This window comes from Candidatus Glassbacteria bacterium (genome assembly GCA_019456185.1).
Lineage (GTDB): Bacteria > Gemmatimonadota > Glassbacteria > GWA2-58-10 > GWA2-58-10 > JAJRTS01.
The window spans coordinates 1-42,044 of record VRUH01000028.1 but is presented as its reverse complement, the minus strand read 5'-3'; the positions used below and the strand labels follow the sequence as shown (position 1 = coordinate 42,044).

Below are 42,044 nucleotides of genomic sequence, written 5' to 3'. Positions count from 1 at the left end.
CCACACTCAGTCCCCCCAGCGAATCGGCCGAGCGCAGTATCCTGTCGTCGCTGAAATCGTCCTCGTACACGAGCCGTCCGTTAGCGTAGTAACGGTAGCTGTCACGGCCGTTGATTGTCTTGCGGTAGGGCTTGATTAGCGGCCAGTTGATCTCATCGCGCATCTCCTTGCCGCCGTCGGGATGGTGGGGCGGCAGCAGTGCCGGCGAGGGGCTCATGATCTTCAGCCGGTCGCGATGGTACTCGTAGCTCAGGTTGTACATCCCCGGCTCGTGGTCCCAGGTCCTGATCAGCTTGAACCCCGGCCGCAGGTTGAACGCCATCGTGTGTGACGACCGCTCCCCCACCTCGACCGGCTTGTACTCCGGCAGCGCGCCCATCAGGAACGCCAGGGCGTACTTGCGGTAGGTGTACCACCGGTCCGGCACGGCCAGGGCGGCCTCCGGGTAGATTGCCTCGCCGCCCCACGGGCAGAACGGCATGCTGGCCCGGCCCTGGACTGCCGCCCTGCTCAGCAGCGTGCTGTCGGCGATAATCTCGTCGATGGAGGCGATATCCTTTTTCTGCTTACCGGTATAGGCGAAACAACCCACCACCGCGTCGATGAAATGCCACTTGCCGTCCCAGTACGCCTCGGCGGTACCGTGGCCCGGCACGCTGATCCCGCGGGCGTCCCCGGTCAGGCCGGTTTCCTTGAGGAAGCTGGCGAACATCCAGTTGCCCTGGGTGCAGAGCGCGTAGCCGTAGACATTGACCATCCTCACGAAATCGAACATGTGCGACTGGTCGTTTTCGGGGTACGGGTATTCGTTGCGGTTGGAGTAGGGGAACATCGTCCGGCGGAAAAAACTGTAGAAATTTACCGCACGTTCCATGGAGCCGCTTGCTCCACGGCTCATGTCGGCGGCGATCGTGGCGGCGTCGAACGTGTTAACGCTGCGGTTGGTGGAAACCCAGGGGCTGACCACCGGCTCGGCGCCCCACAGGCATAGATGGACAAGCATGACAGCCATCACACAGAACACGGGAATCCTCTTTGCCGCTATCGGGAACATGTCGGTTACTCTCCCATATTAGATGATTGGACTGGATTGTCGCTGTTTAAGCAAGCTGATCGTAAAAAACTTACACTCAGAGCCACCTGTGGTCAAGCGCGAACCGGCTTAAACTAAGCAATTGACAAACTCCGCAAAGCGGCTTAAATACTTACCAGACATTAAAATCCGCAAGATTTTCATTCCACCGGAGCGGGCTATGAACAAATTGCTGTCGTTACCATTGCTGCTTGCCGCTTTCCTGCTGGCAGACATTTTGGCACCATCCCCCGGGCTGGCCGCGCAGGCCGGGCCGGAATTAGTGGAAAAACTCATCGCCGCCACAGCGGAAAAATACCCCGACGCCAACTCGGTGATTGTCGAAGCCGACCGGACCATCAGCTACAACGAGGACGGAACTTATCTGCACCGGGAACATGTTCTTATCAAGCTCCTGACCGAGACCGGCAAGAAACGCTGGGGCGAGCAGGGGCACGACTACAGCCGCAAGTATAATACGCTGCGGATCGAGACGGCACGGGTGATCAAGCCCGACGGCCGGGTGGTGGATGTGCCGGAGGAGATGATCAAGGACGTCACCCACCCCATGCTGGCCCGGATGAACATCTTCGACTCCGAGGTGCGGATACAGCTGGTCACCTTCCCCAGCCTCGAGGTGGGCGATGCGATTGAATACGAGGTTGTCGACAGTTGCTTCAACGCGCCGATGGCCGGCCAGTTCGACTGGATGGACCTGTTCCAGATCGGGGAACCGATCGTAAACAAACGGATCGAAATCACCGGCCCGGCCAGTCTGCCCCTGCACTACGTGGTCAAGGACGGTGAGGCTGAGTTTTCACTGACCACGGAAAACGGTCTGAACACGTACGTATGGGAAGTCCGTGACGTGCCCCGGATCGTGGCCGAGCCGGCCATGCCCCCCTACTACAGCTTCGCCCCGCGGCTGATTGTTTCCACGATTGACGATTGGCGGCAGGTCAGCAGGTGGTGGTACGAGATGACCTCGCAGTTCCGCACCGCCGACGACAGCCTGAGCGCCGTGGTCAGCCGGATCACCGAGGGGCTCGCCACCGATGAGGAAAAAATCAAGGCGATCTATCATTTCGTGGCCCAGAAAGTTCGCTACATGGGCCTGGGCACCGGTAAGAAAGCCGGGTTCGAGCCCAAGCCCGCCAGCGAAACATTATCCACGCGCTACGGGGTCTGCCGCGACGTGGCCGTGCTGATGAGCACCATGCTCGATGAGGTCGATATCGAAAGCTACGTGGTCCTGACCCGCGCCGGTGAGCTGATCGACGAGGAAATCCCGATTATCGGCTTCAACCACGCAATTGTCGCCCTGCCTGAGGCCGAGGGCGGCTGGCGGTTCAGCGACCCGACCGTGGAAAACAACCCGGACCTGCTGATGGCGGCCGAGGCCGGCGCCCACATGCTGGTCTGCACCCCGGCGGGCGAACCGCTGGTGACCAGCGATCACATGCCCGCCGAAGACAACATGGGCACTATCTCCGCCACCAGCCGCGTGGAATCCGACGGGCGGCTGGTCAGCGAGGTCACTATCTCCACGGCCGGGATCTACGACCTGGCCTTCCGTGGGTTCATCAAGCGCTTCCCGCCCCGCCAGATGCAAAGTATCTGGCAGCAAATCGTTTCCGGGGTCCATCCCGGGGCGCGCCTGATCGGGTTCAGTTCCAGCGACCCGGAAGACCTCTACTCCGCTTTCGGAATCAAGTTCAGCTACGAGGTGCCGGACTACGCTATCGCCGCCGGGGATTACCTGCTGATCAAATCGCCGGTCTCGACCAATAGTTTCGAACTGATCCTCGAGAGTTTCCTCTCGGCCGCCGGGCTGCCGGAGCGCGAATATCCGTTCAACCTGGGCATGACCCTGGGCAGTACCCAGAGAGAGGAACTGGCGCTGCCGCCGGGCTACCGGATCAAGAGCATGCCCGAGACCGTGGACCTGGCCGACGGCGACCTGACTTACCGGATGGCCTACCGTGCCGATATGCCTTCGGAGACCAACCCCTTGCTGACTGTCCGCTACGATAAGCAATTCCTGATCGACAGCAAGCAGCTCAGCACCGACGAGTACCTTCAGCTCAAGGAAATCCTGCGGGCCAGCAGCCGCAGCGGACGGGGCGAGATCATTCTCGAAGCCGACAGCGATGGAGGCCCGCGATGAATCTCCAGCGCATCATCCATTATGCAGCCGGTGCCGTGGCTCTGCTTGTCGGATTGCCGCTTAACGACTTGAACGCCGAGGTCCGGCTGGATGAGGCCGAGATCGCGCGGATTGTGGCTGATGCCCCCGGCCTGAATGACTATCCCGCCGCCGGCGCGCTGATCCTGTACCAGGGCAAGAGCCTGGTCGTGCTGCCCGACGGGACCAACGAGCTGACCGAGCACCTGCTGGTTAAAATCCTTCAGGACCGGGGCCGCGGGTTCGGCGACCAGAAACGTAATTTCGACTCCGAAACCGACAGTGTCGCAATCCTGCTGGCGCGCACGTGGCTCCCCGATGGCGGCACTGTGCCCGTGGAGGACAAGGCGATCAACGTGATCACCCCTCCGGAGTTGACCGGCGCGGCCGTCTATGCCGACATCAAGCAGAAAGTAATCTCGTTCGGCGGGATCCAGCCCGGCGCGGTGGTGGAGCTCGTTACCCGGACGATCAGCGCTCCCGACAGCGCGGACAAAGCGGGAAAAATGCTTTACTGGGACAGGGAAATGTTCCGCACCTTCGAGCCGATCCTGCGTAAGCGTTACGAGTTGCTGGTGCCCGCGGACGCTCCCGAGCCGCTGGTTGTGCGCCGCAACGGGCTGGGAAAGGCCGAGGTGCAGACTCTGGACCTGGCTGGCAACGAGTTCAGGCAGTACGGCTGGGAGCTGGCCGACGTGCCGATGATCCAGCGGATCCCCTACATGCCCCCCTCACAGAGCTACTCTCCCTGGCTGCTGGTTTCCAACGTCGATAGCTGGGAAAACCTCGGCCGCTGGCTGGCCGCCAGGTTCTTCCCTTCGGTCGAAACCGGCGGCGCACTCAGGCAGCGGGCGGACTCGCTGGTTGCAGGCAGCGCTTCGCTGGCGGACAGCGTCCGCGCGATCGCCCTCTATGTGGCCACCGAGGTCCGCAATATCGGCCTCGCCTTACCGTTGACCGCCTATCAGCCGACTCCGGCGGGCAAGGTGCTGGAAAACATGTACGGCCACGGCCTGGACAAGGCGGTCCTGTTGGTCAGCATGCTGCGCGCGGCGGGAATCGAGGCCTGGCCGGCTTACGGCAGCGGCGAGATGCGGGACATGCTGGAAGAGGACGTCCCGGCGGCGGCTCAGTTCGACAGGGTGATGGTTTTCGTGGCCGGTTATTTTACGGACTCCACATTTGTCAATCCGCTCTACGGCGAAACAGGCCGCCACGGCCTGTGGCTGCATCCCACGGCCCAGTACAACCGCTACGGTTATCACAGCCGCGGCCAGGGCAGCCGGGCGCTGGTGCTGCTGGAATCCGGCGGTACGCTCCATCGCCTGCGCAGTTTCCCGCCGGAGAAGAGCCTTTCGCTGGTGCGGGCCGAACTCGTCCTGGCCGATAACGGCGACGTCACCGGGGCGTTTCATGCCGGCACCGACGGCCTGTTTGATATCCAGGCCCGCTTGAGCCTGAAAGACGACACTCCCCGCGAACGTCAGCAGTATTTCAGCCAGGCGGCCAACGCTATCAGCGAGGGCGCGCGCGCAACCGGTGTCGAACTGTCTGACCTTCGTGACCTGACCGTCCCGGCCAGCTTGGATTTCGAGTACTCGGCGCCCGGGCTGGGGGTTGTGCAGGGTGAGATGATGATCCTGCGCCTGCCGGCGCCGCCGTTCGGGTTTACCGGCCTGCCCTATTTCCCGGACCTCGAAACGCGGGAGTACGAATTCGTGGGCGACGGTCCGTTCACGCTGGTGCGCGAGTACACGATTACCCTGCCCGAGGGCTGGAAGGTTGCCTACATGCCCGAGCACGAAGCGCTCGACTGCCAATACGGCCGCTGGCTTGTGGACTGCACCCGGAGCGGAAGGTCGCTGAACCTTCGCCGCAGCCTGACCGTGAGCGCGAGGACCGTGGGCACTGACGGCTACCCGGAATTCAGGCAGTTCTTCCAGGGTTTCACCCTGCCCCGCCAGACATTGATCCTGCTCGAACGCGGCAGCACGCCGGGTAGCTGAAACCGGCATTGCAGAAGGTTCCCGCAGCCAAGCTCGCTGCCGTTTGGCTATTGTCAAACGGAGGATGGAAGCTTATATTAAAAGCTTGTTCTTTATTACCGAACCGGCAATTAACCGGAGGTGTCCCCAGGGTGATTTCCCGCATGGATTTCGTGATCAAAAGAGTTACTCCTTTCCCCGCATCTCTGCTGCTGCTCGGCATGCTGCTTTCCTGCGGCCAGCCTCCTCCGCGCACGGGCACGCAGTTGGCCCAGACCCGTGATTACGAGCAGCAGAAAAGCGAGCGCGAAGTCTGGATTTTCGAGACCGATCTCGGCGAATTCATGATCCTGCCCATGCCGCAGGCCGCGCCAACCACGGTGCGTCAGATCAAGAATCTGATTCAACGTGGTTTTTACGACGGGCTGACGTTCCATTACGTCGAGAAAGACGGTCTGATTCAGGGCGGTGATGTCAACAGCCGTGACGACGACCCAACCAACGACGGGGCCGGCGACCCGGGCTTTACTATCGCCCCGGAATTCAATATGCCCAATATGACGGGCAACGTTGGCCTGGCTCATCCTCCCGGTGAACCGGACAAGGGTAACAGCCAGTTCTATATTCTGCTCGAGGACCGGCCTCAACTCAACGGACGCTTTACCGTCTTCGGTGTGGTCGTGGAGGGTTTCGACGTAATCAGGGACATCTCGCGCAGCCGCACAGACGAGAACGGACAGCCTGTGGAGCGGGTGGAAATCCGGCGCGTTTATGTGGACGAACGCTATGTCTGATCAGCTCCGGAACCTTGTAATTTGACGAACTGTTTGCCACCAAAAGCGTGTTGAAAGATACTGAATTCAGCGTAAATGGGCTGTCAAGGGCCGTTTTGAAGCACAATGAGTAAGCAAGGATTACTCAGGCAGTGAAGCTGTACGATTTGATGATTCATTATGTTAGAGTCGAAACGGCTTGCCTTGCCCTTGACAGCCGAAAAAGCGAAAAATTTCAGCTGGGGTGTTGAAGTCCTTTTTTCAACGCCCCTCTAAAGCTTGCGAACCTGAATTCCAGCAACGGAATCTCCAAAAGGACGGATGATGAGCCGATTTATTAATTTGCTTGCACTGACCGCATTACCCGCCGCCCTGATTTTCGGCTGCTCCACCGGCGGCAACGCCCAGGAAAACGAGACGATTCCACCTCCGAAAGCCAAAATCCGCCAGAGCCCCGAGTCAACGCCGGGCAGCACCGAACTGACCGATGAGAGCGAAGTGGCGGTGATTCAGACCAAGCTCGGATCGATTGTCATCCGGTTCTACCCCCACGTAGCGCCGAACCATGTGAAAAATTTCAAGTCGCTGGCCGAGAGCAAGTTTTTCGATGGATCCACGTTCCACAGGGTAATCCCCGGCTTCATGATCCAGGGCGGCGACCCCAACAGCAAGGATGACGACCTTAAAAACGACGGGATCGGCAGCGGACCGCGCCGTTTGACAGCCGAGTTCAACCAGATCAGGCACACCAAGGGAATCGTATCGGCAGCCCGCAGCCAGGACCCCAACAGCGCCAGCAGCCAGTTCTTTATCCTGGTAGCTCCCAGCTATCCTTCGCTCGATGGCCAGTACACCGTGTTCGGCAAGGTGGCCAAAGGGATGGACGTGGTGGACAAGATCGTAGCCCTGCCGCGGGATGAGCGCGACAATCCGGGTAAGGCCGCGCTGATTAAAAGTGTCAGTATCGAAAAAGCCGGCGACGTGCTGGAACTGCCGCTCGAGGAGCAGCAGTAATTCCACGATACGGCCGGCCAGGCAATTTCAGCTAAAGTTTTAGCACGAAGGAAACCATGGCAATCGAGAACAGAGAAAGAGTGTTGACGCGTTATATCGAGGATGAGATGCGGGACTCCTTCATCAACTACTCGATGAGCGTGATCATGAGCCGCGCGCTGCCGGACGTGCGCGACGGGCTCAAACCGGTTCACCGCCGCATCCTGTTTTCCATGCACGGGCTGGGCCTGGCGCCCAACAGGCCACACAAGAAATGCGCCACCGTGGTCGGCGACGTGCTCGGCAAGTACCATCCCCACGGCGACTCGGCGGTCTACGACGCCCTGGTGCGGATGGTTCAGGATTTCAGCCTGCGCTACCCGCTGATCGACGGTCAGGGCAATTTCGGCTCTATCGATGGAGACCCGGCCGCGGCCTACCGCTACACCGAGGCCAGGATGCTGCCGGTAGCGGTCGATATGCAGGCGGATATCGAAAAAGAAACTGTCGGTTTCAGCCCCAATTTCGATGACCGCCTGGAAGAACCTACCGTTTTGCCGGCCAAAATACCCAATCTGCTGGTCAACGGTTCCAGCGGTATCGCTGTCGGCATGGCGACCAACATTCCACCGCACAACCTGAATGAAATTGTGGATGCCTGCGTGGCGACTATCGAGAACCCGGAGATCACTGTCGATGAATTGATGGAAATGGTCCCGGGTCCCGATTTCCCCACCGGCGGCTATATCTACGGACGCGAGGGAATCAAGGAAGCTTACCACACCGGACGGGGCCTGATCAAGGTCCGCGCCCGCGCCTATGTGGAAAGCAAGAAAAACGGCCGCGACGCGATCGTGATTGCCGAGATCCCGTTCATGGTCAACAAGAGCAAGCTGCTGGAAGACATGGCCGAACTGGTGCGGACCAAGAAGGTCGAGGGGATCAGCGATATCCGCGATGAGTCGGACCGCGACGGGATGCGGATCGTGGTCGATCTCAAGCGCGACGCCAGCGGCGAGGCGATTCTCAACCTTTTCTACACCAAGACCCAGCTCCAGAACACGTTCGGCGTGATCAACCTGGCCCTGGTGGACGGGGCTCCGCGTGTGCTGAACCTGAAGTCGATGATCCGGCATTACCTCGATCACCGTCACGTGGTGGTAACTCGCCGCGCCGAGTTCGAGCTGCGCAAAGCCGATGAACGGGCGCATGTTCTGGAAGGCCTCAAGATCGCGATCGACAATCTCGACGCAGTGATCAAAATAATCCGTAAGAGTAAGGACACCGAGACTGCGCGCACCAATCTGATGAAAGGGTTCGAGCTCAGCGAAGTCCAGGCCCAGGCCATTCTCGATTTGCGCCTGGCCCGTCTGACCGCGCTCGAGCGGGAAAAACTGGACGAGGAGTACAAGGACTTACTGCAGACTATCGAGCGGCTGAAGAACCTGCTCGATAGCCGCCAGCAGCGCATGCAGTTAATCCGCGAAGAGCTGCTGGAAATGAAGGACAAGTACGGTGACGAACGCCGGACGGAGATTCTGGACGATGCCGGCGAGTTCAATATCGAGGACCTGATCGCCGAAGAGGAAATGGTGATCACGATCAGCCACAACGGCTACATCAAGCGCCTGCCGGTCAACACCTACCGCCGTCAGGTCCGCGGCGGCCGGGGCAAGAGCGGCCAGGCCACACGCGAAACCGATTTCCTGGAGCACCTCTTTATCGCCAGCACCCACGACTATATCCTGTTTTTCACGGCCAAGGGCCAGCTTTACTGGCTGAAGGTCTACGAGATCCCGCAGGCCGGGCGCACCGCCCAGGGCAAGGCGATTGTCAACCTGCTCGAGATCGACAATGAAGACCGGATTGCCGCCATGCTTCCGGTACGAAATTTCAGCGAGAACGAATTCGTAATCCTGGCCACACGCAACGGACAGATCAAGAAAACCAGCCTGGCCGCGTTCAGCAACCCTCGCCGCAACGGAATTATCGCGATCGGCGTGCCTGAGGACGACGTGTTGATCGAAGCCAGGATCACCGATGGGAGCCACGACATTATCCTGGCCACGCGTAACGGCCAGGCGATCCGTTTCCACGAGGACAAGGTACGGGCCATGGGCCGAACGGCTTACGGCGTCCGGGGAATCAGACTGGTGCACAATGATTTCGTGGTGGGCATGGTTGCGCTGAACCGGGATTCGACTCTGCTGGTCGTGAGCGAGAAAGGTTTGGGCAAACGGTCCTCGGTGGAGGAATACCGGGTCACCAATCGCGGCGGCAAGGGGATTATCACCCTGCGCTGCACGCCCAAAACCGGTAAGCTGGTATCGATCAAGGAAGTGGTCGATGATGACGAAATGATCCTGATCACCCAGTTGGGATTGATTATCCGGATCGCCCTGAGCAGTGTCAAGGTGATCGGTCGCAACACCAGCGGCGTGAAACTGATCAACCTCAACGAGGGCGACCGGGTAGTCGATGTCGCCAGGATCGTACCGGGCGAGGATGACGACCAGGAAAACGGGATTGTAGACCAGAACCCGGAAGAGGTTGATCAATAAAGAGATATCGTACAGTTCCATGCGCATTATCAGGGGGACCACCTCGTGGTCCCCCCTTTTTATTTTTTTGCACTCTCTTGACTTTCAAAACGAAAGGTTGAAAATTATTTTTAATTTCAAACCTGGATTTATCGGCAAGCACAACGGGAGGAGACTTGTACGATGTACCCGGAACTTGAGGGTAAGAACGCAATCGTAACCGGCGCCAGCCGTGGATTCGGCCGCGAGATAGCGATCAGGCTCGCCCGCGAGGGCTGCAACGTGATAGTCAATTACCGTCGCAGCAAAAGCGAAGCCCATGAAGTCGTCGCGGAAATCGAAAAGCTGGACAACGGCGTCCGGGCTATCGCCCTGCGAGGCGACGTGGGCGACGAGGACAGCCTGCACAAGATGTTCAACCAGGTCAAGGCGGAGTTCGACAACCTGGAAATCGTGATCGCCAACGCGGCGTTCGGTGTGCCGGGCACCCTGATGGGCACCACGACCCATCATTTCGAGGTAACCCTGGCCAGCAGCGCCCGCTCGCTGATGCACCTGGCCCAGCACGCAGTGCCGATGATGAAAAACGACTGGGGACGGATTGTCAGTATCACCAGCGAGGGCGGCCAGAAAGTCCTTCCCGGCTACGGTGTGATCGGCCCGGCCAAATCCGCGCTGGAATCGATCACCCGCTACCTGGCGGTTGAGCTTGCTCCGAAAGGGGTCGTGGTCAACGGAGTGATGGCCGGTCCGTGTTTCACGCGCAGCCTGTCGGCTATCCCCGGCGCCAAGGAACTGCTGGAGGAAACCGCCTGCCGCGCCCCGATGCAGAGGCTGATCGAGGCGGAAGACGTGGCCAGAACCGTGGCGTTTCTCTGCTCGGACGAAGCGAAAATGATCTGCGGCCAGTTTATTATTGTCGACGGCGGCTGCAGTATCGCCAGGTAACCAGTGGAGCCCCGGTGAAATTCCTCTATGTGTTCCCGCACCCGGATGATGAAAGTTTCGGGCCCGGGCCGGGTATCAACAGTCAACTGCGCGACGGCCACGAAGTGTACCTGCTTACGCTCACCCGCGGCGAGGCTACCAGTATACGACATAAGCTGGGCCTGGACAAGCAGCAGATGGGCGAGGTCCGGTATCGCGAAATGCAGTGTGTCAGTCAGGTGTACGGCTTAACCGGCATGACTGTCCTGAACCTCCCCGACGGCGGCCTGAAAGAGCTGGACCCTCGCGAAATCGAGCACGCGGTGGAAAAGCACGTCCGTGAAATCGAGCCGCAGATACTGATTACTTACCCCGCCCACGGCATCAGCGGGTTCCACGACCACCTGATTGCCCACGCCGTTGTCAAGCGCGTGTTCTGCCAGCTGCGTGAGGATGGCGCAGACTACCTTCGCAGACTGGCGTTTTTCACGGTCGATGAACAAACGGCGAAAAACAACAGGGGTGCAATCCGCCTTAACCACTCGACCGCCGCTGAGATCGACTGCCGCTTCGTGGTAGACGATCAGGACCTCAATGCTTTCAACCGCGCATTGGACTGTTACGGAACCTACAGGGAGGTGGTGGAGAAATCTAAAGTGCGCGAGAGCGTGAGCCGCGAGATCTGCTACGAGATTTTCGGCGAGGAACACGATCCGCCGCTTGAGGATCCGGTCGAGTTCTGAATATCCGAAAAAGCGGCGGGCAGGCACGATTTATGCTTTCCACCCGATCCAGCAGGTGCCCGCCAGATGGTGTTTTTGCATAAATCGTGCCTGCCCGCCTGTCTTTCCCGCTAAACTAAATCAAAAAGTCCTTATTTTTTCTGTTTCGTAAACACCGGTTGGGTCCAGGCTATCCGCCCGTTGCTGTCCACCACTTTCACCCGTACGTAGCTCTCGCCGCCTCCGATCTCGTAGACCGCCGGGTTGTCGTCGGTCTGTTTCAGCACTCGTCCGCCGGAGCCGATAAAATAGACCCTGTGACGGGTCCGCCCTTTCAGTTCGCTTTCTATCACGATCCGCTCGCCGGCTAGTTCCAGCCGCTCCAGCCGCAGTCCGGTCGAGGAGTAGAAATCACCTCGCTCCAGGGCCGCCGCCAGCGCTCCAGCCTCCAGGCTGTCTGCATTGACCCAGACAAACCCGCCGCCGGGATTCGAGTACTGCGGCCCCCGGACCTTGAACTGATGGGCGTCGTCACTGGCGATACCGAACACCATCTTACCCCTGGTCAGCAGGGAGTCCCACAGTGCCTCGGTGGAAAGGTGGCCTCCGCCGCCGAGGTTGTTGCAGTTGGTCGAGGTATTCCAGAGTTCGAACAGCGAATAGTTGCGCAGACGGTCCATGTGGCCCACATCCACTGCCCAGCCGAAATTTGGATGATTCAGTTGAGGCGTCGCTCCGGCGGCCCGGATAGCGTCGACATCTCTCTGCAATACCTCATCGACACTGCCGCCGCCCGAGGGGCCGATTGTGCGCGTACCCTCGCCCTGGTCCGTACCGATCGCGTTGAGATGCAGCGGGATCGTCCGTTCCCCGCTCTCTGGAAAGCGGTCGGTGACTTCCTCGCCGCTGACTACCAGGAATTTGCCTGGAGCACCGAGGGTGCGGTTCAACCCGCGAACATCGGTATTGTAGTTATGGTCGGTGATCACGACGAAATGGTAGCGGTGCTCCTTGTACCAGCGCGCCACCGCATCCGGCGCGCTGTCGCCGTCGGAGTTGATCGTGTGGCTGTGGGTGTTTCCCTTGTACCATTCGGCGCCGGCGAAACCCGGCAGGCAGAACAACACCGTTACGCAAATAACTCTCAGCAGCCTCATGATTCCTCATCGGGGAGTGGTGAAAAACGGCTGGGTCCAAGCTTTCCACCCGTTGGAATCCTCCACCCGGGCGCGGACGTAGAGTTCTCTTGCGGTGATATCGTAGACTGCGGGATTTTCGCCCGTGGCTTTGAGCACTTTCCCGCCCCTGCCGATAAAATACGTGGTGTATTTGGTGCTGCTTCTCTGCTGCTCAATTTCGATCGTGATCCGCTTATCCGTGACTATTACGTCCTCCAACTCGACTCCGGTCGAGGAATAGAAATCACCCCTGTCAAGCCCCGAGGCGATCGCATCGCTGCTCAGCGTATCCGCGCGGACCACAACCCAGCCGCGGCCTGGGTTGGACTGATCTGGGCCGAATTTCTTGAACGAGTGGGCGTCGTCACTTGCGACCCCGAAAACCAGCTTACCGCGGCTCAGCAGACTGTCCCACATCGCCTCGGTACCCGGCACGCCACCTCCGCCCGCGTTGTTGACAGTCGGGTGGCCGTTGTAGAGCTCGTAGAGGTTATAATCCCGCACCGCCAGCATGTCCTCGAACGTGATCGACCAGCCAAAATTAGGATGGTTGATATGGCCCACCGCTCCGGCCGCGTTGATCGCATCGACATTATTCTGCAGCATCTCCACCACGCTGCCGCCGCCGGCCGGCGGCACCACCTCGGCCAGGTTGACCGCGTTGAGATGGATCGAATACCCCCGCCCCGAGCTGTCCTCTAACCCGTCGGTAACTTCCTCGCCGCTTATCACCAGGAATTTTCCCTGAGCCGCCAGCGCTTCGTTCAGGCCGTCCACCGGAGTGAGGTAATTGTGGTCGGTGATCACGACGAAATGGTAACGGTGCTCCTTGTACCAGCGCGCTGCCACGTCCGGTGCGCTGTCGCCGTCGGAATTGATCGTATGGGTATGAGTGTTGCCCTTATACCATTCGGCATGGACTGGACCCACGGCAATCAATCCAACCGCAAGTACGGCGATTATTTTATTCATCATTATCCCCCATTATAGCCGTTTTTTTACAAAATTGTCCTTTTGGTCGTAAATAACTTAAATACTTTGTTCCAAATCGGTCAATAGCCTTATCGGCACCCGGTGTGTAAAGTGGATAGTACTCAACTCAGATCAAATGAAAAAAACGGTCGTGGAATCACGTGAAATTGCTCTCCGCATTTATTTCAGAAGTGAACCGTAAAACATAAATCATAACCATTGCAAATGAACAGACTCTAATATGCCCATTGTATTCTCGTTGCCGGCAAAGTTTGACTAGACTGCCGCTGGAGCGTAATATTACACAAATATTTTATCAGAGTTGATTTATCCCCTTACCTTTCCCAGAAGCCATGCAAATTAATAAGACGGCCGCCGCAATCGCCCTGACCTGGATAGCCGTGTCCTTATTGGCTTCCATACTAGGATGGACATTTGTATGGGGGCTGATGCCAGCCGAACCGTTTGTCGCTTGGTGGGTGGTACCTGCCACGGCGGTCAGTGCCTTCCTATTTCTTACGGTCTTGACAGGCAGAAAAAACTCCCTGTTAAAACCAGTACTAACCCTTAAAGACAACCAGAGAAATCTACTCGCCTTCGCCGTAATCCTGCTTGCTATCTGGGTGGGCTGGTTGTTGAGATCGAAGAACCATTTCCTGGGTGACGGTTGGGCGTTTGTGGGCGCAGTTCAGCAGGACTTTTCGCTAAGTAAGCATGAGCCACTGGATTTCTTTTCTCACCAAGTCTTTTACAGATTTCTAACTCTGTTCGGAATTTCGAACGGCGAACATGCCTACTCTATCCTGCATGTATCATTACTTGCGCCCTACATTGTAGTGCTTTGGAAAACTGCTAAACTGATTACTCAGCGAGAGCATGAGTTTTTCGGAGTTTTTCTGCTTTTACTTTCAACCAGTACTCTTCAGTTGTTTTTCGGCTACGTCGAGAGCTATACCCTTGTAAACCTTTGTGTGGCAGGGTATTTGTACGCGAGTCTCCGATATATTTCGAATAATAAAACAGGCCTTCCTCTGATTCCCGCGGCAACGTTGATATTGGCAGTGCTATTTCATCTCAGTGCCGTCGTCTTACTGCCATCTTTGATAATTCTGTTGATCAGAACGAGCTATAACGGTAAACCAGGTCAGCTGTATAGCAAGCAAAAGCTTACCGGCAAAAGCTCCCTGGTTTTATTCGGAGTTTGTGTAGCTGTCTTTTTAATCGCTTACAATCTGGTAGAGAGCGAAATCCTTGTGCCAACCCAGACGCGCCCCGACCATCCCTTCACATTGCTGAGTCTGGAGAATGTGTGGTATAAACTGAACTTTATCATTTTCGCGGCTCCCATGTGCGTTGTCGCGCTGCTGATTCTGCCGTTAAAAGGATCACGCAAAATACTTTCCGAGCCAAATGATACTTTTGTCTTTGTCTTTTGGGCTGCGCTTTCCACCTGGACATTTGCTCTTATTTTCGATCCGCTACTTGGAATTCGTGATTGGGACATTTTCACGATTACCGGCTTACCCACAACTCTTCTGGCCGCTTTGATACTGATCCGGGTTTTGGCCGCTCCGGCAAAAGCGGCGATAATCTATGGTATAGCTCTCGCGGCTTTTGTCCATTCAATTACCTTTATCTGGACGAATGCCGATGATACAAGAGGCCTAAGATATATTTCCAGGGTTTCCAAAGTGGATATGCACAAAAGCTCTAATCTGATAACACTGGGATTCATGGCCGCAGAAAGAGGTTATTACAAAACATCCCTGGTTGTATGGAGCGAGGTAAAGGGAAGACGTGAATACGAAGCTTTGGTAAATAAAGGAATGGTTTACAATAAAATGGGCTTCCCAGACAGCGCTATAGCCTACATTGAACCAAATCTGGAAAAGGCTTCAGGAGACTTACACAGGAAGCCGATGATAATGAATCTGGCCATAGCTTACGAGAATGCGGGCAAGTTGCAACAAGCAACTCAATATTACCTGCGTTTCCTGCAACTGGGGTACAAACTAAATCAGTCGAGCAGTGAATATTGGGGAGAGCAATTAAAAAATGCCGAGTTCCGCAACCGGTACTGGCTGGAGAAAGATAAATTGAATTCAAACGGACAACTGCTCTGTTTTTATCTACGCTATTACACTATTCTCAGCGACACGGAACAACTGGCAAAATGCTATCAGCAGGCCTCCATGGGTATGTATATGCCTGATGAGTGGTCCGATATCATCCTGATCGCCCGCTATAGCGCTACTCCGTATATTTACAACATTCTAGCCGAAATAGCATCTATCAGATATCCCGCCAAGGCCGATTATTTCAGGAGCTTGATAGTCAAAAAATGACTCGGCGAGCATTACAGACTTACTTTAATTAAAGGCCGGGATACCGTCCCGGCCTTTGTTTGTTCCCCGTACCCTTGATACAACTCTACGACGCTCCGTAGCTTTCACCCTTCAGCCGGTAGAGCGTCTCGCCGGCTTTGGGTACGAACAGGAAACCCTCTTCCTCGCGGTTGCGCCACTGGTCGAAATCGATTCCATCCGGGTCACGGTAGCCCAGGTTGATCCGACCGCAGCGCTCTTCGGGGATCGAGGTGGCCAGGGTGACCTTCATGTCGCATTGTTCGACACCGTCTTCGAAAGTTCCGCCGCCGCGGACATGGGTGCTGTGGGCCAGTATGCCGCGGGGGATATCGATGAACTGTTCCATGCGTTTCAGGAAATAGTCCCGGCAGTGGTAGCCGATCCGGTTCAGGATTTTACCGTGTGTGTAGCTGACCTCATCGATATGGGGCGCGTAGATTATCAGTTCGCCTCCCTCCTCGATCACCGGCTCCAGCTTGTACATCACCTTGCCCGCGGTCCAGATATCATCGTACATACGCGGCGCCATGCCCAGCACGGACTTGTACTTGCGGTTTACGTATCTGACATGCAGCTTCGACGACAAGTCCGCAGCCATGCTCCAGGCCTCGCGTGTCGGCCCGATAAACAGCCCGGCCAGTTTACCGCCCTTTTCCACCATGTCGAAATTAGTCACCGGCACGGTGATAAACTCCGCCGCCCTGTCGACCACCATGCGCGGCGGTGTCCATTTGTTGCCGTTGACCAGCGGATTGGTGATCACCGCGCCCAGCCAGTGGAAAAAGTGCAGCAGCTTGTTACCCGAAATGCCCGGGAAGAAATACTTATTTCCGCCCGAGAACCCGACAACCTCGTGGGGAAACGTGGGTCCGAGGATAATCAGCTGGTCGTAGTCGTAAATCATCTTGTTGATCGTGACAGTCAGTTCCTCGCGGAACAGCCCGCCGCTGATCTGCTCGATCTCATCCGCCGGGATTTTTCCGATTTCGGCGAATGTGTCGGCCAGGTCCCAGCGATGGTTGAAAATTCTGGCCGCCGGGTACTCGTGTTTCAGCTCGTAGGGTGTCAGCCCGACCCGTTCGGCGATCTTTTTCTCGCTCATCGGCTGGTGGGTCCCCAGCGCGATCAGGAAATGAAGCTTTTTAACCCGGCCGTTGAGGTGCTTGTAGAAGATCGGAAACATCACGTCCAGCGGCACGGTGCGGGTCCCGTCGGGGATAATCACCAGCAGACTCTTACCATCTAGAATAAGACTGTCCAGCCCCCGCACGCAGAGGTCCTCGATCTCGACCGCTTCCAGCCGGCGGTAGTCGTCGTAACCCCTGCCGATAACCAGGCTCTCGTCAACCATCATGACCGTACCTCATTCAGAATGGCTGTTGGCCGACCTCGCTCAGCTCGCGGTTTTCCAGGGCGGAGTATCCGGCAGCAACGCCTCGAACCGCACAATCAGTCCGTGCTCGTAATCTCCGGCGTACGTACCCGCCACGAACCGGTCGAACGCCTCGTCGTGAAGCAGTTTCCAGCTCTCTTCCTCGTGAGCCGGATTGATCGGGAAAAACAGGGCGTCGTTGGCCCTGGCCGAGCGCATATCCCCCGGCGCATCGCCGATCATCAGCACCTTGTCCGGATCGTACTTGCCGCCGGTGGCCATCTGAAGGTGCTCCTTCTTGCTACCCATCTCCTGCCCGGCGATAACCCTGACATACCGGGCCAGGTCGTGCTCGTTCCACTCTTTTTCCAGGGCCGGCACCGGCGTGGCGCTGACCACCACCATGTCCGCCCTGTCCTCCATTTTCCGCAGGCTCTCGCGCACCCAGGCGAACGGTTTGCAGCCGTAGACCATCCAGTCCACGCTGTCGTTGACCGCTTTGCTCCACTCCAGCACTTCCTTCAGCACGGGGTTGCCGTTTTTCTCCACCTCGGCGGTCAGGGTGGGGTTGCCCAGGGCGATCCCGCTGTCCACCCATTTGCGGAGTTCGTTCAGCTCGGGCAACTCCACGCTGCTGGCGGCCACCTCGGGACGGTCCCGGAGCAAATCTATCGCCATCAGCAGCGCGGGGAACCGGTTGATGCCGCGCCACTTGGAGTACAGGTTGACAAACTCCGCGGCCTCGCGGGCGTACTTGCTCACCGACTGGAGCCCGAAATAGCGGATGATATTGGGGATGAAACACTCTTTATGCTTCAGCTCCATGGTGGGGTACGCGCAGCCGTCGGAGTCGATACCCACAAAATAATCATTTTCCGGTTGCAGATCGATCAGGTCCTGCTTGCTCGCCATTGAAACTCTCCTGAACTTGACTGTTTATCCATCGTGCGTCTTGATTATACACCACTGAACGCGTTGAACCCGCCATCGACCGGGATAACCGTGCCGGTGACAAAACTGGCCGCGTCGGAAATCAGCCAGAACAGCACGCCCAGCAGTTCCTCGGGGCTGCCGTAACGCCCCTGGGGCGTGGCGGCGATAATCGCGCGGCCGCGCTCGGTGGGCTGGCCCGTCTTCTCGTCCACCAGCAGGAACCGGTTCTGCTCGGTGAGGAAAAAGCCCGGCGCGATAGCGTTGACCCGGATCTCGGAGGCGTAGTCCCGGGCCATGTGCACGGCCAGCCACTCCGTGAAATTGCTGATCGCGGCCTTGGCGGCTGAATAGCCCAGCACCTTGGTCAGCGGGTGGAAGGCGCTCATCGAGCTGATATTGATCACGTTGCCCCGTTTGCGCTCGGCCATCACCCGGCCGAAAATCTGGCTCGGCATGATCGTGCCCAGGCAGTTGAGGTCGAACACCCAGCGCACCGCATCTTCCGGCAGGTCGAAAAACGAGAGTTCGGAGCTGGTGGTGGCCTCTTTTTTGTTGCCCCCCGCGCCGTTGACCAGCACATCGACCGGACCCAGGGCCTTTTCCACCTGCTCGCAGGCCTCTTCGATACTGGCGCGCTGCAAGACGTCCACCGCCACCGGCACCGCCTGGCCGCCGCCGGCCTTGATCTTGTCGGCCACCGCGGCGGCGGCTTCCTCGCGAAGGTCCAGGACAGCCACTTTGGCGCCGGCTTTGGCCAGCGCCTCGGCCATCACGCTGCACAGGATTCCGCCGCCGCCGGTGACAGCCGCCACCCTGCCGCTGACATCGAATAAATTTGCCGTGTAATCATTTGCCATTTCAGTCTCCGTTCCCGCTGTTGAGATAAACCTTGTCAGCCGGCACTAGCCGCGGCTCAGGCCCAGGGTTTCAACGTGACGGCCGATATGAGCGCGCAGCGCCTCGTAGTAGTCTTCCTCGTAATTATACAACGTCCGGTAAATCTGGTCGCGGAAAAGATAGGCGCCCCCGCTGTCGGTAGTCGAAAGCAGGGAACCGTAGGTGATATGCAGCAGTTGACGGGGGTCGATCTCATCCATCAACCCCGGTAGCTGCTCATCGCTCAGGGTTTCCAGCGCCGGGATCTTGCCCAGGTCGGTGGTTACGTGGTAGCTGGCGCGGTCCTGCTCGAAACGCTCCAGCGCGAATGAGTGCATCAGACGGTACAGCGCGGGATTGCGCACCGAGATCACCCGCACGGCCTCGAGCCAGCTCGTACCGGCTGTCTTGAGATGGAAATAGCCGCCGGTGTACTTGCCGACCAGCGGAAAGATCGAAAACTTGTCGCTGCCGGAGTGGACACTGATCTTGTAGGGTCCCAGTTGTCTGGCGATCAGCGCGTGACGGGCGAACTGGCGCTCGAACTCGGCCACCTCGCCGATATAGTCGATCCCCTTCTGGAACTGGCCCGTAAACTTGGGGGCCAGGCTCTGCCAGACCACTCCCCGGCGCTTGAGTTCCTCGGCCACGAACACGTGGTCGCACTCGGTAGTGTCGGTCTCGGTCTCGTCGACACTGACCTCGAAATCGAAATATTTTGCAGAATCCGCTCCCGCGGCTCCCACCGCACTGCGCAGCGCCTCGTAGAGGGCGGCCATATGTTTGACCGCCTGGAGATAGACCAGGCTGCACCTGGCCAACTCCACCGGGCTGAAAGTAATATCCACGCCCACTCCGCCAGCGGCGAAATTCCATTCGCGGCCCAGGTAGCGGCTCTTGAGCTCACCGGCCTCGGTCAGTTCCTCGAATTTTTTCACCGCTTGTTCATCTGAGAGATGTACAGCATCTATTTTGATGTAGTCCGAGGCATCGATCGTGAACATCGTGTAACCGAGGCTGTGGCAGGAGAGGACCTCCTCTTCCTGCTTGATATGGTCGGCATCGGCGGCGAACGTGCCCGTGTAGCCGGCCTCGAACACACCCCAGCCCGCGTCGTCGATCACGTCCCGGGCGCTGCGGCCCGTGCGGCCCATCTCGCGCATCGACTGCTGGGCCAGCACCGGGAACACGTCGCAGCCCTCGAAGGCGCGAAGGTGACCGGGCGTGGCCACACCCAGACGGTCGCCCGTGCCGAAGGAGACCTTGCGGCCGACAGGCACCGGCGCGGTCCAGGGGAACACCTCGCGCAGGGCCGCGGAATTGGCCGTATCCAGCGGGCAGAGCTTGACTTTCAGACTGCCCTCGCCGGCGAACTTTTTAGCCTGGCCTCCACTGCCGATTACGCCCAGCCGCTTGCCGTCATCGGTGCGCACCAGCACGAACCAGTCGCCATCGGCGTACTTGACCGATTCGGAGTAGACACCTTCCACTTTCGCCAATTGGCCGATCCCGCCGGCCAGCGCGACCTCCAGCTTGACCAGCAGAATTCCTCCGGACACCTTGCCCTGGTTGCTGTTCAGATCGATCGCCATCACTCGCTCTCCCGGGATAGATATCCCTGTCCATGTAACTAAGTATCTTTTTCTCAGCGTTAAACAGGGTGGACGTCCAGCTAGTCCCACCTCTGCGGTCATACGTCGTATTCAGCGCACTTTTTCGGCAGCCACTTACGCTTGAAACGCATGAACCGGGGCAGGCCGCCCTCCATCGGCACCTCTACTTCACCCTCGATCAGCGGCCTGGCGAATTCGATAAACTTCCCGTTGGGCATGTTGCCCGCCTCGTTGAGCCAGTCGCGGGGCAGTTTTTTTTCACCGTTGGCCACATCCTCGAGCTTCGCCAGCCCGGTCTCGCACCTGTATGGCGAGCTGGACACCCGCTCCAGGGTAACCATCTTGCCGCTGGTGCCGCCGGTCGCCTGCCGGACAGCCTCGGCCCCGGACATGTACGCCTCATCGCGGTCGGTGCGGCTGGCGAAATGCATGGCGTTGCGCTGGGTCAGGCCCGGCATCATCCAGCGGGTCTTGAGTCCCAGCTCATCCTCGATAATCTTTTTCAGCACCTGGGCCACGCCGCCCAGCTGGGCGTGGCCGAAACTGTCTTTTGCCAGGGCGCTCGTGTCCTCGGCCACACAGGTCCCGTCCTCCCAGGCCACGCCCTCGCTGGCGACAATGAAGCAGCGGCCCAGCTCGCCGTGCACCCGGCGCACGTCCTCGACAAACTTCTCGCGGGTAAACCGCGCCTCGGGGACATAGATCAGGTGCGGAGCGTCTTCCGGGCTGCGGCGGGCCAGCGCCCCGGCAGCGGCGATCCAGCCCGCGTTGCGGCCCATCGTCTCGAGCACGGCGCAAGTATCGAAGGTCCAGAGGCTCTCGGTATCGCGGCCGGCCTCCATCACGCTGGCGGCGATAAACTTGGCAACGCTGCCGTAGCCGGGGCAATGGTCGGTGCAGGCCAGGTCGTTGTCGATTGTCTTGGGCACGCCCATCACGATCAGCTCATAGCCCAGCTCCTCGCTGAGCTTCTTGACCTTGGCCGCGGTATCCATCGAGTCATTGCCGCCGGCGTAGAAGAAATAGCGGATATCGTGGGCCTTGAACACTTCCAGCACACGCTCGAAATCGACCCGGTCCTCCTCGATCTTCTTCAGTTTGTAGCGGCAGCTGCCGATAGCGGCGCTGGGCGTAGTTTTCATCAGCTCGACAGTCTCCGCCCCCTCGGCCCCGATATCGAAAATCTCTTCCTGCAGCACGCCCAGAATACCGTTGTAAGCGCCATATACCCCTCTAATCGCCTCACTTTTCAGCGCCGCCTGGATCACGCCGCAGGCCGAGGCGTTGATTACGGCGGTCGGACCGCCGGACTGGGCTACAATCGCGTTACCTTTAATCCCGCTCATTTTCTGACTCCGGAACCCGATGTTTTACCTGAAGTGCAAGTCACGATTTCAATTTTATCCGCAAGCTGCGCCTGCAGACTCTCATCATCCAATCTATCGGTGAGTATGTAATCGAAATCCGCCAGCTCGGCGAACGGAACGAGGCTGGAGGCGCCGAACTTGCTGGCATCCACAACGGCGAACTTCTCCTCCGCCACGGCCATCATCCGCCGCTTGGTCTCGCCCTCCACCGAGTTGCCGCAGAAAAATCCGCGCTCGGCGCTGACTCCCCGTGCACCGATAAACGCCCGCTGGACATGGATATTCTCCAGCATCGACCAGCTTTCCGGCCCGATCACCGCCAGGCTTGCCGAGCGAAGAACTCCGCCGGTGAGCAGCACGGTGATCTCCTCCTCGCCGCTCAACTCCACCGCCACGGGGATCGAGTCGGTGATCACGGTCAGGTTGCGGAAGCCGTGGAGATTGCGGGCGATTTCGAGAATCGTGGTGCCGGCGTCGAGCAGAATATTCATCCCGCTCTCCACATATTCGACCGCGCGCTTGCCGATAGCTCGCTTGGCCGCCAGGTTCGGCACGCCCTTACCGCCGAACGACAGCCGCGCCCGGCCGGGGAAAATGCTGTTCTCCTGAAGCAGCGCTCCGCCGTGGGTCCGAGTCAGGTAACCCTTGCGGGCCAGCAGCGAAAGGTCATTGCGCAGGGTGACCTCGCTGACCCCGAACTGCTCGGTCAACTCCGAGATCCGGATTTTACCTGTCTGCTGGATCAGCTCCAGGATTTTCTGCTGGCGTTCTTCGGTAAACATACGGGAAATTTTCTGTTAAGATATTCGGTCGAACGGAGTTAGCGGTTAATTACGAAATCTTTCGATTGGTTTCGCTAATATACTAGGAAGTCCGGGGAGCGTCAAGGGACAGGGTTTAATCTGTGACACAATTTTCACTCCTCCGGCGCGGTCTTCCAGCGCTTATGCGGCCAGAACCAGTGCTCGGGCGCCTGGCGCACCTGGCGCTCGAGCGTGGCAGTGTAGTACTCGGTTACCCGCCGGATAAACTCGTCGCGATTTGCTGTCTCAGGCCGCGGAACCAGCTCGAACAGCACCTCCCAGCGGCCATCGCCAAGCGGCAGCATCAGCGAGATCACCACGGGTGAGCCGCACATCCAGGCGAACAGCGCCGGCCCGACCGGAGTCGAGGCCGGGCGGCCCAGAAACGGTACGAACACGCCCAGGCGGTGGGCGTCCTGGTCGGCCAGGAATGTCACTATCCGGCCGTCGCGAAGGGCGCGGGCGATTGTTCCCGACGAGTTCCGCACCGGGATCAGCCGCATCCCGTTGGACTCGCGCAAGGCGTTGACATAGCGGCTGAACAGCGGATTGGTCTGCGGGCGGGCGATCACATCCAGCGGCCAGCCCTCCCGCGCAGCCCGCGCACCCATCAACTCCCAGTTTCCGTAGTGGAATGCCACGTTCACCACCCCCCGGCCCCCGTCCAGCGCGCTCTCCAGCACCTCGCGGTTGCTCAAGAGCACCTTGTCCGCCAGTTCTCTGTCGCTCAGGCGATGAATACGGAAAACTTCCGTGAACACGGCCCCCAGGTTACGGTAGCTCTCCCGCCCCAGCCGATCGAGTCTGTCGGCTTCGAGGCCGGGGAAAGCGCGCGCCATACTCTCCAGCACCAATCTCCGACGGAAACCCAGGGGATTCCAGGCGAACGCTCCCAGCCCTCGGCCCAGAGCGCATGAGGCTCTCCCGCCGATAGCCCCCAGCAGCAGCACTCCGGCCCGTACAGCGGCATATTCTGCTAGGTGGGCCATTTTTTTCCCGATCCTTGCCATCGACCACTGCTCCCGCGGCAACGAGTTCCCCGTATTTCCGGTGTTTCAGGGACACTTGGTCTAAATCATTATAATTCCGTCAACACCGTCTTGCGTTGACAAATACGAACATTAACTTTAATATTAGTGGAATTGAGTCGCAAGGAGATCGAACCTGCCAAGCCCCTTGAAACAAGGTTCAGCCAAGCTCCTACCCTGACAGGGCCGAGGTAATGGTTTCCACTCTGCTCGAAAACATTCTGGTCAAAACAGATACCCTGATCGAAAGGGTATTCCGTCCTCCCCGTGACCGCGAACCGGTGGATTTCGGCCGCTACCTGAACAACCCCGAAAAGATTCTGCTGATTGCTGATCATGATCTGGCGGGTGTCTGCCTGGTAAGCTGCTTCATACCCACCCTGCAACAAAAATTCCCCGCCGCGAAAATTGCCGTTGTAGTCAACCCTGAACATGCAAGCCTGCTTGGTGGCATGAAACGGGTGACCGTTTTCCCCTGGGAGAACCGCGCGCCTCACCAGTTGGACAGCGGTTTTCGCAGGTTGAGCGCCGAGTTGCGTCAGCGGCAATTCCACTGGGGCCTGAACATGGCCGGCGGCGGCCGGGCTGAGGCACTGTTATTGTATGCCGGTTCGGTGATGATCAGAACCGGTATCGCGCGGGATGACAACGACCGGTACTACAATCTGATTGTCAGGTCAGGTGAAAGCGGCGGGATATTCCAGCGGCTGACCAACCTTATGCGGGCGCTTAAAGTGGATATCCCGGCAGATGGCCTCGAACTGCCGTTCACTCTGTCCCGTTCGGAACGGCAGCGGGCTCAGCGGTTTATCCGTCAGCGCAAAAGCTCTAGTGGCAACGGCAGGTTTATCGGCTTTGCTCCCGAAACCGGTCCGGCTAAGAGCAGTATGGAACAATTGTTGCAGCGGACGTGCATGAGGCTGGTTTCCGAGTATGAGCCGCTGCACTTGATTGTGGCCGGCAATCTTGCCTCCGCCGACGAATTGAAAAAAAACGAACAATTACGCGCCTACCTGTTTTTCTTTGATGACCTCCGGCGGATGATCGCCGCACTGGCCTACTGCGACCGGGTAATTACCGGCAGCGCAGGCCTTGCATGGCTGCTGGGTAAGATGGGTGTGCGCGTGGCACTGATCGTCACCGGAAGGGACCGCCTGGCCGAGTTGGGTATCGAGACCCCGGACACTGTCACTGTTATCCGCGAGGGTGACGAGGGCGGGGTCGAAAATCTGGCGGTCGGTTTCACCAGATAACCTATGGAAAAATTTACCGCAGATATCCAGGATCTGAACTCACGGCATTCGTTTATCGGCGATGATCTGGCCGGGGAACTCAGCAGCAGGTTCCCCCGGCTCGAGCATGCCTGGTCCGCTGCCGATCAGGATGAACTGGCCGCGGCCGGAGTGCAGGCGACCGGTAATGCCAGGGTTATCGCTCTGCTGCCGCTCAACTCCTCTCCCGCTGCCCGCCAATCCCTCGAAAACGCCTTCCGCGGTATCGCCACCACAGGCGGCGAAAATGTCGTGGTGGACATGGATATCGCCGAACCACATACCGGGTTGCTGGGCCACACGGGCGGCGAGGGTTTGAGCGACCATTTCCTCTACGGGGTCAGTCCTGACCGGATTCTCTCCCAAAGCTCCTCCGACAGTTCACTGAAAATCCTCGCTCCGGGCACGTTCACCCCCCGCGCCGGCGAAATCTACTCCGGCAGCGGTTGGGACAGCCTGATCGATGAGCTGGCGGCCGGGACGGAAAGCGGTACAGTGATCCTGCTCGGACCGCCGGCGGACAAGTTCTCTTCGCTGGCGGCTCTGGGCAAAGCCGACAGGGTGATGATTTTCTCCGGCCGCCTCGATCAACAGGCCCAGCAGGGTCTTCCCGCTATCCTGGAAAAAATGGCCGCCAGCCTGCCGGAGAGTTCCGAGATGAGATTCGTCTGGGTCGATTCGGAGCCGCCGGTAGAGGAAGAACCGGAACTGGAGGATTCTGCAGAGGAACCCGAGACCCTTACCGGGGAAACACCCACTCAGCTTGCGGATGCGGAACAAACTCCAGAACCTCGGACTACGGATGAAACTCTTGTCGAGGCGCCGGTTAGCGAAGATTTAGACGCCGAAGAATCGGCGGACGTGGTCCCCGATGAGCACCCCGGTGCGGAACCGACTCAACTCAGCGCCGAGGATGTTTCACTGGCTGCGGAGAAAATGCCGGGATCGCAACCGCTGGACGATATCCAGGATGACTCCGGTAAACCCGATACTTTCGACAGCGGCAAGCTGCCCGGCCTGAGCGAGCCGTCCGAGGGTGAACTGGCCGGGAGCGGACAGACCGCCGACGAGGACGACGAAGAAATATACCTGCCTGAGGAACTGCTGTTTCTTGACGACGACGAGAAAGCCCCGGCTGAGACTGCAAGCATCGAAGCGGCTCCGGTCGAGTTAGGCCGGCTGCCGGACCTGAGCGAGATAGATGGGCAAGTACAGGACGGTACTGAACAACCGCCTGATGCGGAAGAAGCAGCCGTACAGGACGCGGAAACAGGAGCGCCGGTTCTGGCGGATGACGTTACCGAAGAGGCCGGGGAGGAAACGGACGAAACGCCTGCCGTGGAACCGGAAGAAACTGTTGCGGCGGCACCTGGAACGCCCGACGAGCCGGAGCAGTCTCCGGCGGCTGAGGATGAACCGGTCGAAGAGGCTGCTGAAATTCCGGCCGCAGATGAAGAACCATCCGGGGAGACTGAAGAAGCGGAACCCGAAGATGCGGTAGCTGCTCTGGCGGAAGGTGTCACGGAAGAAACCGATGCCGCGGAATCAGCGGAAGATACCGAGGCTGAAATTGACGCCGAGGCTTTGTTCACTGATGAAGAACTCGACGATGAGGACATTGAACCGCCGGCGGAGGAAAAACAGGTCGCAGCTGAAACGGGCAGCGAACTGAACGGGGAAGCGCAGGTGCTGATCGATAAATTCCTCGAGACCGCCGACCAGCCGAAAGACGCCGAACCGGATCTCGAACTGGACACCGATCCGCTGGGCGAAGGCGAACTGGCCGAGGATACCGGGGACACAGGCGGGGAAGCAGAGGCTGAACCGGCGGTTGTCGGTGCGGACGACCAGCAGGAAACCACAGAGGAACCGGATCAACCGGAAGAGGCTCCCGCCGGGGAACTCGATGCGGAGGAAATCCCGGAAACTGAGGACCTGCCTGCCGGGGAAGCTGTCGAGGATGAGGCTGTTGCCGAGGTGGTGGTTGAAGCCGAAGCGGAGAGAGAGGATATCGATGAGGTCGAGGAACTGAAGCCCGAGGAACTCGAGGAACTCGAAGTCGATGACCTGGAGCCTCTCGATGAGGCAAGTGCCGGGGCGGCAGATGAAGCGGAAGCTGCAGAGGCCGGAGCGGAGGCAGCGGAAGCCGCCGAGGAGGAAACAGAAGCTGTCGAGGCTGAAGCTCCCGAAAAAGCGGAAGCCGCCGGGACTGCCGATGAGGAAACCGGGGCCGAACTGGATGAGGTGCCCGAGGAACCGGCGGCCGAATCTGAAGCTGAACCAGCCGCGGAAGCCGGCGAAGAAGCCGCGGGAGAAAAAGCCGCCGCCGAACCTGGAGCAGAAGCTGAACCGGCCGTGGAAGCCGGCGAAGAAGCTGCGGGAGAAGAAGCCGCCGCCGAAACTGGAGCAGAAGCTGAACCGGCCGCGGAAGCCGGCGAAGAAGCCGCGGGAGAAGAAGCCGCCGCCGAAACTGCCGAGGAGAAACCCGCTGATGCGGTTGCCGGTGGTGAAGGCGATGGGCCGGACGTACCGGATGACGATGAACTGGACGAACTGCTTGCCAGCGCGGATGCGATAGATGACCTCGATGGCGGCATCACGCTCGACGAACTGGACGAAGTCGACGGGGCGGCTCCGGTCGCTGCCGCCGCTAAAAAGAAAAAGAAGAAGAAATCAAAGCCTCGCGGCAGGCCGCTGGTGCTGGTAACCATCCTGCTGGTTATGGGTTTCGGCTTGTTTTTCGTCTGGAAACAGGGATATGTCAGTACACTTGTGCGCGATGTCCCCGCCTTGAGCGGCCTGGCGAGTTTTATCCCCGGAGTCGCCGAGCAACGTGAGCGGGAACGGGCCGCGGCCCAGGCAGCCGCCGACAGCGCCGCACTCGCTGACTCACTGAGCAGAATCCCCCCTGCGCCGGTATACGACAAGCTGGGATACTCAATCCAGATAGGCTCCTACCGTTATCTGCCGCATGCGCTGGCCGCCCGCGACAGACTGCGCCAGTCCGGCCTGGAAACCGTCTATGTAGTGCCGCTGGAACTGGACAGCCTGGGCAACTGGAACCGTCTTTACGTCGGGATGTACGAGTCGGCCGGCAGGGGCGATACGGCTTTCCAGGACGTGCGCCAGGCGCTTCGTCAGGCAGGAATTCCCACCAGCGGCGGCGAGGACGTAATCACCCGTCACACACCGTTGACCTTGATGGTTGCCGAGGCCCACAACCCGGACTCGCTGCAGGCGGTGATGGACAGGCTGGAAAGCAATTTCATCCCCACCTACATGGTCCAACTGGCCCGCGAGGACTCGCTAAGTCCGCCGGTCTACCGCCTTTATTCGGGAGCGTTCGAAAACGAGGAGCAGGCCGTGTTCCTGCGCAACAGGATGTTCAACCTCGGTGTCCGGGCCATGGTTATCGAGCGCGAGGGCCGCTCCGAACGGGCCGGGCAGGAAGCCGGAGCGCCGTCGCCACCCGCCTGACACTCTCCGGGCGATTCCTATGCCAGCCAACCCTCACAGCGAAAAAAGATACCGCACGTTTTCCGCCTACCTCCACGACATATTCGGCTGCCGGGTGCATAAAATCGGCCTGGATGCCGGGTTCACCTGCCCTAACCGTGACGGGACCTGCGGCACCGGCGGATGCTCGTATTGCGAGAACGAAAGTTTCAGCCACTACACCAGCCGGAAAGATGCTCCTCCTCCGCTGGAAACGCAGCTGCGCGACGGAATCGCGCACATGGGACGCAGATTCGAAGCGGAAAAATTTATCGCCTACTTTCAGGCCTACAGTAATACTCACGCCCCGCTCGAGAGCTTAAAATCGACATACGATGTCATCCTGGAGTTCCCGGAAATCGTCGGGCTGTTTATCTCCACCCGCCCGGACTGCACCGGTGAGGATGTACTCGATCTGGTGGCTTCCTACCGCGACCGCCACCTGACCTGGCTCGAACTAGGTCTCCAGTCAGCCAGCGACCGGACCCTGCGCAAAATCAACCGGGGCCATACCGTGGCGGATTTCGCCTCAGCCGTGGAGCGCGCCCGGTCGCGCGGTCTGCCGGTCTGCGCCCACGTCATCCTGGGCCTGCCGGGAGAGGGCCGGGAACAGATGATGGCCACGGCGAAGCTGCTGGCGAGTTCCGGTGTGGAGTCCGTGAAACTGCATTGCCTGCACGTGATGGAAGCTACGGCGCTGGCTGAAAGCTGGCGCACTGGTGAGGTTAAACTGCTCGAGCAGGAGGAGTATGTCGGTCTGGTCTGCGATTTCCTGGAACGGCTGCCGCCGGAGGTGGTGGTTCAGCGGCTGGCGGTCGACATCCAGGGAAACCGTCTGCTGGGGCCACGCTGGTGCGGAGGCGGCAAGCGGGAAACCGTGCGGATGATAGACCAGGAACTGGAGCGACGTGACACCAGGCAGGGTGCGCTACTTGGATGACACCCGTCGCAGGCTCATGCAGTTGAACACCGGGCACGAGGCCACGCACAGGCCGTCGCCCATGCAATTCTTCTTGTCGATCGACGGTTTGCGCTGGTTGTTGAGACTGATCGCGTGGTAGCCCAGGTTCTCGCAGGCCTGATAGCAGATGCCGCAGCGGATACAGACCTTGTCATCGATAGCCGCAACCACGCGCCCGCTCCTGGGGAGCTTGTCGGGAGTGGTGAAAAACGGCAGGCTTTTACCCACCAGCTTGTCGAGCGAGGAGACCATTTTCTCGTTCAGGTAGTCGCCCACACCGCTGTGGAGGTCGTCAACCAGGCGCACGCCGCGCTGCAGCACGGCCCCGTGGAACTGGATCAGCCGCGCGCCCATCAGGATATACTCCACGCAGTCGCGCCAGTCATAGGCCCCGCCCAGCGCTGAAACGTCCAGTCCCTTGTTGATCTTGCCCCATTCGGCCAGCACTCCGAGCGTATATGGCTTGGTCCCGGAACCGCCCATCACGCTGAGCGTGCTCTTGGCCCCCACGTTGGGGAAGGGGACGAAGTTGGTCAGGTTGATCCCCGGCACACCTTTCGGCTCGTAGAACAGGTTAATTCCCTCGGCGTCGGCCGCCTTTAGCACATCCACCACCTGTTCCTTCTCATCGAGCATGCCGGGAATTTTAAACATGATCGGCGTATTGCGCGCTCCCCCGCGCACATAACGGGCCGCTTTTTCCATCAGCCTGATATCGTCGGCAATCCGGGGACCAACCGGGTTTTCTTCCTCGGCTGGAATCGAAAAGTCGCACTCGATAATATCGGCTCCGGCCTGGCTCAGGCGGCGGCTGACTTTCAACCACTCATCGCGGCTGCGGCCCACCATCGAGCCGATCACGGTCCGGTCCGGGTACTCCTCTTTCAGGATGCCGATCACCGACTCGGCCTCCTCGACCGTCATCGGCACCTCGGGTTCGATCCATCCCAGGTCGATAGCCCTCTTTTCCTCGTAGTCAACCCCCCGGTAGAGCGGGGCGTTCTGGCGCATCTTGGCGGCTGTCTGCTTTTTGGGATCGACATTCAGGCTCGCGCTGCGCAGCAGGACACCTCCCCAACCGGCAGCGAGTTGGGATTTAATCGTTTCCAACTCACCGTTTGGCGGCACCTGTGAAACGATAAACGGGTTGACAAGATTTACACCGCAGAACTTGACCTTGAGATTGACGTCCATGACTGTTTCCTGGTGAGAGAACACTCCGGCGCGGCGCGACGGTGTGCGGGATGGTTACTTTCGGTTATCTTCTTCCAGCATGTTGCGCACCAATTTGCGCGCAACCTGTTGTCCCTTGGCAATTGCGGTGGTGATCGTGTTTATCCGTTCGACACAGCTTCCGGCCGCATAAATAAACGGGTCGCTCGTCTGGTTTGTTTCCGGCTTTACCTTGATCCTGCCGTCCCCGCCGGTTTCGAGACTGAACTGGTCCACCAGGTCCCGGTCGAGCTGCTGGCCGATAGCGTAGATCACCGTGTCGGCTTCCATTTCGAACTCGCTGCCAGAAATCACTTCCGCCACCACCTTGCCCTCGTCCTTTTCCTTCAGTTCGGTCTTCTTCAGCACGACGCTCTCGATTATTCCCAGATCATTGCATTTGATCTTTTCCAGGACCGTGCGGTACATGATTTTCATCCCGTTGTGCCGGGCCATGTTGAACCTGGACTCGAACACCGGCATCTGCTCCCGGTCGCGGCGGTAGATCACGGTCACTCCCTCGATCTCGAGCTTGAGCAGAGCGGCCGCCGCATCCATACTGACATTGCCGCCGCCGACGATCAAAATCTTCTCGCCCAGCCGCAGTCTTTTTTCCTTGAGTTTCATCGACTCCAGAATTTCCACGCCGGTGAAAATACCCGCTTTCTTGCAGCTTTCGAGATCCAGGCGTTTGGCCCGGCCCATCCCGATTGTCAGCAGCAGGGCGTCGAAACTCTGCTTTATGCTGGTGAGGTTGATACTCTCCCCGGCATTGATCCCGGTGACCAGGTCGACCCCCAGCGACAGCACGCTGCCGACTTCGTGGTCGATCACCTCATCACTGATCAGGTAACTGGGCACACCTTTGGTAAATACGCCGCCGGCTACCCTGGCCGCCTCGTAGATAATCACCTTGCAGCCGTTGAGCACCAGCTCCGCCGCCGCGCTCAGTCCCGTGGGGCCGCTGCCGACAATGGCCACGTTCTTGCCGATACTTTCGGGCACCTCGGGAAGGTAGGGCCGTTTGGATTTGCGGTCGTAGTCGGCCAGCACCCGCTCCAGCTCGGCGATCCTGACCGGTCCGCCATATTTTCTATGCAGGCAGGCCGCCTCGCCCTGCTCATCGTACGGGCTGACCCTGCAGGTGATTCCGGGGAATAAATTGGTTTCCTTGATCAGCCGCAAGGCGCCGCGGAAATTTCGCGAACGCATCCGGGAGATAAACCCGGCCACATCGGTCAGCACGGGCGAGGCTTCGCGGCAGGGGGCGTCGTGGCATAAATAGCAGCGTCCCGCCTCATCGATTGCCTCGGGATAGCTGATTGTGCTGGTTTCTTCTTTGAAGCCCTTGACTACTTTCGGCATGATGCCCAAGTGCGGTCCCTCGGGATGATGGAGTCTGGACAGAATTGACAATAATAAATCAAAATCGCAAAAGACGCAATATGTTTGTTATAACATACTGAAATTTAAAAGGTTACATTTTGGATTCGGGAAAGACAACTGCATATACCGGCTTACAAATTGTCAAACCGGATTTCGGGGAAAAAGTTTCAGCGGATTTTACTGAGTGGCCGTCAGCCCACGGGTTGATGTTCGGGCTGCTCGATCCGTCCGCCCTCGCCCACCTGCGACAGGCTCACGGAAACTACTTTGGAAACACCCGCATCCTGCATTGTCACACCATAAAGGCAGTCGGCGAACTCCATGGTCCGCTTGTTGTGGGTAACGATGATGAACTGGGTGTTGCGCGCGTAGCGGCGGATGATGGTCAGAAAGCGGTCGATATTGGCGTCATCCAACGGGGCGTCAGCCTCGTCGAGAATACAGAACGGCGATGGCTTGACCGTATAGATCGCGAACAGCAGAGCCAGGGCAGTCAGCGCTTTTTCACCGCCGGAGAGCAAGTTCAGGCCCAGCATCTTCTTGCCGCGCGGACGGGCGATCACCTCGATCGGGCTTTCCAGCGGATCGTCCTCGTCGGCCAGACTGATATGCGCCTGTCCGCCCTCGAAGAGCGACGTGAAGATATCCTGGAAATTGTTCTGCACCTTGGCGAACGTATCGAGAAAACGCTCGCGGGCGGTCCTGTTGATTTCCTCGATCAGCTTGAGCAGGCTGGAGCGTGCACTCACCAGGTCGTCGCGCTGCCTGGTCAGGAAATCGAGACGCTCTTTTTCCTGGTCGTATTCCTCGATTGCCAGCACATTGACCGGTCCCAGTTTGCGGACCTTTTCCTGCAGTTCTTCCACCAGTCCGGCGTCGGCTGTCTCCTGCCCGGCGGCCTCCTCCTCGTTGGGGAAATATTCGAAATCGACGGGCAGGTTGTCCATGGCGAGGCCGAAATTGTCGTGCACGCGCTCGGTAATCGATGAGCGACGCGAGTTGATCCGCTCCAGCTCCAGCTCCCGTTGGTGACGGTCCTCGTTGGCCTGCTCGCGTTCGCGGCGGATGGAGTTCAGGGTCCCGTCGATCTCGCCAATCTCGGCCTGGAGTCCGCTGAGTCCCTGCTCGTGGGCGTCCCTCTCCTTGAGCAGCCCCTGCCGTCTGCCGAAAGATTCGTCAAGTTGCGCCTTTAGTTCTTCCTCGCGCGCGTCCAGTTGAGCCAGCAATTCATGCCGGCCCGCTAGTTCCTGCTCCAGGCGTTCCGACTCACCGGACGCCGTGCGGTGTTCCCGTTCCAGCAGGCTGTAACTGTTCTCCAGTTCCCCCAGCCTGGTGCGCCGCTCGGTAAGGCGCATACCCACTTCCTGAAGGTTCTCGCCGTCCTCCTGACGGACCTGCTCCGCACTCTCCACGCTACTGCGGGAATCCTCTATTTTTTGCTCGTAACTGGCCAGCTCGGTTTGCGCCGCCTTACCTTTCTCCAACAGGTCACTGCGCTCTGCGGCCAGCTGTGACGATTTTTCCAGCGCCTGGGTCGCCTGGCCGGCCGCGGAATCCCCTTCAGTGCGCACTGCGCCGGCATCCAGCTCCAGACGGGTGCTTTCCGAACGCAGGCGGCCAAGCTCCTCCTCCAGCTCGGCCCGCTGTTGCCCGAGGCGGTCGCGCTCCTCCACGGCCTGACGGCAGGTATCCTGTCCGGCGTCGAGATCACTCTGCAACTGCTCAACCTCGGCCAACGCTGTCGCCAGCTCCGCCTCGATCTCCTCGATCCGCCGCTTACGCGTCAACAGCGCGGTCCCGGCTTGCTTACCCGACACGTCTCCGCCCGAGACAGCGTAGTCCTGTATGGTTTCGCCGTTCAGGGTCACCAGGTGAAGAGGCTTGTCGTTTTGCTTCTGCAGGGCGATTGCCGCTTCCAGGTTCTCGACTATCGCCACGCCGCCGAACAGCAGCTTGCGGAGGAATTCGTAGGCGGGATCGCAACTGACAACTTCCTCGCAGAATGCCACCACTTCTCCAGCCGGACGCAGGCCGTTGCCCCGGTAACCGTTGACCAGGTCGCGGCTGATAAACGTGGCCACGCCGCCGCCCGAGTCGCGGAGCTTACCGATAGCCTGCAGCATGGCATCGGTGTCACGGGTGATAATACTCTGCAGGCGCATTCCCAGCGCCGCCTCGACGGCGCACTCGTAGCGGGAATCGGTGGTGAACACCTCGGCGGCGACCGTTTCCAGACCCTCGGGACTGCTGTTGCCGGACAGCAGTTCCCGCACACCCTCGCCGAACCCCTCCATCTCCCGCTGCAGACGCTCGAGCAGTTCACTCTCGGCGCTCAGGCGGTCGCGACGGACCCCGGCCGCGGACAGCTTCTCTTTGAGGGAATCGATTTCCCCGCGCAGCCGGTCCAGTTCCCCGGCCTTCTCATCGATTGCGGCCCTGCCGGCTTTCAGGTTTTCGACGGTCCCCTGCTCCAACTTGCGCGCGTCTTCGAGTTTTTTTACCGCCTCGGCCAACTGCGTTTCAAGTTCCGCCGCACGCTCTTTCGCGCTCGCAGCGCGGTTCTGCTCGTAGGCGGCGGCATCGGCCAGGGCCTCTGCCTTGCTGCCGGAGGCCGCCACGCGCTGCATCAGACTCTCACGTTCGGCCTGGATCGCGGCCAGCCGGCTGCGGGCCGCCTCGGTCTGCTCGCGTTTTTCCACGGCCCGGCGACGGGCCACGGCGTGCTCTTCCTCACAGACTGCCACCTCGCGGCGGAGTGCCTCCAGACGGGCGGAGTGCTCCTCGAGTTCTTGAGTGCGCTTGTCGATATTTTCCCGCAAGCTTTCGAGCCTGCCGCCGCTCTCCTCGATCCACTGACGTCCGGCGATTTTCTTCTCGCCGATCACGGTCTGCTCGTCCTCGGCCTCCCGGATTTTCCGGTTCAACTCGCCGAGGGCTGAGAACACCTGTTCCGCCTCGTTGCGGCGGTGGTTGATATTGGCGTGGAGTTCCTCGCTGCGCGCTGCCAGGGTAGCCTCGCGGGCGCTGAGGCCGGCAATCCGGTCGCGGAGTTCTTCCAGGCGGGCGGACAGCGGTTCCTCTTCCTTGCCGAGACGCGCCAGCTCATCGCAGGCCAGGGTCACCGCCACCCGGCGCAGTTTCCCGCTCAGTTTCTTATACCGGCGGGCCTTGCTGACCTGGCGTCCCAGGCTGTTGACCGAGCGCTGGACCTCGCCGACAATGTCCTCGATCCGCTGCAGGTCGCCCTCGGTGGCCTCGAGCTTGCGCATCGCGAACCGGCGGCGCTGCTTGTATTTCTGGATCCCGGCGGCCTCCTCGAACAGGAAGCGGCGTTCCTCGGCGCGTTCCGAGAGGATCGCCTCGACCATCTTCTGCTCGATCATCGAGTAGGCGTTGCTGCCCATGCCGGTGTCCATGAACAGGTCCTGGACGTCCTTGAGAAGGCAGGGATTCCTGTTGATCATATAGTTGCTCTCGCCGGAGCGGAAAATCTGGCGGCCGATCGTGAATTCCTCGCCCTCCAGGCCCATCGTCCGCTCGGGGTCGTCGAAATTAAGTCGCACCTCGGCCATCCCCAGCGGTTTTTTCTGGGCGGTTCCGTTGAAGATCACCTCTTCCATCCGCTCGCCGCGCAGGGCCCTGGCGTTCTGCTCACCCAGCACCCAGCGGATCGATTCGATCACGTTGGTCTTGCCGCAGCCGTTGGGCCCGACAATAGCGGTAATCCCGGTCGGGAACTGGAGAGTGACCTTGCTAGAGAACGATTTGAAGCCGTTAATTTCGACAGAGCGGAGTCTCATGGCCTGCGCTTTCCTGTGGGTTATCGGGAACCGCTGGTGCATTTGCCATACATATCATGCATGACTTACATGCACCAATGATATTCTAAGCCGAAGCAAGCGATCAGTCAAGGAAATAACCCTCTTTCCTCAACTTTACATGCCCTGTTTGATAGATAATCCCCTAAGGCGGGCAATGTCAATCGATTACATCTTGTTGCGGACTTTTATTTTTCGCTTAAACCGAACGTATACACCTTGCTGATCTTCTCCCGCACCTCCCAGGTGCAGCTCAGGCCCGCCGGGAACGTGACCAGCATTCCGCCGGTGATATGAGTCTCCCCATCCGGCGTGGTGACAATCACGTCGCCCTCGAACACGTAGGCGGTTTCCGTGTCGGGGTAGCACCAGTCGAAAGTCGACGGCCCGCATTCCCAGCGGCTCCAGGAGTCGATCCCCAGCTTGCGGGCCTCTTCGGGCGTCATTTTTTTCGTTTCGATTTTACTCATTGGCCGCCTCCTGTTTCACCGCGGCCGCGGCCGGCTTGTCGATAAAGCCCTCCAGCACGGCCACGGCCAGCTCCCACTTGTCGAACGGGGGCATGATATAAGCGCCCTGCACCCGGGTGTGAATCGACTCCAGGGCCTCGCGGGCGATCTCCACCCCGGTCCGCCGGGCCGCTTCCTTGGACTTTGCCGCTTTCATCCGGGCGCGGACATGGTCCGGGATCGTCATCCCCGGCACCTCGTTGTGCAGGAACTCGGCGTTGTTGAAGCTGTAGAGCGGGTAGTAGCCGGCCAGCACGGGCACGGGCAGCTTGCCGGCTTTGTGCAGGAAACTGTCCAGCAGCTCCTGCTCGAACACCGGCTGGGTGAACACGTACTCCGCCCCGGCTTCGATTTTGGCCCACAGCCGCTCGACCTCCCTGCCCGGATCAATTGCGGCCGGGTTGCAGCCCGCACCGATCAGGAAACAGGTCGGCTCACCGAGGGGACGGCCGGCCAGGTCCTCGCCGTGGTTAAGCCGGTTGAGGATGCCGATCAGCCCGATAGAATCCACATCGAACACGGCGGTGGCGTCCGGGTAATCGCCCAGCTTGGGCGGATCGCCGGTGACCGCCAGGATATTGCGCTGACCGAGTTTCCAGGCGCCCAGCAGGTCGGCCTGCATGCCCAGCAGGTTGCGGTCGCGGCAAGTGTAGTGGACTATCACCTCGATCCTGTCCGGCTCGGTGTTGAGCCGGCTGGCGATATGCACCGGGTGCATGCGTGCGGTAGCGCGGGGACCGTCGGGGATATTCATCGCATCCACTCCCGCCGCGGCCAGGCCCGCGAGCGCCCCGGTGATCCCGCTGTCGTCAAGCCCCCTGGGCGGCCTGATCTCCACGCTGCTGACAAATTTCCCTGCGGCCAGCTTGGCCGCAAACGGGGTTTTCTCCTGCCAGGGAGTAAGTTCTACTTTCGGGCCGCCGTCACCTCCGACGGCGCGTTCGGTGACCACGATCTTGCCCGCGCCCGGCTGGAGCATCCGCACCGTGGCTGCGATCGCCCGGATATGGGCGGGATTGGTGCCGCAGCAACCGCCGATCATTTTCACGCCCGCGCCCTGGATCGCGCGGCGGGCATGCTCGGCCACGAACTCCGGGGTGCTGATATAGATATCCCGGTCCTCGACCACCCTGCTCTGGCCGGCGTCGGCCATGGCGATCAGCGGGATCCCGGCCGCCCGGTGCATCCGCTCCAGGACCGGCAGCATCCTGTCGATACTGAGGCGGCAGTTGAGCCCCGCCGCGTCGGGTTTGTGGGGCAGCAGCATCTTTAGCAACTCTTCCGGGGTGCGGCCCTGCACCAGCACTTTTTCGTCGAACACCGCGCTGACGACCACCGGTAAATCACTGCTCGCTTTTCGCGCCGAAGCCAGGGCCAACTCAAGTTCTGCCGGGTCACCAAATGTTTCGAGTATCAGCAGATCGACCCCGTTCTCAAGCAGCAGGCCCGCCTGCTCTTCGAAAGCCTCGCCGGCCTCGGCCGCGGAGATACCCTCCTTGTGGTCCAGGCGCAAGCCGAGGGGACCTATCGAGCCGGCCACGTAGACCCAGACCCCGGTGTCCCTGGCGGCGTCGAGCGCCAGCTTGCAGCCGGCGGCGATCACCTCGCCGATCCTGTCGCCCAGGGTGTAACGGTCGAGCTTGACCCGGCTGGCACCGAACGTATTGGTCTCGATCACCCGCGCCCCGGCATCGATATAATCGTGGTGGATCTTGCTGATCAGGTAGGGGTTCGACAGGTTTATCTCGTCGAAACAGCGGCTGAGATGCACCCCGTGGGCGTAAATCTGCGTCCCCATCGCCCCGTCAACAACCAGAACCTGGTCTTTCAACGCCTGCCTGAACGGTATCCTGCTCGCCATCGATGCCCCGCGTAAGTCACTAAATGTCGAAAATCAGTTGTCGCGGCTAAATATATTGCAAGCGCCGTGCCGTGTCCAGCCGGCCTCGGATTGACAAAAGCGGCCGGGTGCGCTTAGATTAGTGCTTTCCAGACGAGGCGGTAAGTTTTTGTACGACTTAAAGTTGGAAAGGGAAAAGTGAGATGAGCCGGTTTTTCAGCAGTAAGGATATCAAGGAAGAGCGCCGTAAGAAATCCCTGTGGACCAGGATCAAGGACGTGGCGTTGATTGACGTGGAGGTGATGGTCCGGGGGCTGGATACCACCAGTATCGAACAACTGGAGCAACTTCTGCTGGAAAGCGATTTCGGCGTGGGACCTTCCTTGCGGATTGTGGATACCCTGACCGCCGAGGGCAGGAAGGGCAAGCTCAAGACCGAGGACGACCTTCGCGAGCTGTTCCGCCGCGAGATAACAGCCGTGTTCGGCCAGGCCGAGGGCAGCCGGGAGATTAACCTGGCTCCCTCAGGTCCCACCGTGGTGATTGCTGTCGGGGTCAACGGCGTGGGCAAGACCACCACCATTGCAAAACTTGCTCACTACTTCCAGGCCCAAGGTAAAAAAATCCTGCTGGGCGCGGGCGACACGTTCCGGGCCGGGGCGATCGAGCAGCTCGAGCAGTGGGCCGGACGCGTAGGCTGCGAGGTAATCAAGCAGCAGGCGGGGTCCGATCCGGCGGCGGTGGCGTTCGACGCGGTCAGCGCGGCCCAGAGCCGGGGCGTGGATGTGCTGATCCTGGATACCGCCGGGCGGCTGCACACCCAGGGCGGGCTGATGGACGAGCTGGCCAAAATGCACAAGGTAGTGGGCAAGCGCCTGGAGGGAGCGCCCCACGAGGTGCTGCTGGTGCTGGACGCCACCCTGGGTCAGAACAGCATGAATCAGGCACGCACGTTCCACAAGATGCTGGGCGTGACCGGACTGGTGCTGGCCAAGTTCGACGGGACCAGCAAGGCCGGCTGCGCGGTGGCGATAGTCGAGGAGCTGAAACTGCCGATCAAGCTGGTGGGCACGGGCGAGAAGCTGGAGGACCTGGAGCCGTTTGACGTGGATGCTTACGTGGATAAAATTTTTTCTTAACAAAACATTTGGGTGTTATTACCCAATGTGCATAAAAACAAGGACAACAAAAAGGGCGACGCATGCGTCGCCCCTACATAAATATATAGCTTTTTCAACTATTGACTTGTCTTAATTCGTGCAGTCCTCAATTCCGCATAAAACTCCCAACTATTTTTCTATCCTGCCGTCTGATAAAATAATAATCCCGCTAAGCGCCACCACATAGTAAAGCCCTCATTGCCGCATGGAGTCCATAAAAAAGATCCGCACTCTTCTCTAAAGCTACTGAAAATTCGCTTAAGGGTTCACCAGGGAAGTAACAAGCTTTTGAGACTTCACCATGCTCATTGTCCTCAATAAGTACAAAGCTCTTTTTTTGATCTTTTGGGGTTAATTGCATGCTAAAATTTCCATTCTCATCCGGTTGTACTGCGGACATTGCAGATTTCAGAGAATCAGATTTTTGATTTTTTGGATTTGGATAACGGAAATAAGTACTAATTGGATCGTATTTCTCAATAATCGAAATCCACCTATCAACCTCCGGCTCGAAGTCAAAGGCACCATTACCAATAGAATGGAAGTACTCCCTGTGTTCTTTGCACAATAAACAAAAATACAACCAGAGCCTTTTTACACTGTGAATACTTTTAAACGACTTCCACTCCCCTTCGCACTGAGCAAATGGTTCGCTCGATGATGGTTTTTCACCATAAGGCAAATCCAATTTTCGATGAATAATTACGATTGCAGACTTTAGAAATAGTTCTACAGCATGCCTTCTCAAATAGTGTATCGGCAGGTGTTCCCCCAAGATAGCACCTCGCTCACTCCTATCTGCATCCAACTTGTCAGCAGCATTTTTAAAGGCATTTCCTGTCATTCCAAAACCAAAGTCTATATGCTCGTGCATAGGAGTAAACATGTACTGCATTCCTCTTCCCCTTTGCATAGCTAAATGGCGTGGCCGCAGGAGCCGGCCGGCCCGGGCGGATTACTCTTCGTCTTCCAGATGGTGCGGCTCGGAATGATACTCGCGGGTCAGCCCGGCTGAAGCCGCACGGTCCATGATCACTGTCACGTCCGGATGCAACTGGATTGCGCTGGCGGGCACGCTGGCGGTGATCGGTCCCTCCACGGCCCGGGCGATCGCTTCGGCCTTGTTTTCACCGTTGGCCAGCAGCAGGAGCTTGCCGGCTTCCATGATCGTCCCGATTCCCATCGTCATGCAGTATTTAGGCACCTCGTCGATACTGTCGAAAAAGCGGCTGTTGTCCTGACGGGTCCGTTCGGTCAGCGTCTTGATCCGAGTCCTGCTGCCCAGGCTGCTGCCCGGCTCGTTGAACGCAATATGGCCGTTGGTGCCGATCCCGAGCAGTTGGAGATCCATGCCGCCGTGTTCGTCAATTTCCATCTCGTATTCATCGCAGGCCTTGTGGAGATCATCCGCGTTGCCATCGGGGATATGCACGTTGGCTGAAACGACATTGATCCGGCTGAACAGGTTATCCCACATGAACCGGTGGTAGCTTTGCCCGTGGTCCTCGGGCAGAGCTACGTATTCGTCAAGGTTGAACGTGACGATCTGGGAGAAATCGAGTCCCTCTTCGGTGTGCATCCTCATCAGTTCCCGGTAGCAGCCCACCGGGGTTCCCCCGGTGGCCAGGCCCAGCACGGCGCACGGGTTGTTGCGCACGATCCTGGCGATAACCCGGGCGGCCAATTTGCTCAGTTCCTCGTAATTATCCTTGATGATGACTTCCATACTGTTCCTCCAGTAACTTCACGGATTTCTGCGGGAAATTTTGAGTTTCGTGCAATATAACAGACGCTGACGGGCCGGAAAAGAAAAACCTGGCAAACAGCGGGTTCTAATGGTTCAGCGGGTGAGTTTGCGGTATAATGTAGAGGGGTCGATACCGAGAATCCGGGCCGCCTCTTTCTTGCTGCCGCCCACCTGGTCCATCACCCAGTTGATATAGGCCAGCTCGACAGTATCCAGGGTGGGTGTGGCCTTGGGCTGGTCATCGACGAAATTCTGCGGCACCGGGTTGCGGATTTTATCCGGCAGATATTCGTCACCGATTTTTTTCGACGGGGCGAGGACGGAGACCTGCTCGATCACGTTTTCCAGTTCACGCACGTTACCCGGCCAGTGATAGCTTTCCAGTTTTTCGAGAGCCGCGGGCGTAAAACGCTCGCCGTGATCCGCCTCCTCGCCGTTGCGCTCCAGGAAGTAGTCGATCAGCAGCGGGATATCCTCGCGCCGCCTGCGCAGGGGCGGCATGAAGATCGGGATGACGTTGAGGCGGTAGTAGAGGTCGCGGCGGAAACGGCCGGCTTCGACATCGTTTTCCAACTCGCGGTTGGTGGCGGCGATAATCCGTATGTCCACGCTCAACGGCTCGGTACTGCCGACTGGTGTGATTTCCCGCTCCTGGAGCACGCGCAGCAGCCGGACCTGGAACGAGGGCGAGGTGTCGCCGATCTCGTCAAGGAAGATTGTTCCCCCGCTGGCCACCTTGAACAGGCCGTCCTTGCTCGACAGCGCGCCGGTAAACGAACCCTTGAGGTGGCCGAACAGCTCGCTTTCGAGCAGGGTCTCGGTCAGCGCCCCGCAGTTAACAGGTACGAACGGGCGCTGGCCGCGGTTGGAGGCGTTGAAAATATAGCGGGCGACCAGTTCCTTGCCCGTGCCGCTCTCACCCTGGATCAGGACCGTGCTG

Annotated in this window: 29 protein-coding genes and 1 pseudogene (1 of these 30 running past the window's edge); 12 read left to right on the top strand and 18 right to left on the bottom strand. The window is 59.2% G+C overall.

Features of this window, described 5'->3' with window-relative positions:
- Nucleotides 1-1,054 (bottom strand): annotated as a pseudogene (locus FVQ81_11165) (hypothetical protein); it reaches 215 nt to the left of the window's first position.
- A 199-nt stretch (nucleotides 1,055-1,253) separates the two neighbouring features.
- Here FVQ81_11165 and FVQ81_11160 point away from each other — a divergent pair.
- The 7 genes from FVQ81_11160 (at nucleotide 1,254) to FVQ81_11130 (ending at nucleotide 11,218) form a co-directional block, all read left to right on the top strand.
- On the top strand, nucleotides 1,254-3,239 hold the full coding sequence (locus FVQ81_11160; GenBank protein ID MBW7997105.1) for a DUF3857 domain-containing protein: 1,986 nt from the start codon (nucleotides 1,254-1,256) through the stop codon (nucleotides 3,237-3,239).
- Entirely contained in the window at nucleotides 3,236-5,263 is a 2,028-nt protein-coding gene (locus FVQ81_11155; GenBank protein ID MBW7997104.1) for a DUF3857 domain-containing protein, read from the top strand. Before FVQ81_11160 ends, FVQ81_11155 begins: the two co-directional genes overlap by 4 nt.
- A 131-nt stretch (nucleotides 5,264-5,394) precedes the next feature.
- Nucleotides 5,395-6,036: a peptidylprolyl isomerase gene (locus FVQ81_11150; GenBank protein ID MBW7997103.1), complete on the top strand. Its 642-nt coding sequence runs from the start codon at nucleotides 5,395-5,397 to the stop codon at nucleotides 6,034-6,036.
- A gap of 303 nt (nucleotides 6,037-6,339) precedes the next feature.
- Nucleotides 6,340-7,029, top strand: a complete 690-nt coding sequence (locus FVQ81_11145) for a peptidylprolyl isomerase (GenBank protein MBW7997102.1) — start codon at nucleotides 6,340-6,342, stop codon at nucleotides 7,027-7,029.
- A 56-nt stretch (nucleotides 7,030-7,085) separates the two neighbouring features.
- The gene (gene gyrA, locus FVQ81_11140; protein ID MBW7997101.1) at nucleotides 7,086-9,569 is read left to right on the top strand and encodes a DNA gyrase subunit A; all 2,484 of its coding nucleotides are present in this window, start codon (nucleotides 7,086-7,088) and stop codon (nucleotides 9,567-9,569) included.
- Between the two features lie 162 nt (nucleotides 9,570-9,731).
- Entirely contained in the window at nucleotides 9,732-10,496 is a 765-nt protein-coding gene (locus tag FVQ81_11135) for an SDR family oxidoreductase (GenBank protein MBW7997100.1), read from the top strand.
- Between the two features lie 14 nt (nucleotides 10,497-10,510).
- On the top strand, nucleotides 10,511-11,218 hold the full coding sequence (locus FVQ81_11130) for a PIG-L family deacetylase (protein MBW7997099.1): 708 nt from the start codon (nucleotides 10,511-10,513) through the stop codon (nucleotides 11,216-11,218).
- Between the two features lie 131 nt (nucleotides 11,219-11,349).
- Here FVQ81_11130 and FVQ81_11125 read toward each other — a convergent pair whose 3' ends face one another.
- Nucleotides 11,350-12,354: a hypothetical protein gene (locus tag FVQ81_11125; GenBank protein MBW7997098.1), complete on the bottom strand. Its 1,005-nt coding sequence runs from the start codon at nucleotides 12,352-12,354 to the stop codon at nucleotides 11,350-11,352.
- Nucleotides 12,355-12,360: 6 nt separating this feature from the next.
- Nucleotides 12,361-13,347 (bottom strand): hypothetical protein, encoded by a 987-nt coding sequence (locus FVQ81_11120; protein ID MBW7997097.1) that lies wholly within the window; start codon nucleotides 13,345-13,347, stop codon nucleotides 12,361-12,363.
- Nucleotides 13,348-13,700: 353 nt separating this feature from the next.
- Between FVQ81_11120 and FVQ81_11115 the strand changes: the two genes are divergently transcribed.
- Entirely contained in the window at nucleotides 13,701-15,692 is a 1,992-nt protein-coding gene (locus tag FVQ81_11115) for a hypothetical protein (GenBank protein ID MBW7997096.1), read from the top strand.
- Nucleotides 15,693-15,777: 85 nt separating this feature from the next.
- Here the strand turns inward: FVQ81_11115 and FVQ81_11110 are convergent, their stop codons facing one another.
- From FVQ81_11110 to FVQ81_11080, 7 genes are all read right to left on the bottom strand, one after another.
- Nucleotides 15,778-17,064: a DUF2088 domain-containing protein gene (locus tag FVQ81_11110; GenBank protein MBW7997095.1), complete on the bottom strand. Its 1,287-nt coding sequence runs from the start codon at nucleotides 17,062-17,064 to the stop codon at nucleotides 15,778-15,780.
- Between the two features lie 42 nt (nucleotides 17,065-17,106).
- Nucleotides 17,107-17,997, bottom strand: a complete 891-nt coding sequence (locus tag FVQ81_11105; protein ID MBW7997094.1) for an HAD family hydrolase — start codon at nucleotides 17,995-17,997, stop codon at nucleotides 17,107-17,109.
- Between the two features lie 44 nt (nucleotides 17,998-18,041).
- Nucleotides 18,042-18,875: an SDR family oxidoreductase gene (locus FVQ81_11100; protein MBW7997093.1), complete on the bottom strand. Its 834-nt coding sequence runs from the start codon at nucleotides 18,873-18,875 to the stop codon at nucleotides 18,042-18,044.
- Between the two features lie 45 nt (nucleotides 18,876-18,920).
- A complete protein-coding gene (locus FVQ81_11095) occupies nucleotides 18,921-20,588 on the bottom strand; it encodes a hypothetical protein (GenBank protein ID MBW7997092.1) in 1,668 nt (555 codons plus the stop codon).
- Complete coding sequence (locus FVQ81_11090; protein ID MBW7997091.1) at nucleotides 20,585-21,853, bottom strand: 6-phosphofructokinase; 1,269 nt, start codon at nucleotides 21,851-21,853, stop codon at nucleotides 20,585-20,587. Before FVQ81_11090 ends, FVQ81_11095 begins: the two co-directional genes overlap by 4 nt.
- Nucleotides 21,850-22,656 (bottom strand): DeoR/GlpR transcriptional regulator, encoded by an 807-nt coding sequence (locus FVQ81_11085; protein MBW7997090.1) that lies wholly within the window; start codon nucleotides 22,654-22,656, stop codon nucleotides 21,850-21,852. The genes FVQ81_11090 and FVQ81_11085 overlap by 4 nt, the downstream gene beginning before the upstream one ends.
- Before the next feature lie 134 nt (nucleotides 22,657-22,790).
- Nucleotides 22,791-23,687, bottom strand: a complete 897-nt coding sequence (locus FVQ81_11080; GenBank protein ID MBW7997089.1) for a lysophospholipid acyltransferase family protein — start codon at nucleotides 23,685-23,687, stop codon at nucleotides 22,791-22,793.
- 212 nt (nucleotides 23,688-23,899) lie between these two features.
- On the opposite strand from FVQ81_11080, the gene FVQ81_11075 reads away from it, so the two are divergent.
- The 3 genes from FVQ81_11075 to FVQ81_11065 are packed head-to-tail and all read left to right on the top strand — an operon-like array spanning nucleotide 23,900 to nucleotide 29,411.
- Complete coding sequence (locus FVQ81_11075) at nucleotides 23,900-24,958, top strand: hypothetical protein (protein MBW7997088.1); 1,059 nt, start codon at nucleotides 23,900-23,902, stop codon at nucleotides 24,956-24,958.
- A 3-nt stretch (nucleotides 24,959-24,961) separates the two neighbouring features.
- Entirely contained in the window at nucleotides 24,962-28,453 is a 3,492-nt protein-coding gene (locus tag FVQ81_11070; protein ID MBW7997087.1) for a hypothetical protein, read from the top strand.
- Between the two features lie 19 nt (nucleotides 28,454-28,472).
- Nucleotides 28,473-29,411 carry a TIGR01212 family radical SAM protein gene (locus tag FVQ81_11065; GenBank protein ID MBW7997086.1) on the top strand — a complete coding sequence of 313 codons (939 nt, stop codon included), beginning with the start codon at nucleotides 28,473-28,475 and terminating at the stop codon, nucleotides 29,409-29,411.
- Here the strand turns inward: FVQ81_11065 and FVQ81_11060 are convergent.
- From FVQ81_11060 to FVQ81_11040, 5 genes are all read right to left on the bottom strand, one after another.
- Nucleotides 29,400-30,626, bottom strand: coding sequence for a 4Fe-4S dicluster domain-containing protein (locus FVQ81_11060; protein ID MBW7997085.1), 1,227 nt, complete (start codon nucleotides 30,624-30,626; stop codon nucleotides 29,400-29,402). The two genes, FVQ81_11065 and FVQ81_11060, sit on opposite strands and share 12 nt — an antisense overlap.
- Nucleotides 30,627-30,680: 54 nt before the next feature.
- Entirely contained in the window at nucleotides 30,681-32,009 is a 1,329-nt protein-coding gene (locus tag FVQ81_11055; GenBank protein MBW7997084.1) for an NAD(P)-binding protein, read from the bottom strand.
- Between the two features lie 212 nt (nucleotides 32,010-32,221).
- Nucleotides 32,222-35,872, bottom strand: coding sequence for a chromosome segregation protein SMC (gene smc, locus FVQ81_11050; GenBank protein MBW7997083.1), 3,651 nt, complete (start codon nucleotides 35,870-35,872; stop codon nucleotides 32,222-32,224).
- 164 nt (nucleotides 35,873-36,036) lie between these two features.
- Nucleotides 36,037-36,318: a cupin domain-containing protein gene (locus FVQ81_11045; protein ID MBW7997082.1), complete on the bottom strand. Its 282-nt coding sequence runs from the start codon at nucleotides 36,316-36,318 to the stop codon at nucleotides 36,037-36,039.
- Nucleotides 36,311-38,218, bottom strand: coding sequence for a bifunctional homocysteine S-methyltransferase/methylenetetrahydrofolate reductase (locus FVQ81_11040; protein ID MBW7997081.1), 1,908 nt, complete (start codon nucleotides 38,216-38,218; stop codon nucleotides 36,311-36,313). The genes FVQ81_11045 and FVQ81_11040 overlap by 8 nt, the downstream gene beginning before the upstream one ends.
- A gap of 182 nt (nucleotides 38,219-38,400) precedes the next feature.
- Between FVQ81_11040 and ftsY the strand changes: the two genes are divergently transcribed.
- Nucleotides 38,401-39,336: a signal recognition particle-docking protein FtsY gene (gene ftsY / locus FVQ81_11035; protein ID MBW7997080.1), complete on the top strand. Its 936-nt coding sequence runs from the start codon at nucleotides 38,401-38,403 to the stop codon at nucleotides 39,334-39,336.
- Nucleotides 39,337-39,526: 190 nt separating this feature from the next.
- Here the strand turns inward: ftsY and FVQ81_11030 are convergent, their stop codons facing one another.
- From FVQ81_11030 to FVQ81_11020, 3 genes are all read right to left on the bottom strand, one after another.
- Nucleotides 39,527-40,252, bottom strand: coding sequence for a hypothetical protein (locus FVQ81_11030; protein MBW7997079.1), 726 nt, complete (start codon nucleotides 40,250-40,252; stop codon nucleotides 39,527-39,529).
- A gap of 60 nt (nucleotides 40,253-40,312) precedes the next feature.
- Nucleotides 40,313-41,083 (bottom strand): glucosamine-6-phosphate deaminase, encoded by a 771-nt coding sequence (gene nagB / locus FVQ81_11025; GenBank protein MBW7997078.1) that lies wholly within the window; start codon nucleotides 41,081-41,083, stop codon nucleotides 40,313-40,315.
- A gap of 114 nt (nucleotides 41,084-41,197) precedes the next feature.
- Nucleotides 41,198-42,044 (bottom strand): sigma-54-dependent Fis family transcriptional regulator (locus FVQ81_11020; GenBank protein ID MBW7997077.1); only part of this gene is annotated, 847 nt, incomplete at its 5' end.

Coding starts and splice junctions, on each gene's coding strand:
- FVQ81_11105 (MBW7997094.1), bottom strand. CDS start 17,997: ATGGCGAGCAAGCAGGACCTGATCGATCTGCAACCGGAAAATGATTAT.
- FVQ81_11070 (MBW7997087.1), top strand. CDS start 24,962: ATGGAAAAATTTACCGCAGATATCCAGGATCTGAACTCACGGCATTCG.
- FVQ81_11155 (MBW7997104.1), top strand. CDS start 3,236: ATGAATCTCCAGCGCATCATCCATTATGCAGCCGGTGCCGTGGCTCTG.
- FVQ81_11125 (MBW7997098.1), bottom strand. CDS start 12,354: ATGAGGCTGCTGAGAGTTATTTGCGTAACGGTGTTGTTCTGCCTGCCG.
- FVQ81_11100 (MBW7997093.1), bottom strand. CDS start 18,875: ATGGCAAATGATTACACGGCAAATTTATTCGATGTCAGCGGCAGGGTG.
- FVQ81_11085 (MBW7997090.1), bottom strand. CDS start 22,656: ATGTTTACCGAAGAACGCCAGCAGAAAATCCTGGAGCTGATCCAGCAG.
- FVQ81_11115 (MBW7997096.1), top strand. CDS start 13,701: ATGCAAATTAATAAGACGGCCGCCGCAATCGCCCTGACCTGGATAGCC.
- FVQ81_11095 (MBW7997092.1), bottom strand. CDS start 20,588: ATGACCGCAGAGGTGGGACTAGCTGGACGTCCACCCTGTTTAACGCTG.
- ftsY (MBW7997080.1), top strand. CDS start 38,401: ATGAGCCGGTTTTTCAGCAGTAAGGATATCAAGGAAGAGCGCCGTAAG.
- FVQ81_11080 (MBW7997089.1), bottom strand. CDS start 23,687: ATGGCAAGGATCGGGAAAAAAATGGCCCACCTAGCAGAATATGCCGCT.
- FVQ81_11145 (MBW7997102.1), top strand. CDS start 6,340: ATGAGCCGATTTATTAATTTGCTTGCACTGACCGCATTACCCGCCGCC.
- smc (MBW7997083.1), bottom strand. CDS start 35,872: ATGCACCAGCGGTTCCCGATAACCCACAGGAAAGCGCAGGCCATGAGA.
- gyrA (MBW7997101.1), top strand. CDS start 7,086: ATGGCAATCGAGAACAGAGAAAGAGTGTTGACGCGTTATATCGAGGAT.
- FVQ81_11135 (MBW7997100.1), top strand. CDS start 9,732: ATGTACCCGGAACTTGAGGGTAAGAACGCAATCGTAACCGGCGCCAGC.
- FVQ81_11075 (MBW7997088.1), top strand. CDS start 23,900: ATGGTTTCCACTCTGCTCGAAAACATTCTGGTCAAAACAGATACCCTG.
- FVQ81_11055 (MBW7997084.1), bottom strand. CDS start 32,009: ATGCCGAAAGTAGTCAAGGGCTTCAAAGAAGAAACCAGCACAATCAGC.
- FVQ81_11065 (MBW7997086.1), top strand. CDS start 28,473: ATGCCAGCCAACCCTCACAGCGAAAAAAGATACCGCACGTTTTCCGCC.
- FVQ81_11160 (MBW7997105.1), top strand. CDS start 1,254: ATGAACAAATTGCTGTCGTTACCATTGCTGCTTGCCGCTTTCCTGCTG.
- FVQ81_11090 (MBW7997091.1), bottom strand. CDS start 21,853: ATGAGCGGGATTAAAGGTAACGCGATTGTAGCCCAGTCCGGCGGTCCG.
- FVQ81_11030 (MBW7997079.1), bottom strand. CDS start 40,252: ATGCAGTACATGTTTACTCCTATGCACGAGCATATAGACTTTGGTTTT.
- FVQ81_11110 (MBW7997095.1), bottom strand. CDS start 17,064: ATGGTTGACGAGAGCCTGGTTATCGGCAGGGGTTACGACGACTACCGC.
- FVQ81_11060 (MBW7997085.1), bottom strand. CDS start 30,626: ATGGACGTCAATCTCAAGGTCAAGTTCTGCGGTGTAAATCTTGTCAAC.
- nagB (MBW7997078.1), bottom strand. CDS start 41,083: ATGGAAGTCATCATCAAGGATAATTACGAGGAACTGAGCAAATTGGCC.
- FVQ81_11040 (MBW7997081.1), bottom strand. CDS start 38,218: ATGGCGAGCAGGATACCGTTCAGGCAGGCGTTGAAAGACCAGGTTCTG.
- FVQ81_11120 (MBW7997097.1), bottom strand. CDS start 13,347: ATGAATAAAATAATCGCCGTACTTGCGGTTGGATTGATTGCCGTGGGT.
- FVQ81_11045 (MBW7997082.1), bottom strand. CDS start 36,318: ATGAGTAAAATCGAAACGAAAAAAATGACGCCCGAAGAGGCCCGCAAG.